Raw genomic sequence first — 44,589 nt, 5'->3', positions numbered from 1 at the left:
TCGTTGGCTTTTTTCTTGAGCATGAAATTGGAAAACAGACTGAAAGGGAGATCTCCTCTCCCTTCTTTTTAATCTAAACGGGGATTGAAATCCCTTAAGTGATAGGACAGATCTTTGAGCATTGCCTTACGTCCTTTGAACCTTTCATCTGCCATCAGGCGCTCATATTGTTTTGATTCTTCTGGACTGAGCTGACTTCTATACTCTGCCATCGCGCTTCTAAAGGCTACCAATTCATCCAGATACAGCTCTTTCATTCTTAAACGATGACCTATCTCGCTGACCTCTTCATAGGGTTGCCTGTCCAATTTCCGCTTTTGACTCTCTTGCCGACGAATCAAATCATGTATTCTGTTCCGAAACTTGGTCTTGAAGTAACGGTACAGGCGTGGATGATCTTCCAGTAGGTTGGGATGACTTTTTAATAATTCGTACAACACCAACATTCCTTCCTGCCTCCAATCTGCATACTCCCATAAGTGCAGATAATAATCTTTATAACAGCGCTTGACTATCCCTTCAACTTGTTTGTATACGTCCTCAAACTTCATTGACTAGTCCTTTCTTTTGGTTTTAGAGGATTCCTCCTCACCTATTAATCTATCAAAGATCCAGACTGTTGCGGACATTGGGGTGTATTTGTTTATTTAAAATTATTGTCATGTATCTATTGATAATACTTTATGCATTTTGTTCTTGTTTTAAAACATAAAAAAAAGGAAGAAAATTCTTCCTGTTTTTTATACTTAACTCCGGCAGTAGGACTCGAACCTACGACATCATGATTAACAGTCATGCGCTACTACCAACTGAGCTATGCCGGATAATATAGTCCGTACGGGATTCGAACCCGTGTTACCGCCGTGAAAAGGCGGTGTCTTAACCCCTTGACCAACGGACCATAAACACACAACATAGAACATTATATCAGTTCCTTTCGTTTTGTCAATACTTTTCTATTTATTTTTTTAATCATCTTTTATTGGTGATCTAGTAATTAAGTTATATCTATCAAATGAGTTTGATTTATGACTAACTTCTCAAAAAAAGAATCCCAAAATGAGATTCTTTTTGATTTTATTCAGCTGAGTTGTTTTCTTCCATTTTTGATTTAATTTCGTCATATGAAAGTGCGTGCGACTCTTTATCTTCATCTAATTGATCTTCAGATATTTTCCCAGTTTCATATATAGATTTAATTTGATTGCTATCCAATGTTTCATATTTCAGAAGCGCTTCGGCAATCAATTTGTGGGTTTCACGATTAGATTGAATGATTTCTGCAGCTTTATTCCGTGCTTCATTCAAGAGATCACGTACTTCAGCATCAATTTCATAGGCAGTCTGCTCAGAGATAGATTTCGGTGGATTATGTGCACCTGGAATCATAGCATGATTTCCTTCATATTGTACCGGACCAAGTTTGTCACTCATACCATACTCTGTAACCATACTTCTAGCCATTTGTGTTGCCTGCTCGAAGTCGTTAGAAGCTCCTGTTGTTTGAACATTAAAGATAATTTCTTCTGCTACTCGTCCACCCATGAGACCAGCTAATTGCTCTTTCATATCCTCTTTAGATAAAAGCATTTGGTCTTCTTTAGGTAAGGCGATCATATATCCTCCAGCACGACCACGAGGTACGATAGTTACCTTATGTACGACACGAGCATTTGAAAGAACCAAACCAACAATTGTATGACCCGCTTCATGATACGCAACGATTTGGCGGTCACGCTCTGAAACAGTCTTATCTTTTTTAGACGGTCCTGCAATAACTCTATCTTCAGCTTCATCAATATCAGAAGCATCAATTACTTTCTTATTCCGACGCGCTGCTACCAAGGCTGCTTCATTTAGGACATTTTCAAGATCTGCACCAACAAATCCTGGGGTCTGCTGAGCAACTAATTTTAAATCAACATCTGTAGCCAAAGGTTTATTTTTAGCATGAACACGTAAGATAGCCTCACGACCTTTGACATCTGGACGACCAACTAAAACTTTTCTGTCAAAACGTCCAGGACGAAGAAGTGCAGGATCCAGCACATCTGAACGGTTTGTTGCAGCGATAACGATAATACCTTCGTTTCCTTCAAAACCATCCATCTCAATAAGAAGTTGGTTTAAAGTTTGTTCTCTCTCATCATTACCACCGCCAAGGCCAACACCACGCTGACGACCGACTGCATCAATTTCATCAATGAAGATGATTGCTGGAGCTGCTTTTTTAGCATCTTCAAATAATGAGCGAACACGACTAGCACCAACACCAACAAACATTTCGACAAAATCTGAACCAGAAATACTGAAGAAAGGAACACCAGCTTCTCCAGCTACTGCTTTAGCAAGAAGAGTTTTCCCTGTTCCTGGAGGGCCTTCGAGGAGAACTCCAGCAGGGATACGAGCTCCAAGCTTGGTATAACGTTTAGGATCTTTAAGAAACTCAACTACTTCAACCAATTCTTGCTTTTCTTCTTCAGCACCAGCAACATCGGAAAACCGTACTTTGATTGATTCTTTGCTAGCAGCACGCGCTTTATTGCGACCAAAATTCATCGCACCACGGGCACCACCGCCACCACTTTGATTCATCATTGAAAAGAAGAAGAATCCAACAATAACAAGTGGAAAGACAGAAATTAAGATATTAAGCCACATTCCACTTGAGCTTTCACGTTTGATGCTAATCTCTGTCTTGTTTTTAGCTGCTAACTTTTGTAATTCAGAAATAGTTGAATCTGCCGGCAATATGATGCTGGTGAATTTTTTAACCGATAATGAAGGCGATGGGAAAAATTGGATACCTGTTGTATCTTTCACTTCCTTAGATTTTTTATAGGTTCCGGAAATTTCAACAACACTTCCATTAGGTTGGTAACTAATATCTTTCACGTTACCTTTTTCAATTTCTTTAACTAATTCTGTGTAATTAATCTGTTGACTGCGATTGACAGAATTTCCAGCCATCAAATACTGAAACCCTGTTACTAAGGCAATCACAACTAGAATGTACAGAAGTGGATTTTTTACTAATCCATTATTTTGCTTATTTTTCATTTATATATAGTAAACCTTTTATTTTGTATATACTTCTTCCTTCAAGATACCTACATAAGGTAAATTGCGATAGTTTTCAACATAGTCCAATCCATAGCCAACTACAAATTCATTTGGAATTGTGAAGCAAGTGTAATCTGCCTCTATTTCAACGAGGCGTCCTTCTGGCTTATCCAAGAGTGTAGCAATTTTAACTGATGCCGCATTTCTATCTTTGAACATTTCACAAAGGCTTTTTAAGGTCTTTCCAGTATCAATGATATCTTCAATAAAAAGAATATCGCGACCAGCAACATCTTGGTCAACATCTTTTTTAATGTTAATTACACCACTGCTAGAAGTTCCACCATGATAGCTAGATACAATCATGAAATCCAATTCAATATGAGTATCAATATGCTTGATCAACTCAGCCATAAAAGGAACCGAACCTTTTAAAACACCAACTAGAATAGGATTCTTCCCATGATAATCTTCTGTTAATTGGGCTCCTAGTTTTTTAGCAGCAGCAACTATCTCATCGTGCGAAATCAGTACTTTTTTAATGTCTTTTTCTAACATAATCTTACCTATCTATTTTTTTAATATAAAGAACATCTTTCATTATATCACGTTTCGAGTTCTTACTCAAATCACCTGTTACAATTCCAGCAATCCCTAAAATTTCATTAAATTGTTCCACAATGACAGCTTCATCTCTTTCTTTAAGAGAGTATTTTTCATCTATAAAATATCGAGCTAGTTTTTTATGGTGACCATTTAATAAAATTCTATCTCCAGACTGTCGGTGACGGAGCACAATAGAAGTTTTACGTGAAACAGGAATCATCTGAACCACTTCACCAACTAATTCTTTCCCAAAAGAGAAACAATAACCACCTAGTTCAATAATATCTTCAAATTGTAGCAAAATAGCTCCCTTTTTTGAATCAGACTTAGGACCGATTTTCTGAATTTTAAAGGCTTGATAGTCTTGGATGAGCTCATATTGATTTTTAAGATAATGGTGATAGTTGGTTTTAGTATTTACAATATGTAAAATATCATCAAACTGTGCTTTACTTAGTTGTAAATCAGGAAATTTTTCAAGATATTCCTGCAATAAAAAAACTTGAACTTCTCTTTTTTGCTTCCTAAACGTCTGTAAATCTGTCAGATTTAAGTCTTTTGTTAAGCTGGAAAGAGCTTTTTGTAATTGAGCAATTTCTAAACCTAAACCTATAATAGCTTGTTTGATTCTGGGGTTTTCTGTTTCTAAAAGCGGGAAATATTGGTTTCTTACACGATTTCTAAAATAAGTATTTTCAAAATTCGAGGCATCTTCAAAATGAAAAACCGTCGGAAAATCAGTTTTAGAAAATTCCAACAAGGGTCTAATTAACTCGCCACCACCAAAAGGCTGCCTATCTTTCATACCAGACAAATAACGTAAGCGACTTCCACGTAGAATCCGCATAAAAATCGTTTCTGCTTGATCGTCTGCATGATGGGCTGTCACCAAGGCAGTACAATCTTCTTCTTGCATGACTTTTTTGAAAAAATTATAACGAAAATCTCTAGCTGATTTTTCTGAAAAAACTCCAGAAAAACTTGATGTAAGAATCTTTACACCAAGTTTTTGAGCAATTTCTTTTAATTGTTTTTCTTCTTGATCAGCTTCAATTCGTTGTTTATGGTTGATATGAGCCAAGATAAGTTCTATATCCAACTCTTTTTGATACTTATATAAAAGGTTCAATAAGGTCATAGAATCAAGGCCACCAGAAATGGCCAACAAAACTCTTTGATGCTCAATAAAATAAGCTTTTTCTTTACACTGTTTCAAAAATTGCTGCTCAATCATTTCAGCACCTCATAGACATCATTGGCTATTTTTGAAATAGTGTCATAGTTTGAATGATTAGTGAAAACCGATATGATAAAAGGTGATTCACTGTAAACAATGGCAACGTCATGTTTGAAATCATAAGCGTCACCAATCTTATGAGCAACCTTCACTGGAATATCCTTAGAAATCCTCTGATTATCAAAATTGGTCTGCGAAAGAGTGTCAATAATAGAACCATTTTGATAATAAATAGCTTCCATTACATTTCCTGCCATTTTAGCAGAGGCATTTCTTTCTTCCACATCCCATTTTCTACCTGCAATGTTTTCAATAGTGGAACGGTAGGTCGAGCTTGATTTATCTGTAACATAGTAACCTAAAATATTGGTTGCGGCGTTATCAGATTCTTTGGCAATATGATTAATGAGATCCTGTACACTGTATTCTTTATTATCCGCTTCTTTGGGTAAACTCCCACTTCCTTCCGTATCATAAGCTCCAGAATAATCATTAACATCCTGAATATATTTTAGTCCTTGTGCAAGTGTAAATTTCCCTTTATTTAATTCTTCTTGAGCATAATAAAGAATTGGCAATTTAGTTACACTGGCAGAATACATCTCTGTATCTTGATTAATTCCTGCCGTTTTTCCTGTATTCAACTGTTTGACATAAATAGAAAAGTCCGCCTGATTATATCGACTAGTTAAGATTTCTTGAACTTTTTCGATGCGATTATCTGTATCTGAAAGATAATCCGCTCTTACCCAACCACTATTTTCAATTTTTGCATATTGGGCTGTTGGTGTTGTAGCTAGTTGAGTGATTTTTACAGAAGTATAGGCTGATTTATTACTATTAATTTTTTTGACACCATTTACATAAGCTTTTTCATAAACTGTAAAACCTGGTTTCAGCCACACTGTTTGATTTGTATCTTCCAAAGCCAAGACAGTATCATCATAAATGGAACGTTTATCAGCAACTACAAACTGACCATTGGATAACTTAAAGAGAGGTAATCCTTGAGAATTGACTACTAATTCAGTCAACTTGAAAGGCTGATTTGGAGATAGCTTCCCAGAAATCTTATCTAGTTCTGCAGAAGAAAAAGTTAAAACTTCTTCATAAACATTTGGATTGGTAGGAAGTGTTTGATAATAATTGCTGTAGCTTGTATTGGTCAATTCATACTGTTGACTTGTTGTCAATGGAATATCTTTTTCTGTGCTAATGACTATATTACTGCAAAAGAAAGCCGGTAACAACAATAAAGCTAAGTATTTCCTCATCAATCCTTCCTTTCTGTATTTTTTTCTTCTCTCAATTCTTGATTCTTTTGTGAAAGTTCTTCTAATTTTTCCTCTGAGAAAGTTAAAAATTTCTCCACTGTTTTAACAATATTATCCATGATTACTGTGGTAACAAATCTGGTATATTATAGATTGTCTCTCCTTCTTTAGCATAGAAATATTTTGCTCGAGCGTACTTAGCGGCATAGTCATCATCCTTTAAACGCTTAGACAAGTTTTCTTGATATTCTTTTTCCTTACTCAACTCATCATATTTTTCTTGTAATTCAACAAGCTTTTGCCGACGTTCTAGAAGAGTTTGATAGGATTGTACTAAATTATAAGTTGGTAAAATGAACAAAAGCATAACTAAAATTAAAACCCAGCCCATAAAACGATTTTTTTTGCGACGCTCTTCTTCTAAATAGCGTCGACGCTGATTTTCATCCTGAATGTACTGATTATTTAATTGAACAATATTTTTAGACATCTTCTTCTACCCTTGTTTCACTAACAATTTCATACATACTTGCTGCATCTTCTTTTTTGGTACTATCTTTCATTTCTAATACTTTCACAGTGAGTAGTTTATTACCAAAACGAATTTCAACAATATCATCTGTTTTTAAGTCTGTTGAACTCTTGGCTAGAATTCCATTTACTTTTATTCGCCCTTTATCAGCAACTTCTTTTGCAACAGTTCGCCTCTTAATAATTCTTGATACTTTTAAATACTTGTCTAATCTCATATTCCTTACCTCAATTCTCTTAATATTCTATCATGTTTTAAAGAAAATGAAAAAACAAAATCCCCTCAATCCTCTTTTCTTTGTTTTATCTCCACCAACTTTTGACCAAACTGAATTAAATTTTCTAAGATTTCATAATCTTTTTTCTGACGAACATCAAAAATAACTTCAATTAGTTTGTCGCTTTCTCCTATACGAGCTTTTAAAGTTGTTGCAGCCAAAGCTTCAAAATAATCCTGGGTCAAGAATATTTGCTGTGACATCTTTTCAAATCTAACAACTACGGTCTGCTGTCTACGTTCTACTAAAGAAACAAAGGATTTATCCAAATATGATTTCAACAGACCAATTTCTAATAAATAGGCGACAACATCTGGATACTCTCCAAAACGATCTATCAATTCTTCCTGTAAATCTTCATAATTTACACTGTTGTCAATTTCACGAATACGTTTGTAAATCTCAATTTTTTGACGTTCATCTGATATATAGTCACTTGGTAAATAGGCATCAATTTGGAGATTAATTTCTGCATTACTTTTTTGTCTTTTTTGCTCTTTACCTTGTTTCTTGGCAATTGCCTCTTCTAAAAGTTGGGAATACATTTCAAACCCTACTGAATCAATAAATCCTGATTGAGAAGATCCAAGAATGTTTCCTGCTCCTCTAATGGATAAATCTCGCATTGCAATTTTAAATCCTGAACCTAGCTCTGTAAAACCTTTAATTGCTTCTAAACGTTTTTCAGCCACCTCAGTCAAATTTTTATCTGGACGATACATAAAATAAGCATAGGCGATACGATTACTCCGACCTACTCGTCCTCTAAGTTGATACAAGGTTGACAGACCCATATGATCAGCATTTTCTATAAATAAAGTATTTGCATTTGGAATATCAACTCCTGTTTCAATAATGGTAGTTGTAACCAAGACATCATATTCTCCATTTATAAAGTCAATTAGAGTATTCTCCAATCTAATTTCACTCATTTGACCATGAACAAAACCAATATTTGCTTCTGGAACTAACTCTTTTAATTCAGCTACTTTTTGCTCAATTGTGTCAACTTTATTGTAAAGATAGTAAACTTGTCCTCCACGATCTATTTCTCTTACAATTGCATCTCGAATAATAGTTGGATTAGTTTCTAAAACATAAGTTTGAACTGGATAACGATTGGTCGGAGGAGTTTCAATGACTGATAAATCTCGAATACCTAACATTGACATATGTAAGGTACGAGGAATAGGAGTAGCAGTTAAAGTTAAGACATCAACTTTTGTTTTTAATTCTTTTAGTTTCTCCTTATGCTTAACTCCAAAACGCTGTTCCTCATCAATAACTATCAGACCTAAATCTGCAAATTCAACATCCTGTGATAAGAGCCTGTGAGTCCCAATAATGATATCCACTTGACCTTTTTTCAAAGCTTCTAAAGTCTCATTCTGCTCTGCCTTTGTCCTAAAGCGACTTAGAACATCAACATTAACAGCAAAGTCATTAAATCGTTCTTTAAAATTTGTATAATGTTGCTGAGCAAGTACAGTTGTTGGAACCAAAATTGCGACTTGCTTATGATCATTAACAGCCTTAAAAGCTGCCCGCATTGCTACTTCAGTTTTACCAAAACCAACATCTCCTACCAAGAGGCGATCCATTGGTTGCTTGCTTTCCATGTCCTTTTTTATTTCTTGAATACTTCGTAATTGATCCTCTGTTTCAACATAAGGAAAATCATTATCAAATTCAATCTGATTTTCGTCATCACTAGAAAAGGAAAAACCTTCTAGCTGGCTCCTCTCTGCATACAATTTAATTAAATCATCTGCAATATCTTCCACTTGATGCTGAACTTTTTGTTTTGTCTTTTGAAAACGACCATCATTTAACTTATTGACTTTTGGTGTCTTTCCGTCACTTGCTACATATTTTGATAAGAGTTGGATTTGGTCAACTGGAATCGATACTCGATCAGCATTTTGGTATTGAATGGTTACATAATCTCGGTGAATACCAGAAATTTCTATGGTTTCAATTCCTAGATATCGCCCAATACCATGTATGTTATGGACAACATAATCTCCTTTTTCTAACTCATTATAATCCTTTAATCGCTCTGCATTAGATATATTTTGCCGTCTTACACGTCTTTTAACTTTCTTTTGGAAAATTTCATATTCTGTAATTAATACAAGTTTTTGGTCTACAAAATTAAACCCTTGGTTTAAATTTCCTTGTATAAGTTGCACTGAATTTTTATGGATTTCTTTATCATTTATATACTCTACTTGAATGTCGTATTCTTGTAAAGTTTTATGTAAAGATTGTAAAGCAGCTAATGAAGATGCTTGCAGGATTACTGTAGAACCTGCCTTTTTATAGCGATCAATTTCATCTTTCAATAAAGGAAATTGACTAAAAAATTCCTGCATAGGGTATTGATTAAATTGATAAAGAAAATCAAATTTTAAGTTACCTAAGCCTTTGTGAAAATTTGAAAGAAAAGTAGAAGGTTTGTAATTTCTAAAATCTGGATAAGAATTCACAAAATATTTCTGATTTGAAACAGCTTTACTAGATTGTAAACCTTCTGTCAAAATAGTTGTAGCTTCCATTTCAAATTGTGCATTTCGCTCCATGATTTTTTGAAAATCATCAAAGAAAATAGGAGTATGTTTTGGAAGATAATCTAGAATAGTCCATTCTTTCTCATAAAAATAGGATAAAAATTTTCGAGAATCTGGATGAAGTTGACGTTTTTTAACATCCTGTAAGATCTCTTCAAGATAAGATTTTAGATGGTTATCTTGACTTGTTTTTACTGCCTCTTCTATTTTTTTCTGAGCTCTTAGATAATCTTCATCCGATAACAATATATCGTTTGCAGGATGAATTAAAACTTGATTTAAATTTTTAATAGAAGTTTGGCTTTCTGAATCAAAAATACGTATTCCATCAATCTCATCTCCAAAAAATTCTAAACGGTAAGGAGAAGTACTATCTTTATCAAAAATATCTAGGATATCACCTCTTAAACTGAACTCACCCTGATTAAAAACTTGTGATTCTTTCCTATAACCAATCTTAATCAAAAAGTTTACAAGGGTATCAAGGTTATATTCTTGACCAACTTTTAGTTCTATAATTGAAGATTTTAATTCATTTGGATTTGGTAAAAAAAGGCGACTAGCTGAAAGATTTATGACTAGAATACCTGACTCATTGTCATCTAATAAAAAATTTAATGCTCCAATCCGAGCATATATCTTCTCTTGAGACGAGAAGATAAATTCAGCCATAGGTGCATCGTCAGCTAAAAAATTATATACTTTTTCCTCACCTAACAAAGAAATCAAGTCACTAGATAACTTTTCTGCTTCACTATAACCTGATGTCATAACGAGAATTTTTTGATGTTCATCAAGAGCGGAGGCTATTGCAAGTGCTTTAGTCGAACCAGACAATCCCATTAGTAACTGTCTAGTCTTTTGATTTAGATTTTTTTTCCAATCTAAAATTTGCTGGTTTTGACAAAATAAATCAATCAAGTTCATTTTATTACCCATTATACTTCTGCATTGCTTGTTCAAAATTGCCTGATTGTAAATAATAATTTACAGCATTGTCAACCTTGTCAAGAGTATTCAAAATAGTTATGTAATCATCTTTATCAAATTTTCCTAAAACATGATGAACCACTGTCATACCTTCTTTGGGACGACCAATACCTATTTTAACTCGTTTAAAATCTTGAGTACCTATATGTTTAATAATCGATTTAATCCCATTATGACCACCTGCTGAACCTTTTGCGCGTAAACGAATCTTACCAACTTCCATATCTAAATCATCATAAATGACAAGTAAATCTTCAACTTCTAAACCATAATAAGTTAACAATGCATGAACTGCTTTTCCACTTTCATTCATAAAAGTTGTTGGTTTGATAAAATATACCTTTTCACCATTTAAGAATGTTGAAGCAATTTCTGATTGAAAAATTTTATCGGCTGTAAACTTTAAATTTAAATCTTTACACAACTTGTCAACTAACATAAATCCAACATTGTGTTTTGTTTCAACATATTTATCTCCTGGATTTCCTAATCCAACAATTAATTTTGTCATTTTTATCCTTTCAAAGCTTAAAAGGGTTGGAAATTTTTTTCCAACCTACTCTTTATTCCATTTACACTTTTTTTACACAATAAATCGGAATTCCATAATATCGCCATCTTGAACGATATATTCTTTTCCTTCTTCACGTAAACGACCAGCTTCTTTCACTGCTTTTTCACTTCCGTAATGCAGTAAATCATCATAAGACATGGTTACTGCTCGGATGAAACCTTTTTCAAAATCTGAGTGGATGATACCTGCTGCTTGAGGGGCTTTCATTCCACGTTTGAAGGTCCAAGCACGTACTTCCTTTTCACCAGCTGTAAAGTATGTTCCAAGTCCCAACAGGTGGTAAGCTGCTCTGGTCAGTTTATCCACACCTGATTCTGTCAGACCTATTGCTTCTAAAAATTCTGATTTATCTTCATCATCCAATTCAGAAATTTCCTCTTCAGCACGCGCTGAAATGACTACAACTTCTGCATTTTCTGTAGCTGCAAATTCCCGAATTTGCTTCACATAGTCAATATTATCTGGATCAGCCACTTCATCTTCACTGACATTGGCCACATAAAGCACAGGTTTAGTCGTTAAGAGAAAGAGCCCTTTAACGATCTTCTGTTCTTCTTCTGTAAAGTCAATTGTCCGAGCTGAGAGACCATCTTCGAGAACTGGCTTAATTTTCTGTAACACATTAAACTCCGCCACAGAATCCTTATCTTTTTGAGTTCTTGCCATCTTCTCTACACGCGCATAACGTTTGTTGATACTTTCTAAGTCTGCTAAAATTAATTCTAAATTGATTGTTTCAATATCTGCCATTGGATCAACAAAATCAGACTCGCGACCCTGTTCCCTCATGACATTTTCATCATCAAAAGCACGTACAACGTGGACGATAGCATCTACTTCGCGGATATTGGCCAAGAATTTATTCCCTAGTCCTTCTCCTTTTGAAGCACCTTTCACAATTCCAGCAATATCTGTAAATTCGAAGGTTGTTGGAACTTTTTTCTGTGGTTTGATGAGCTCTGTTAATTTATCAAGACGTGCATCCGGAACTTCCACTCTTCCAACATTAGGGTCAATTGTTGCAAAAGGATAGTTCGCTGCTTCTGCCCCCGCTTTTGTAATTGCATTAAATAAAGTTGATTTGCCGACATTAGGTAATCCGACAATTCCTGCTGTTAAAGCCATTTAGCTCTTCCTTTCATCTTTTCAATTCAAATTATTATACCATAAAACAGACTAAGTCTGTAGAGGAAAATATAAACAAAAAAACACTCAATTAATTGAGTGTTAGCGACTCCGGCAGTAGGACTCGAACCTACGACATCATGATTAACAGTCATGCGCTACTACCAACTGAGCTATGCCGGATAATATAGTCCGTACGGGATTCGAACCCGTGTTACCGCCGTGAAAAGGCGGTGTCTTAACCCCTTGACCAACGGACCATATATGTCTTGCAAGAAGACATATTTTATTATACCAGTTTATCTCGCTTTGTCAACAGTTTTATTTTTTATTTTCTTCTTTTTTACTTTTGGCTTTCAGTATTTCTTTCAAGTATCTGACACGTAATCGAGAAATTGGTGAACGATGACCATCATAATACAAAACATCTTTTGTCTTTTTGTCGTATCCACTAATGTTGCTAATATTCGATAGGTATGACTTATGTGGTGAGAAAAAATATCCAAGTTCTTTATCTTGTTCTTGAATTTCTGCTATTGTCCCATAAAATTCCTTAAAGAAATTTTTTCCAACAACTCTTAATTTATAAGGACTTCCTGTAGTCTCAATATATAGAATATCCCTAAAAGGAATTCGAATTTCGTTTCCTCTAAAACTATACTCAAAAAAGTCAACAATATCTGTATTTTCAATTAAATTATTTCGTGTATAAACGATACAATCTTTAACTCTTTTCTTAAAAGAATTATCATTTATGTCTTTATCTATAAAATCTAACGCTGATACTTTATACTTAAAAGTTAAGGTCGCAAATTCTGAATGACTCGTAACAAAAACAATGATAGCATAAGGATTATGTTGGCGGATAAATTGCGCCATTTCTAGACCTTTTTGTTCTTCTCCTTTGATATCTATATCTAAGAAATAGAGTTGATTCACCTCGTCTGACTCAACATATTCTTTAAATTCATGAATTTTTCCTGTTACTTTTGCTTTAATTTCAAGATTAAGTTCGCGAGAAATTTCTTCGAAGACATTTTCAATTCTCACTTGATGTTCAATAGTATCCTCTAGCACTAATACTTTCATATTTGTTCCTTTCTTTTGAATCTTACAACTTGTATAAAATAATTTGTTTCTATATCTGTTTCCAGAATAACTTCATCATATTTGTCAATAATTTCTTTGACATTATTTAAACCTAATCCTCGATTTTCTCCCTTTGTTGAGAAGCCTACTTCATAAATTTCTTCTAAATTAATGTAACGGCTTTGACGAGAATTCTGAATTACAAAAACAATTTCTTTATCTAGCTTTACTAAAGACACGTTCATTGTTTTTGAGGGACTTTCAGCTGCCCCTTCAACTGCATTATTGAGCAATACACTAGCTACTCGAACTAGATCTAAAAGTTTCATGGGTAATGTCTCAATAACATCTTTCATTTCAAATACAATCTCTACTCCACACTCTCGAGCCTTAAATATAGTTTGAATTAGCACACTTCTTAAGGCAGTGTCTTGAACGTTATTTAACTCAAAAAAAGTATAGTCATCTGATCGAAGTGAAATATTAGCTTGACTTAAAACATTATGAAAGATTCTCTCTACTTCTTTCATATCACCTGAGTTAATTCCTGTTTGTAAACTTGTTAACATACCAGCATAATCATGACGAAAACCTCGAATTTCGTTATAAAGACCTACAATTTCATCTGTATAAAGCTGTAGTTGTCTTTGTTCTTCCTTTTTTTGCTGAATTTCTTTAGCTTTTTCATGTTGTTCACGAGCAGACTTTAGATAAAATAAAGTCGACAAAAACATAATAAATCCTATAGTGGCAATCATACTAGCAAAACTATTAAGATGTGCGTTTTCGCTAAACCAATGAGAAATATTTAATAAGATATGAATTACTATATATGACTTATTAACATTATATAGATCATTTTTATAAATTGGTTCTTTATAATATTCAAAATAAAAGTCAAAAAAATCAACAACCTTTAAAATAATAAACAAAGCTAAAAGATTAATTATAATGTAAAAAATATCGTAATGTTGTTTTACAAAATAATCTCCTGTTATTGAAGAAATAATGACAGATAAAAAAGTTTCAGAAGTCTCCACAGATAAATAGATAACAAACGATAAAAACAAATTCAAGTAATTATCATACTCTTTTCTTTTAATAAGAAAATATTTGTAGAAAATAAGAGGCTGAATAAGTAAAAATAAATAATGAAAAATATCTCGAAAAATTTTCCAATAATCTGGTAATAATAAGAATAGAGAATAAAGAAATGATATTACCATTATTAAACCCCAAAATAGAATAATGAGTTTAATATTAATTTTCTTTTTTCTATTAATTTTATTGTAAAAAAAATCATAGGAAAAAACTTGTATTATAACTGGAAATAAAGACAGTATTATTGTAAATATCATTTCAATCTCCTAAAATTATTTTTTATTAAAGAATATATTTTCCCACCATAATCTAATTTTGTTTGAGCGAACATCTCCACCAGTAACTTGCTCTAATTTTCTTTCTGTCAAAATTTCAAATTGTTGTAACTCTTTTGGTAATAAATTTTGTTTGTTTTTCTTTTTCATAAAAATATCTCCTAATAATTTTTTGTAAAGTTAACTTACAAGATTATTATACAGGGAGATTTCCCAAATATAGAAAATCAGCTTCATATGCAAGTAAATCTAACTGAAATGTCATTTTTTAAAATTTTATTAAAAAAAGAGTGCGCTTGAGCGCACCCTCAATCTTATCTGATCCCAGCAAGATTCGAACTTGCGACCGTTCGCTTAGAAGGCGAATGCTCTATCCAGCTGAGCTATGGGACCATACTTTATTATTGTAACAAAAAGACCGTATAGCGTCAAGATTCATTTATGATAAGGACTGCCTTGCTGAATCATAAAAGCGCGATAAATTTGCTCCATTAAAACTAAACGCATTAATTGATGAGGTAGGGTTAACTTACCAAAACTCATCAAAAGATTTGCTCTTTCTTTTACTTTAGGAGACAAGCCTAAGCTACCACCAATAATAAAAGTGATATCTGAAAAACCTCGAACTGAAGCATCTTCAATAACTTTACTAAATTTTTCAGAAGGAAATTGCTGACCTTCAATAGCTAAAACAATAACAAACTCACGATCTAATACTTTAGATAAAATTCGTTCCCCTTCTTTCGACAGAATTTGTTGGTTCTCTAATGGACTTGCTTTATCTGGTGTTTTTTCATCAGCTAATTCAATTATCTCTACTTTCGTAAAACGACTGAGTCGTTTTGAGTATTCTGCAATACCTTCTTTAAGGTATTTCTCTTTTAGTTTTCCAACTGTTACAAGCTTTATTTTCATAATTTCATTTTATCATATTCACACTTTATTCACACCATTTCAATGAGAAATTTTTACCTCATCTATAGATTTTCTAATAAAAATTAACGTTTTTTCTAAGTTTTCCACAAACTGTGGAAAAGTGATTATTTTTAAGATATAATTAAGTTATCGGTTCTATACTTACAGCAATTTGAAATATTAGGAGGAAGATATGAAAAACTCTTCAAATTTCTTCAAAAAAACATTGCAAGTTTTCATTGTTTTGTTAGTTGGTTTTATAGGTGGTGTTGCTGGAACATGGGGATTTTCTTATTTTTCAACACCTCATTCAGCCGCAAATAATAATCAGAAAACAGCAACTACAATAACAACATCCTATAAAAATAGTAATTCTACAACAAAGGCTGTTGATAAAGTAAAAGACGCGGTTGTCTCTGTCATTACATATTCTGAATCTAATTCAGATGCTATTTTTGACAACAATAATTCAGGAAATGAAAATGATCAGGTAGCTAGCGAAGGATCTGGTGTTATCTATAGAAAAGATAAGGATTATGCTTACTTAGTTACCAATACACACGTTATCAATGGAGCAAAAAAAGTTGATATCCGTCTTGCTGATGGGAATAAGGTTCCTGGTGAAATAGTCGGGACTGATACATATTCTGATATTTCTGTAGTCAGAATTCCTGCTGATAAGGTTAAAAATGTAGCAGAATTTGGAGATTCTAGTAAATTAACCGTTGGAGAAACTGCCATTGCAATCGGAAGCCCTCTTGGTTCTGATTATGCTAATACAGTAACTCAGGGAATTGTTTCTAGTCTAAGCCGTAATGTTTCTTCACGATCAGAAGACGGTCAGACAATTGCTACCCAAGCTATTCAAACTGATGCAGCAATTAATCCAGGTAACTCTGGTGGTCCTCTTGTAAACATTCAAGGTCAAGTTATTGGTATTACCTCTAGTAAAATTGCTAATACCAATAATGGTAGTACTTCTGTTGAGGGAATGGGATTTGCAATCCCATCCAATGATGTTGTAAATATCATTGAACAATTAGAAAAAAATGGTAAAGTCATTCGACCAGCATTAGGAATTCAAATGGTCAACTTAAGTAGTTTGTCTTCTTCAAGCTCTGATCGACTAAAACTTCCAGACAATGTTAAAAATGGTGTCGTTGTTCGTTCAACACAAACTGGAATGCCTGCTGATGGTAAGTTAGAAAAATATGATGTGATTACAAAAATTGATGATACAGAAATATCATCTGCTAGTGATATCCAATCAGCTCTTTATAAACATTCGATTAATGAAGAAATAAAAGTTACTTATTATCGTGATGGAAAAGAGCAAACAACAACTATTAAACTAACTAAATCAACTGATGATTTAAGCTCTGAATAAATACCATTTACAAGACTGTCAACACACCTTTACTCTTTTGTAAAGGTGTGTTATGCTATATACAAATGGAAAATTATCAATATATTTTAATTAAAGATATTCACACCAATCCCTATCAACCAAGAAAAGATTTTTCAATAGAGAAATTAAACGAGTTAGCAAATTCTATTAAAGAAAACGGATTAATCCAGCCTATTATCGTCAGGAAATCATCTATCATTGGATACGAACTTTTAGCTGGGGAAAGAAGATTTAGGGCAGCTAAAATAGCAGGCTTAACTGAAATTCCTGCCTTAGTCAAATCACTAAGCGATGATGAAATGATGAAGCAGGCTATTATTGAAAATCTTCAAAGAGAGGATCTCAATCCAATAGAAGAAGCTGAATCTTATCAACATCTTATTTATAAGGGATTAACGCATGATGAAATCGCTCAGATTATGGGGAAATCAAGGCCTTATATTACAAATCTTGTTCGCTTGCTACAGTTACCTGATTTTGTCTTAAAAGCGGTAAAAGAAGGTCATATTTCTCAGGCTCATGCTCGATTACTAATAAAACTTAAGGAAAAAGACCAGAAAAAATGGCTTGAAAAAATTATTTCTTCAGATATTTCTGTTAGAAAATTAGAGAAATTATTACAAACTTCTCCTACTAAGCCTAAGTCTGAAAATGTCCAAAAAATTTTTATCGAAGAAGAAGAAGAAAATCTAAAGAAATTATTGGGAGTTGATGTAAAGATTAGTCTCTCTAAGAAACAAACTGGCAAAATCTCAATTTCTTTTTCTAATCAGGAAGAATATGAAAGAATTATTAACAGTCTTAAATAGTACTGTTATTTTTCTTTTATCATTTCACAAGCATTTCCACAAAATATAGTATCCAGAAAACTTTATATAGCAAGAAAAATCTTAACTTTCCACAACTTGTGGAAAACTTTGATAAACATTGTGGATTTCTATTCACAGTTGTGGAAAACTTTTTAAGTTTATGTTAAAATATTGAAGAATATTATAAGCAGAAGGGAGAAATAATGGCTCAGGAACAAGAATTTTGGGCGCGTGTATTAGAGTTAGCTCACACTCAGCTAAAAAAAACAACCTTTGACTTTTTTGTAGCAGAAGCCAAATTGATTAAAATTGAAAATAATCAAGCGACAATTCACTTAGATAGTCCTGTTAAAAAGCTTTTCTGGGAGCAAAATTTAGCAGATATTATCCTAACGGCTGGTTTCGAAATCTACAATGATCAAATTACTGCCTTATACGTATTTGAAACAGAAGACAGAGTTAAAGAAGAACCAGTTTATTTAACTTCACAGCAGCCCGATTTAACTGAAAAGAAAAAATCTCCTCCACTAGCTACTGGCTTAAAAGCAAAATATACTTTTGAAAACTTCGTGCAAGGAGATGGCAATCAGTGGGCAAAAGCAGCGGCCCTAGCTGTCGCAGATAATCTGGGAGGTATCTATAATCCTTTATTCATTTATGGTGGACCAGGTTTAGGAAAAACACATTTATTAAATGCTATTGGAAACGAAGTATTAGAAAATACACCTGATGCTCGGATAAAGTATGTTCCTGCTGAGACCTTTATTAATGATTTTCTGGAACATCTTCGTTTAGGAGAAATGGATAGTTTTAAAAAAATCTATCGCAGTCTTGATTTATTATTAATCGATGATATTCAGGCACTTAGTAAAAAAGTATCTACTCAAGAAGAATTCTTTAACACTTTTAATGCCTTGCATGGAGAAAATAAACAGATTGTTTTGACAAGTGACCGTAGTCCAGACTACTTAGAAAATTTGGAAGAAAGACTAGTCACGCGCTTCAAATGGGGATTAACTAGTGATATCACTCCTCCAAATTTTGAAACTCGGATTGCTATTTTGCGAAATAAAATTGAAGAATTTGATCTTATTTTTCCAAATGAAACAATTGAATATTTAGCTGGACAATTTGATTCAAATGTACGTGACCTTGAAGGTGCTCTAAAAGATATCAATTTACTTGCTAGTATGAAGCAGATTAAAGAGATTACTATCGATATTGCAGCTGAAGCTATTCGCTCTCGTAAACAAGCAGGAAGTCAACTATTAGTCATCCCAATTGATCGTATCCAAACTGAAGTTGGGAATTTTTACGGAGTTAGTGTCAAAGAAATGAAAGGGACTAGGCGAGTTCAAAATATTGTATTAGCTCGTCAGGTTGCCATGTACTTGACCAGAGAATTAACAGATAATAGCTTACCAAAGATTGGACGTGAATTTGGAGGAAAAGACCATACAACAGTAATTCATGCCCATGGAAAAATAAAAAGTATGCTAGAAGAAGACGATAATCTACGTTTAGAAATTGAATCGATAAAAAATAAAATAAAATAGTTGTGGATAAGTTTTCAAAAATATGGAAATTAATCCACAAATTGTGCACAAGTAAGAATACTTGCTGTAACTATGATTGAACTATTTTTCCACATTATCCACATAGCCTACTATTACTATTAACCTTATAATCATAAATAATAAAAGGAGTTTTCATGATTAACTTTTCTATTAATAAAAATTTATTTTTACAAGCCTTGAATACAACCAAACGAGCTATTAGTCATAAAAATGCCATTCCTATTCTTTCAACGATTAAAATTGATGTTACTAACGAAGGCATTACCTTAATTGGTTCTAATGGACAAATTTCGATTGAAAATTTTATTTCTATAAATAATGAAAATGCAGGTCTCTTAGTTACTTCCTTAGGTTCAATCCTTCTTGAAGCTACTTTCTTTATTAATGTTGTTTCTAGTCTTCCAGATGTGACTCTTGATTTTAAAGAAATTGAGCAAAAGCAAATCGTACTGACTAGTGGAAAATCAGAAATTACTCTAAAAGGAAAAGATGCTGATCAATATCCACGTATTCAAGATGTACCAACTTCTAATCCATTGGTTCTTGAAACAAAGATTTTGAAGGATTTAATTAATGAAACAGCATTTGCAGCTAGCTTACAAGAGAGTCGTCCTATTTTAACTGGTGTACACTTTGTTTTAACGGATCATAAGAATCTTAAAACAGTTGCTACAGATTCCCATCGACTCAGTCAAAAGAAAATTATTCTAGAAAAAAATGGGGATAACTTTGACGTTGTTATTCCAAGTCGTTCTCTACGCGAATTTACAGCTGTTTTTAGCGATGAAATTGAGACAGTTGAGGTTTTCTTTGCTAATCATCAAATTCTTTTTAGAAGCGAAAATATTAGCTTCTATACACGTCTATTAGAAGGAAATTACCCAGATACAGATCGTCTTATTCCCACAGAGTTTTCAACAGTTGTTACTTTTGCTACATCTGCTTTACGTGCTGCGATGGAACGCGCTCGACTATTATCTAATGCCACACAGAATGGAACTGTAAAACTAGAGATTGAAGGTGGCGTTGTAAGTGCTCATGTTAATTCTCCAGAAGTTGGACGAGTGAATGAAGAAATTGATGCTGAAAATGTTTCAGGAGACAATCTAACTATTAGCTTTAACCCAACTTATCTTATTGAAGCTTTAAAAGCTGTGAATAGTGAAAAAGTAACTATTAGCTTTATTTCAGCTGTTCGTCCATTTACTCTTGTGCCTAGTGATCAAGAAGAAGATTTCATTCAATTAATTACTCCAGTGAGAACAAACTAATGTACGATAAAGGAAGTTATGTTGAAATGAAAAAGCCACATGCCTGTACGATTAAGTCAACAGGTAAAAAGGCAAATCGTTGGGAAATCACGAGAGTTGGAGCGGATATAAAAATTCGTTGCACAAATTGTGATCATGTTGTCATGATGAGTCGTTATGACTTTGAGAGAAAAATGAAAAAAGTCTTAAGTGATGAAACTTAAGACTTTTTATTATTCTTTTTATTATTCTTTTTATTTTTTGAGTTCTTCAAACTTACCATTTTCGACTTTTTTGAAGCCACTTTTTTCAAGTGCTTCTCCACTAGCTTTCATACTAATTTTTTTAGCATTTTTTTCGTTAGAAATCATCATACCTGGAAGAGAAGCTAATTCTTTTAAATCAGCTTTGTCGTAATCAATTTCTATATTTTCTTTAATACCGTTTTTATCAAAGGAGACTTTTTCTTTAATTCCTTTGACTGTTTGATATTGTTTTGAAAGCTCTTCTATTTTAGCTTTAGCAGCATTTTTTTGCTCTTCTTGGCTTTCATCGATTCCTAAAGACTTATAAGAAATGAAATTTTCAGTAGTTTGTTTGGTAACTACGTCACCTTTATGATAATAGGTCAGACGCATATCAAATTGATTTGACTGATCAATTCTTTGGTAATAAGTAACATCTTCTTTTTGACCACAAGCTACTAAAAGAAAAGCAAAACATACTGTAAGTATAGTAAGGGACAATTTTAATAAATGATTTTTTTTCATCATGGAAACCTCCTTCATATACAAATATTATAAAATAAATTTTTAAAAATTCAAATCATTTTTTGAATTATAATCTTTTTTTGTAATTATAAAGAGTGAAAAGAGTAATTCCTAAAATAAAGCATCCTATTCCTTCCTTAAAACCTTTAGGAATAAATTTTAGGATAACTCTTCCTGTTCCTTTTTTTACATCAACCTTCATGAAACCATCTTGAGCCTTATAGATAGTAACTGGGTGACCATTTTGTGTTGCACTCCACCCCTTGTCGTAAGGTAAAGTTAAAAAGAGAGAAGAATCTTTTTGAGCTTGATAATCTACAGTTATTTGGCTATTTTTTGTAGTAACTTCAACTTTTTGAGAATGAATTTTATCAATTGCTTCTTGAAAGTGATTGATATTTACTTTGTAAAATTCAGGTTTATCAAAAGAAACTTGAGAATTATCAGGAAATGTAAAGCGAACAGTTACAGTTTGTTTATCCGTAAAATGACCAAGATTAAAAAATGTAAAGACATTATTTGTTGTAAAGCGTCTTGTTTCGTTTCCTATCGAAATATCAACAACTGTCTGATCATCATTAGAAAAATGTATATTTGGAAGACTGACATAAACTTGACTATTCTCAGGAACATCTAGTGTATAAGTCATACTAGCAAAGCTTGAATTATTCTCTTTGTCAACATTTACAGTGATATGATCATTATTTTCAATAATGTTATGAGAGTCTATTGGATAAATTTTTTGAAAGTACTTATAGTTTAAGCCTGATAATTGATTTAGAAATTTTGTTTGATTATCAAGAGTTAAATTATTAAACTTTACATCTTTGTAAACTTTATTAGTTAAAAAAGCTAAGGTAGTTGCATTTTTATTTTGATATAGGGTTAGATTCTTTTCTATTTTAATTGGAGTGAATCCATACTTTTGAGGATTTACTTCAGAAATATTATAAGCAAGTGAGAAGATAGCATCCATTAAAATGCTGTTGTTTTGATAGCGTAGATTAAGATTAGTTCCAGTTGATTTAAAACCAAGTTTATCTAGAGTTGAACTTGTCATTGTATTTCGAACAGAAGAAAATTGTGAAATACCATTGTAGTTATATTTCATACTATCATTTCCTGTTTGAGGATCCAATGTCTCTGTGCGAAAAAATTCTGTATTTTTATCTTTTGAATACTTTACAAGCTTGTCAATTTCTTTTAAATTTTTAGCATAGGAAGAACGGCTAGCAAATACCCATTCTTTAGCAATGCCATCAACTTGGTAAAAAGCGTTTAAAGAAACTTCAAAACAAACAAAAGCTAATGTTGTAACAAAAAACACTTTCTTTGAAATAAAAGATTTAGTAAAAGTACCAAATATTAATAAGTAGGCTAAGAGAAACTCTAAAGTTAAAATAAAGTTTACAGGTCCTAAAAAATCATAATGTTTTCTAAAAATAAAAACTAGAATAAATCCAATGGATAAAATAGTGAAAGATATGATTAGATTTTTAAATTTGATTTGTTTAAGACATTGTAAGGTTTCTGCTGCTAAAAAGATAATTAGAAGGGAGAATAGCCAGGAATAGCGATGTAAAAACATATTGGGTGCGTGCATCCCTTGCCAAAATAAATCTAATCTTTCAAGAGAAAAACTAGCAATAAATATTATAATTAGAAAAAAATAGGAAAGTTTCACGTGAAACTTAATCGATTTTAATGTAAAAAACAAGATAGCTAGCAAGAGTGGAACTATTCCAACATAAATCATTGGAATGGATCCATATTTAGTTGTATCAAAGCTTCCAATAAAATTTTTAGCAAAAATATCTAAAAACCAAGTTTTTTCTGTAAACATTCTATCAACTGAAGTTAATTTTTCTCCATGAGTTTTTAAATCCAAAAATGTTGGCAAAATCATAATTAGACTTGTGACGCCAGATAATATTGACACAATTGTAAAGTCTAAAAAAGTTTTAATTCTATTTTTAAAATCCCATGTTGTTTGAACAAAAAACCAAAAAATTAAAAATAGTGCCATCATATATCCAAAATAGTAATTCTGGATAAAGAGAATTGACAAACTCGTAAAGTATAATACTCGATTTTTTTTGAGGAGTAAAAGGTGTAAACCATAGAGAATTAGAGGAGCAAGGATAAAGACATCTAGCCAAGTTTTGATTTCAATTTGACTAGTTGCAAAACTCATAAGAGAATAGCAGGTTGACAGCATTAAAATAAGAAAGTTTGGTATTTTTTTAAATATTCCTTTTAAACTGATAGCAGCTGTTAACCCAATTAATCCAAATTTAATCAAGGTAAAGAGATAGACAGCATCTGGCATATTTTCTAGATTGAAGAAATAAACAAAAGGAGATAAAAAACTTCCTAAATAGTAACTAGTCAAAGCATAAAAGTTTAAACCTAATCCACTTGTAAAGGTATAAAAAAGACTATCACTGCCATGAAGAATATTTCTGAGCGTAGTATCAAAGATAACATACTGATGAAACCCATCTCCTAGTAAAGGAGATGTATCACTATTCCAATAAATTCCTTGGGAAAGATATACAATGAACATAATTAAAAAAGGAATTAAAAATGCTGCAAAGTAAACCCAATAATTTTTAAAATAATTCTTTATTTTTTTCATAAACTATATATAGCTAAAAAGCGAATATTCATTCGCTTTTTAATCTTTCCATAATTCTTTTACTTTTTGCTGAACTTCTTGATTTTCTAAGAATTCATCATAAGTTTCATCAATACGATCAATCACACCATTTTTAGATAACACAATAATATGATTTGCTAATGTTTGAATAAATTCATGGTCATGGCTAGCAAAAATAATGGACTCTTTGAAGTTTTTCAATCCATCATTTAAGCTGGAAATTGATTCCAAATCTAAGTGATTTGTTGGATCATCCAATACTAAGACATTGGATTTAAGCAACATCAATTTAGAAAGCATAACACGAACTTTTTCTCCACCTGACAAGACGTTTACAGACTTGTTAACCTCATCTCCAGAGAAAAGCATACGCCCAAGAAAACCTCGGAGGAAAGTATTGTCATCTTCTTCTTTACTTGCAAATTGACGCAACCAATCAAGGATTGACTCACCACCAGCAAAATCACGAGAATTATCTTTAGGTAAATAAGATTGACTAGTTGTCACACCCCACTTGACAGTTCCTTCGTATTCAATATCTCCCATTAAAGCACGAATTAAGGCTGTTGTTTGAATATCGTTTTGACCAATCAAAGCTGTCTTGTCACCTGGACGCAAGATAAAACTAATATTATCAAGAATAGTTTCTCCGTCAATCTTGACAGAAAGATTTTCAACTGTCAAGAGGTCATTACCAATTTCACGTTCAGCTTTAAAGCTGATAAATGGGTATTTACGGCTAGATGGAACAATTTCTTCTAATTCTATCTTGTCAAGCATTTTTTTACGGGAAGTTGCTTGTTTTGATTTGGACGCATTGGCAGAGAAACGAGCAACAAACTCTTGAAGTTGTTTGATTTTTTCTTCTGCTTTGGCATTTCGGTCAGCGAGTAGCTTAGCCGCTAGTTCGCTTGATTCTTTCCAGAAATCATAGTTTCCGACATAGAGCTTAATTTTTCCAAAGTCAAGGTCGGCCATATGAGTGCAGACTTTATTCAAAAAGTGGCGATCGTGGGATACAACAATAACTGTATTGTCAAAATCGATAAGAAAGTCTTCCAGCCAAGTAATCGACTGAATATCCAGACCATTAGTTGGCTCGTCCAGAAGTAAGACATCAGGTTTACCAAAAAGGGCTTTTGCCAAGAGTACTTTAACCTTGTCCCCATTAGAGAGTTCACTCATATTTTGGTAGTGAAGATCTTCTGGAATATTTAGGTTTTGCAAGAGTTGAGATGCTTCACTTTCTGCTTCCCAGCCACCTAGTTCAGCAAACTCTCCCTCAAGCTCAGCCGCACGAACACCATCTTCATCTGAAAAATCTGGCTTCATGTAGATAGCATCTTTTTCCTTCATGATACTGTAAAGTAGGTCATTTCCCATAATAACAACATCAATGACTCTTTCATCTTCGTAGTCAAAGTGATTTTGACGAAGAACTGAAAGACGTTCATTAGGACCTAATGAAATATGACCAGTTGTTGGTTCAATATCTCCAGCTAATATTTTTAAAAATGTTGATTTTCCAGCGCCATTGGCACCAATTAGACCATAGGTATTACCAGCTGTAAATTTGATGTTAACTTCATCAAATAATTTGCGGTCACTGAAACGTAATGAAACATCTGATACTGTAAGCAATATAATTCTCCTCTTTAATATAACTAGTACTATTTTACTAGAAAAATCACCATATTTCAAATGATTCAAGAAGAAACTCTTGTTTTTAATTGTAAAATTTTTGTCAACTTATTGTCAATTAAATTGACAAAGGTGTAAAAGTTATTTTTATATAGAAATTTATCCAATCTCCTTTCTCATTTTTATTGAAAATGTTATAATGAATTCAACATTAATTGAGGAGAAATAGATGACAAAGCCTATTATTTTAACAGGAGATCGGCCAACTGGAAAATTACATATTGGCCATTATGTAGGAAGTTTACGGAATCGAGTTCTTTTACAAAATGAAGGAAAATATGATTTATTTGTTTTTTTAGCTGATCAACAAGCCTTGACAGATCATGCTAAGGACCCACAAACAATTATTGAATCAATAGGGAACGTAGCTTTGGATTATTTAGCTGCTGGTTTGGATCCAGAAAAGGTTACTATTTTTATTCAGAGTCAAATTCCTGAGCTAGCTGAATTAACAATGTATTATATGAATCTAGTTTCTTTAGCTCGGTTGGAAAGAAATCCAACTGTCAAGACAGAAATAGCTCAAAAGGGCTTTAGTCAAAGTATTCCTACAGGATTTTTGGTTTATCCAATTTCTCAGGCGGCTGATATTACAGCTTTTAAGGCGAATTATGTACCAGTAGGGACTGATCAAAAGCCAATGATTGAGCAAACTAGAGAAATAGTTCGTTCTTTTAACAATGCTTATCAAAAAGATGTCTTAGTTGAACCAGAAGGAATTTATCCTGAGAATGAAGCAGCAGGACGTTTACCAGGATTAGATGGAAACGCTAAAATGTCTAAATCATTAAATAATGGGATTTATTTAGCTGATGATATGGATACACTTAAGAAAAAAGTGATGGGAATGTATACAGATCCTAATCATATTAGGGTTGAAGATCCAGGCAAAATCGAAGGTAATATGGTTTTCCATTATCTGGATGTCTTTGGAAGACCAGAAGATCAAGCAGAAATTGCTGCTATGAAAGAACATTATCAAAGAGGCGGCTTGGGAGATGTAAAAACAAAACGATATCTATTGGAAATTTTAGAAAGAGAGTTGGGCCCTATTCGTGAACGTCGCATAGAGTTTGCTAAAGATATGGGACAAGTCTATGATATGCTTAGAAAAGGAAGTGAAAAAGCATGTCAAAAAGCTAGCCAGACTCTTTCTGAAGTGAAATCAGCTATGGGGATTAATTATTTTTAATAGATGATTGACAAATCATAACAGAGTGGTATTATATTATAAATTATGTTGGTCTAGAACATGGTTCTACTATATAGATGAAAATAGAAAAGAGGAAACTTCGAATGTCTAATTGGGACACTAAATTTTTGAAAAAAGGTTTTACCTTTGATGATGTATTGTTGATTCCAGCTGAAAGTCATGTGTTGCCTAACGATGCTGATTTAACTACGAAATTGGCAGATAATTTGACTTTAAATATCCCAATTATTACAGCGGCAATGGATACCGTAACAGAAAGTCAAATGGCCATTGCTATCGCGCGTGCAGGTGGTCTTGGAGTAATCCATAAAAATATGTCTATTGCGCAACAAGCAGACGAAGTCCGTAAGGTAAAACGTTCTGAAAATGGTGTCATTATTGATCCCTTCTTCTTAACACCAGAACATACAATTGCTGAAGCAGATGAATTGATGGGACGTTATCGTATTAGTGGTGTTCCAGTTGTTGAAACATTAGAAAACCGTAAGTTGGTTGGTATATTGACCAATCGAGATTTGCGTTTCATTTCTGATTTCAATCAACCTATTTCTAATCATATGACTAGCGAAAATTTGGTTACAGCTCCAGTTGGAACAGATTTAGAAACTGCTGAGCGTATTCTTCAGGAACACCGTATTGAAAAACTTCCTCTGGTTGATGAAGATGGTCGTCTTTCAGGTTTAATCACGATTAAAGATATTGAAAAAGTAATTGAATTTCCAAATGCTGCTAAAGATGAGTTCGGTCGTCTCCTAGTTGCAGGTGCAGTTGGTGTTACTTCAGATACATTTGAACGTGCCGAAGCCCTTTTTGAGGCAGGAGCTGATGCGATTGTTATTGATACTGCTCATGGACATTCTGCAGGAGTTCTGCGTAAGATTGCTGAAATTCGTGCCCATTTCCCAGATCGTACTTTAATCGCAGGAAATATTGCAACTGCTGAAGGTGCGCGTGCCCTTTATGAAGCAGGTGTAGACGTTGTCAAGGTTGGTATTGGTCCAGGTTCTATCTGTACCACTCGTGTGATTGCTGGTGTTGGTGTCCCTCAAGTGACTGCTATTTATGATGCAGCAGCTGTTGCGCGTGAATATGGTAAAACAATCATTGCTGATGGTGGTATTAAATACTCGGGTGATATTGTCAAAGCTCTAGCAGCAGGTGGAAATGCTGTTATGTTAGGTTCTATGTTTGCAGGAACTGATGAAGCTCCTGGGGAAACCGAAATTTTCCAAGGACGTAAGTTCAAAACATATCGAGGTATGGGATCTATTGCAGCAATGAAAAAAGGTTCAAGTGACCGTTACTTCCAAGGTTCTGTCAACGAAGCTAATAAGTTAGTTCCAGAAGGAATTGAAGGTCGTGTAGCATACAAGGGTGCTGCAGCTGATATTGTCTTCCAAATGCTTGGAGGGATTCGCTCTGGTATGGGTTATGTTGGAGCTGCAAATCTACAAGAACTACACGAAAATGCTCAATTTATTGAAATGAGTGGCGCTGGATTGAAGGAAAGTCATCCTCATGATGTTCAAATTACAAACGAAGCTCCTAACTATTCAGTGCAATAAAAAAATGCGCTATATATTGGTGCATTTTTATTTTACAATAGATATAGTTGATCTTTACAATATATGTAAAGGTTGTAAAAATAGAGTTTACAATTTTGTAAACTCTATTTTATGTGCCCATTTAAAATTTCAAATATTTTTATATCTTTAGGTAGGTTTTTTAGGTGTTCCAAAGTAGTTGTGGTAATAAAAGTTTGTATTTCTTGAGAAATTGTTTCTAGCAATTTAAGTTGACGATCATTGTCAAGTTCACTCATCACATCGTCAAGCAGGAGGATAGGAGATTCTTTTGTTATATTTTCAATCAATTTTATTTCTGCTAATTTAAGAGAGAGTACCACACTTCTGTGTTGCCCCTGACTTCCATAATTAGCATCCATTTGATTGATAAAGAAAGCTATATCATCTCGATGAGGACCTACACCAGTATTTTGTTTAAATAAATCTCTTTTTCGATTTTTACTTAGGCTTTGTCTAAAACTTTCTTCAATACTGTCAATATCTTGTAAAGGTACAGAGGATAGATAGTCAATAGTTAGAGTTTCTTTTTTTTGTGAGATATCAAGGTGTTTTTCCTGGGCGAATATTTCGAGTTTTTTTAAGAAGTCTAAGCGATGTTTGACCACACGACAACCATATTCAATAAGCTGTTCATCTAAAACAGATAGAAAATTCTCATCAATTTTTTGACTGTTCTTTAGATAAGAATTTCTTTGTTTAAGAACATGATTGTAATTGGAAAGATCTGCTAGATAAAGAGGCTTGATTTGCCCCAATTCAATGTCTATAAATTTTCGTCTTAATGAAGGCGAACCTTTAATAAGTTGTAAATCTTCTGGCGCAAACAGAACAACATTCATTGTCCCAATATAGTCAGACAGTCTATTTTGCTTGAGATGGTTGATTTTAGTAATACGTCCCTTAGCTGTCAACTCGATGTCAAGAGGAATTGTTCCTGTCTTTTTTTCAAGGATACCTGATACTTTGAGATCTTTTTCTTGAAAATGAATAAAATCTTTATCTGATCTAGTTCGATGACTACGAGTCAATGCTAAGAAATAAATTGATTCTAGAATATTTGTTTTTCCTTGTGCATTTTGACCAAGAAAAATGTTTAGACCAGAGTGAAAGTTGATTTCCGCGTCTTGATAATTACGAAAATGTTTAAGAGTGAGTGATTTTAGCCACATATTATGTTCCTGGGAAGCGTACAGGAGCTTTTTTCTCTTGCTTTATACCTGTTTGCTTTCTGTTATTCTTTTTGGAAGTAGTATTTTTTTTAAGATTTTTATTCATTTCTTTAACCATATTAGCAATACGTTGTCTTTCAGCTATTTCTTCTGTATGCTGAATTTTTTCGTCTGCACTTGGTTCAAGAATGGATAGAGTTAGGTTTTCTGCAGGAATTGTTATTTGATCTCCAACTCGAATTTTTTTTCCTCGTCTTGTTTCTAATTCACCATTGAAAAAAACATCATTTTCAGCTAAAAATGCCTTAATAGCACCGCCACTTTGGATTACTCCAACCTCTTTCAGGAGAGCTTGCAGTGTGATATATTCATCAAATAATTTATAATCCATATTTCACCTCAATCCTTGTCATTATACCATATTTTAAGACTGAATGTGTATAAAATATCCAGGAAAGAAAACGTTTTAATCTGTTATAAGGAACACCAATTTCACATCATTTCGTGATATAATAGAATTCATATTAGGAAGCAAGAGGAACCTTATGGAATTAGCAAGAGGAGTCAATCTCCATTTTATTAAATCAACTAAATTCAAAACAAATAAAATAAAACTTCGTTTTTCTGCACCAATGAGTCCGGCTACTGTTGCTGAGCGAGTTTTGGTTTCTAGTATTTTAGAAACGGCAAATGCTGTTTATCCAACTTCTCAGCTATTTCGTGAGCGTTTAGCTAGTTTATATGGATCAAATTATTCAACCAGTGTTTCAAAAAGAGGTTTGGTTCATTATGTAGATATAAATGTTTCCTTTGTTAGGGATTCTTTTTTAAGTAGGAAAAACGCCCTAACAACGGAGATGGTTGAATTTATCAAAGCAAGTCTCTTATCTCCTTTAGTTGACCAGAAAGGTTTTGATTCCTCTATCTTTGAAATTGAAAAGAAAAATATTATTCATGAGTTGGAATCTGAAATAGAAAACCATTTTTACCACGCTCATTTGGAATTGAATAAGTTATTTTATTTAAGTGAAGAAATGCAACTTCCTCGGGTCTCAAGACTTGACTTAATGAAACAAGTGACACCTGAGACTAGTCTTGCAGTTTTTCAAAAAATGCTGAAGGAAGATAAGATTGATATCTTTTTTATCGGTGATTTTAATGAAGTGGCTATGCAGGAACAATTTTCTCAATTTGGCTTCACGGATCGTGAACAGGATTTACTATTGGATTATCAGCAACCTTTTTCAAAAATTTTACGAGAAGGGATTGAACAAAAGGAAGCTAATCAATCCATTTTAGAAATGGGATATCATTTCCCTATTCAATATGGAGATACTAGTCATATCCCTTTGATTGTAATGAATGGTCTTCTGGGTGGTTATGCACACTCAAAATTATTTGTAGAAGTTCGTGAGAAAGCAAGTCTGGCCTATACTGTTTCTAGCACTATGGATATTTTTTCAGGAATGTTACGAGTATATGCTGGAATTGATAGAAAAAATCGTAATAAAGCTATGACTTTAATTAACCGACAAGTAGCTGATCTAAAAAGAGGAAAATTTTCTGAAGAAGAGCTTCAACAGACAAAAAATATGCTTAAAAACAGTGCTCTCTTATCTCAAGATCGTCAAAATGCTTTACTGGAAACAACTTATTTGTCGGCTGTTTTAGGCAAGAAATTTTTAAGAGTCGATGAATGGTTAGAAGTTATGGAAAATGTTAAGAAGGAAGATATTGTTTTAGCAGCGAATACCTTAAAACTTCAAGCGGTGTACTTTATGGAAGGGAAATAATGCAGAATTTAGCGCTGAAAAAAATAGAATATACAGCTATTGGAGAAAGTCTTTATCGGGTAATTTTACCAAATGGATTGCGACTTTTTTTACTTCCTAAAACAAATTTTCATGAGACATATGGTATTATGACAGTGAATTTTGGGTCAGTGGATACTTATTTTGTACCAAGAGGGACCAAGCAAGCTATCCATTATCCAGCTGGAATTGCTCATTTTTTAGAACATAAATTATTTGAAGATGAAAATGGAAATGACTTATTACAGGAATTTGTAGACTTAGGAGCAGAAAGTAACGCCTTTACTAGTTTTACAAAGACAAGTTATCTTTTTTCAACAACTGAGAATGTAGAAGAATGTTTGGAATTGCTACAGGACTTGATTGGGGAAGCTTATTTTACAGAAGAATCTGTCCAGAGAGAACAAGGAATTATCCAGCAAGAAATAGAAATGTACCAGGATAATCCAGATTATCGTTTGTTTTTTAGCGCTTTAGCAAATCTATACCCAGGGACAGCTCTGGCACAAGATATAGCTGGGAATCGCGAGTCGATTGCTGAAATCACAGTGGAAGATTTGGATGAAAACTTTGAAACTTTTTACCATCCGTCTAATATGAGTTTATTTTTAGTTGGAAATTTTGATCTGGATAAAACGGTAGCTACTATTAGTGAACAACAAAATTCGTATGAAATAGAGGATGAAAAATCATCCATCAAAAGGCGTTCATTAAAATTATCTCCTGTAGTTCCAACTGCTAGTATGAGGATGGAAGTCAGCCGACCTAAATTAGCTGTTGCTATGCGAGGAAATGACAAAATTTCAAAGAGAAAATTATTTCGCTATAAACTTATTTTGAAATTATTATTTGATATGATGTTTGGCTGGACTTCTAAACGTTATCAAAAAATGTATGAAAATGGGAAAATTGATGCTTCTTTGACTCTGGAAGTTGAAGTAGAAGAACGCTTCCACTTTGTTATGCTGACGATGGATACCCAGGAGCCAGTAGCCCTATCTCATCAAATCCGTACAGCAATTAAAGAATTCGCTCAAGATATGGATGTAACAGAAGAGCATTTAGATATTGTTAAAAGTGAAATGTATGGTGATTTGATGCATGGTCTAAATTCGTTAGAATATATGGCAACGCAGTATGAAACCCTTATAGATGGAGAAAATCTTTTTGACTTGCCAAAAATTTTACAGGATATTCACTTAGAAGATATTTTAGAAGTTGGTCATGAGTTTATTGATCACTGTGACATGATAGATTTTACAATTTTTCCAAAATAATCCTAACAAAAGAAGAGAAAAATTTGGTACAATAGTCTGTAAAAAAATGATAGAAGATGTTTTCAGAAAAGAGGATATAAAACATAAAAAATGAAACAAAGATCTAGTCCCTAGTATTATCTTTGTAAGGCTGATTCATGTTATTGGCTATGAAATCTAGATTTTATAAATATGATAAACTTTAAAGCTTGTGACATCTGGCTTGGGCACAGCTTTTTCTAGTATTTTTTAGAGGAATTTGAACGTATGAGAAAAAAAACGATAGGTGAGGTATTAAGGTTAGCTCGAATTAATCAGGGACTAAGCCTAGAAGATTTACAACAAAAAACAGATATTCAGTTAGATTTATTAGAGGCTTTAGAAGCAGATGATTTTGATAAACTACCTAGTAGTTTTTATGCCAAATCTTTTCTCCGTAAGTATGCTTGGGCAGTAGACTTAGATGAAAAAATCATTTTAGACGCCTACGAATCAGGTAGTATGGTTACTTATGATGAAGTAGATGTTGATGAAGAAAATATGGGGAGAAGAAGAAGCAATAGACAAAAAACATCTTATTTGCCACTTTTCTATTTTTCTGTCATTTCGTTGGCAATCATTGCCTTTGTAACTTATTATGTCTGGCAGTATGTTAACCAGATGGAGACGGAAACTGAGAATTCAGCCTCTTCAAGTTATAGTGTGGTTAAAAGTGAAGGATCTTCAGAATCCGCTTCAAGTAGCTCTAATCAGACTAGTTCTTCCTCAACTACATCATCTAGTAGTAATGCTTTGACAGTTTCTGGTAGTGGACAGAATCTTACAGCTACTTATTCTGGGGCAAAAGATCCTGTAACCATCAAATTATCCGTCACATCTGCAACTAGTTGGGTCAGTGTGTCAGGAACAGATTTGGACAATGGGGTTGTTTTATCTTCAGAAAATCCAAGTGTAACAACTACTGTGTCTCCTGGTTCATCTACAGTTATCACCTTAGGTGTTGTAGAGGGTGTAACGGTCTCTGTAAACAATCAGATTATTAATACTTCTGCAATCAATACCCAATCGGGAACGATTACTTTAACAATCAATAATTGAGAATGCTTATGAAAAAAGAAAATATTCCAAATGCATTGACGCTCCTGAGAGTGGCGTTAATCCCAATTTTTATTCTATTACTAACCCTTGGTTCATCTAAGACTGCTCATGTCATTGCTGCGATTATCTTTGCGGTGGCCAGCATTACTGATTATTTGGATGGATATTTAGCTCGTAAATGGAAAGTTGTTACTAATTTTGGGAAGTTTGCTGATCCGATGGCAGACAAACTTTTAGTTATGTCAGCATTTATCATGCTGATTGAAATGAAAATGGCACCTGCCTGGGTGGTAGCTGTGATAATTTGTCGAGAATTAGCTGTGACCGGATTGCGTCTTTTATTGGTAGAAACGGGAGGAACTGTTTTAGCTGCAGCGATGCCCGGTAAGATTAAAACATTTACACAGATGTTTGCTATTATCTTCCTACTAATCCATTGGACGCTTTTAGGACAAATCTGTCTGTATATTGCTTTAATCTTTACAATATATTCTGGTTATGACTATTTCAAAGGGAGCGCCTATCTCTTTAAAGATACCTTTAAATAAATGATGAAAAATATTATCGAAGTACACAACCTCAAATATAAATACGACAACGATGCTGAAGAATACATTTTAAATGATGTAACGTTTCACGTGAAACAAGGTGAATGGTTGTCCATTGTTGGTCATAATGGGAGTGGTAAATCGACTACGATTCGTTTGATTGATGGCCTTTTAGAAGCTGAAAGTGGAGAAATTTTTATCTTAGGTGATCAACTGACTCCAGAAAATGTTTGGGAAAAACGTCGTCACATTGGAATGGTTTTTCAAAATCCAGACAATCAATTTGTTGGAGCAACTGTAGAAGACGATGTGGCTTTTGGTTTGGAAAATCAGGGAATGGATCTTGAGACTATGGTTGAGCGAGTAAATGAAGCGCTTGAGATCGTAGGGATGCAAGACTTTAAAAATCGTGAACCAGCTCGTCTTTCTGGAGGGCAAAAACAGAGGGTGGCTATCGCAGGAATAGTGGCTCTTCGTCCGGATATTATTATTTTGGATGAAGCGACTAGTATGTTGGATCCAGAAGGACGTTTAGACCTGATTCAAACAGTGAAACGCATCAAAGATGAGAATCAAATGACGGTCATTTCGATTACACATGACTTGGATGAAGTTGCACTTAGTGACCGTGTTTTGGTCATGAAAAAAGGAAAAGTAGAATCAAGCAGTACAGCTAGAGAGCTGTTTTCAAGATCAGATTTACAGGAATTAGGACTTGATGAACCCTTTTCAAATCAAGTCAAGGCAACCTTGAATGAAGATTTTGATTTGCCAGCTGACTATCTAACAGAAAAAGAATTGCAGGAATCTTTATGGGAATTACTTTAAAGAATGTTAGTTATACTTATCAAGCAGGCACACCGTTTGAAGGGCCTGCCCTTTTTGATGTGAATTTGGAAATTAAAGATGGCTCTTACACTGCTCTAATTGGTCATACTGGTAGTGGAAAATCTACTATTTTGCAACTTTTAAATGGCTTGTTGACACCTTCTGTAGGAAGTGTCACTGTTAATGATATAGAAATTACAGCTACTTCTGTTAATAAAGACATAAAGCAAGTAAGAAAAAAAGTTGGTTTGGTGTTTCAATTTGCAGAAAGCCAAGTCTTTGCGGAAACAGTTTTAGATGATGTGGCATTTGGTCCACAAAATTTTGGAGTTTCTAAAGAAGAAGCGGAATGTTTGGCGCGTGAAAAACTTCTTTTGGTAGGAATTTCTGAGGACTTGTTCTCACGTAGTCCTTTTGAGCTTTCAGGAGGACAAATGAGACGAGTAGCTATTGCTGGAATCCTAGCAATGGAGCCTGAAGTTTTAGTCCTTGATGAGCCGACAGCTGGGTTAGATCCAGCAGGTCGTAAGGAACTAATGGAAATCTTCCAAGGTTTACATGAGGATGGTATGACTATTGTGCTGGTAACTCATTTGATGGATGACGTGGCAAATTTTGCTGATACTACGTATGTTCTGGAGAAGGGACATTTAGTGAAAAGTGGTTCTCCAAAGGATATCTTTCAGGATGTGGAATTTATGGAAAAAATCCAACTGGGAGTCCCTAAGATTACAAAATTTGCTCAAGGTCTGGTAGAAAAAGGTTTAAACTTGCCTAATTTACCGATTACAATTACTGAATTTAAGGAGATACTGCATGGATAAGATGATTTTAGGGCGGTATATTCCGGGTAATTCTCTGATCCACCGTTTGGATCCTAGAAGTAAACTATTATCTATGTTCTTGTTTGTTTTAATTATTTTTTGGGCAAATAATTTAGCAACAAACCTTTTGCTTTTTGTTTTTACATTTTTTTTAGTTTTTCTTTCTAGAGTCCCCATTGGATTTTTTGTAAAAGGTCTCCAATCTATGCTTTTCTTAGTTGCCTTTACGACTATTTTTCAGCTCTTATTTACTACAACGGGAAATACTCTTGTCCAATTTTCCTTTGTTCGCATTACAGATATAGGCTTAGCACAAGCAGGCATTATTTTTAGTCGATTCGTTTTGATCATTTTTTTCTCAACATTGCTCAGTTTGACTACAATGCCTTTAAGTTTGGCGGATGCGGTAGAAGCTCTCCTAAAACCTCTGACCATTTTTAAATTCCCAGTGCATGAGGTAGGCTTGATGTTATCAATGAGTTTACGATTTGTACCAACCTTAATGGATGATACTGTTCGAATTATGAACGCTCAGCGAGCTCGAGGAGTGGATTTTGGTGAGGGAAACATTGTACAAAAAGTGAAATCCATTATACCGATTTTGATTCCTTTATTTGCTTCTAGCTTTAAAAGAGCGGATGCTTTAGCTATTGCAATGGAAGCGCGTGGTTATCAAGGAGGAGATCAGAGAAGTCGCTATAGACAGTTAAAGTGGCAAAATAAAGATTCCTATGCGATTCTTGTCTTATTAATTTTAGGCGCTATATTATATTTGCTAAAAAATTAATGTCAAGTCTAGGTTTTGTGTTAATTTCACATATTATTTAAAATTAATATGTAGAAATACGATGGATAAGGCAATGTTGGTGTTTAAATAAAATACATTTGTAATTTTTGTAATCCTATTTTAAATAACCTGTAATATTTAAAGTGTATGATGGAACTATCAGTGAAAAGGAGAACCAGAATTATAATGAAATTACAACCAATGAAAGGTGCCTTCGCATTTGTTGCTACAGCAGCTACCCTATTTTTGACAGGAGTTGTAGCTAAGGCAGACACATATACAGTAAAAGCTGGCGACACCTTGTCAAAAATTGCAAAAGAAAAATCTACAACTGTTGAAAGCTTAATTAAATTAAACAAGCTTGAAAATCCAGATTTAATTTTTGAGAATCAAGTGCTAGAACTTGGTGATACAAAAGCTAATAAAAAAGCTCCAGCTGTTGCTGCAGCACCAGGACCAGCTACACAAACTAATCAAGCAGCACCTGCACCAGTGGCAACTATTACAGTTCCTGCACCATCAGCTAACTATTCTACCTATAATTCTACACCTGTTCTTGCCAACGGTAATACAGCAGGTGAGACAGGTACTTATGCAGCAGCTCGCATGGCTGAGCTGACAGGAGTTTCTGCTTCAACTTGGGAAGCAATTATTGCTCGTGAATCAAATGGTCAAGTAAACGCCTATAATGCTTCAGGTGCTAGTGGATTATTCCAAACTATGCCAGGATGGGGTTCTACAGCAACTGTTGAAGATCAAATCCAATCTGCATACAATGCCTATAATGCTCAAGGTTTATCAGCTTGGAATTATTAATATAAAATTAAAAACGGCTTTGAGCCGTTTTTTTATGTTATAAAAATCAATAGGTTTACACATTTGTCAATCTGTGTTATTCTCCAAATATCTCTTTTGAAAGTCTGCGACCTGTAGGTGTTGTAGCTAAGCCACCTTCAGCCGTTTCTCGGAATGCAGTAGGCAGACTTGACCCGACTTGATACATGGCGTCAATGACTTCATCAACAGGAATTTTAGATTCGATTCCAGCAAGAGCCATATCTGCTGCAATAAAAGCATAACTGGCTCCCATAGCATTTCGCTTGACACATGGCACTTCTACTAGACCAGCCACAGGGTCACAAATTAACCCCAGCATGTTTTTGATGACAAAACAAATAGCTTGGCTAGCCTGAAAAGGTGAACCTCCAGCAGCCAGAACTAAAGCAGCTGCGCTCATGGCAGAAGCAGAACCAACCTCTGCTTGACAGCCCCCTTCAGCACCTGAAATTGAGGCGTTATTGGCAATGACTAGGCCGAAAGCACCTGCAGCTAACAGAAAGTTCAGCTGTTCTTCTTCTGAGAGTCCTAATTTTTCAATAGCAGATGTAAGGACAGCAGGTAGACAACCAGCACTACCAGCCGTTGGTGTGGCACAAACCAAACCCATTTTAGCATTATGCTCATTGACAGCAATAGCATTTTTTGCTGCAGTCAGTACAGTGTGATCTGACAATGTTTTTCCAGATTGGATATAGTGGTCAAGTTTTGCTGCATCTCCGCCAGTCAATCCGCTGCGAGACTTGCTTTCATCAAGTCCAAGAAGGACAGAGGCTTTCATGACTTCTAGATTGCGACCCATCAGTCTCAAGACTTCATCTCTTTCGCGACCAGTCAATTCATACTCAGTAGCAATCATTAGTTCTGCAACATTTCCTTGGTAATCCAAGTCAGCTTGCTCTACTAATTCTTTTATAGAATAAAACATATTTTCTCCTACTTAAAGAAATTTACATTATGTAGATGAGGAATGTTTCGAATTTCTTCGACAGCTTCTTCACAGCTACGGCTATCCACTTCAATAATCATTATTGCTTTCTCGCCAGCTTTTTCACGTGTGACATTCATTTGAGCAATGTTGATATTGTAGCGTGAGAGGGCCTCGGTAACGTGAGCAATCATACCAGGGACATCTTGATGAACAATAATAATAGTAGGTGTGTTCATGCTGAGGGAAACTGAAAAACCATTCAGCTCTGTTACTTGAATATTGCCCCCTCCAATAGATACCCCAGTAACACTAATTGTTTTATGATCGTTTTTTATTGTAATTTTCGTTGTATTGGGATGTGGAGCATTACTATCTTTTTGAATAGACCAGACAACTTTGATGCCTCGTTTATGGGCTATTTCTAGACTATTGGGAATCTCTGGATCATCCGTATCCATTCCTAAGATTCCTGCTACAAGAGCTAAATCAGTTCCGTGTCCTCGATATGTTTTAGCAAAAGAATTAAAAAGCTGAAATTCCACTTCAGTAGGTTCATCGTTAAATATAGAATAGACTATTTTTCCAATACGAACGGCTCCTGCTGTATGGCTACTAGATGGTCCAATCATTACAGGGCCAATAATATCAAAAACAGATTGAAATCTTAATGATGTCATGATTTCTCCTCGTGTAAAGTTCTATCTTCATTATAACAAAGTTGAGGGGTATCTGCTTCATTTTTAAATAAAAAATTATAAAATAACAAATCATATAAATTAGGATAATCATTTGAAAAACAAAATAAAATTTCTTATTTTAAGCCTTTTATAAGCTTTCTTTTTCTAATTTAAACAATTTTGTAACATTTATCATATACTTTAAAAATAGAGGTAACATAGAATCTGTATGATAGGAGTATAGCAAAATGATAGATATGAGACCAAGAAAAAATCATGAACTTCATGTATTTCGTTTTGCTAGTTACAAGAAAAGGAGAAGAAAATGCAAGTAAAGACATTTTTAAAAAATAAAAAAAATACAGTAAAGACAGGTGTGGTAAGCTTAGCAGCTTTAGCTTTATTCCTACCAGTAATAGCAAACGCTGATAGTTATACCGTGAAGTCAGGAGATACACTTTCTGCTATTGCGTCAGCTAATAATACAAGTGTTGAAAAGCTAGCTGAACTGAATAAAATTTCTGATGTAAATCTTATCCATGTTGGACAAGTCCTAGAAGTAGGAGGACAGAAGGAAAACAAGACAGAAACTGCACCAACTACAACAACGCCTGAGGTTAACAATACGAATACAAACACAGCAAATGCTTCTTCAGGTTTAAGTGCGGAAGATGCAGAAGCTAAAGAATTTATCGCTCAAAAGGAATCAAGTGGTAGTTACACTGCTCAAAACGGTCAATATTATGGTCGATATCAATTAACCATTACATACTTGAATGGAGATCTCTCGCCTGAAAATCAAGAGAAAGTGGCGAATGAATATGTAACAAGTCGATATGGTTCATGGTCAGCTGCTAAAAACTTTTGGCTAGCAAATGGCTGGTATTAAAAGGAAACTCTCAATTTTGAGAGTTTTTCTTTACACTATTGTAAACATTCTTGACAAAAAGTTAACTGGGCTAGTAGAAGGAAGCATTCTCTATTTGTTTGTTCTTATAAAAATTTCGTGCTATAATAGAGCTTGCTCAAGCGACCTTCAATCGTTGAAAGCACAGCACGACCTTCAATCGTGAAATAACGAAAAGATGGGAGAACACAATGAGTGATAACTCTAAGATTCGTGTCGTTGTTGGTATGAGCGGAGGTGTCGATTCATCAGTAACTGCTTTGCTCTTAAAAGAGCAAGGTTATGATGTAATTGGCATCTTCATGAAAAACTGGGACGACACAGATGAATTTGGTGTCTGTACAGCTACAGAAGACTACAAGGATGTGGCAGCTGTTGCAGACCAGATTGGCATTCCTTACTACTCTGTCAACTTTGAAAAAGAGTATTGGGATCGCGTTTTTGAATACTTCTTGGCGGAATACAGAGCTGGTAGGACTCCAAATCCAGATGTCATGTGTAACAAGGAAATCAAGTTTAAAGCCTTCCTTGATTATGCCTTGACACTGGGTGCAGATTACGTTGCAACAGGTCACTATGCTCAGGTGAAGAGAGACCAAGATGGCTTGGTTCACATGCTGCGTGGCAAGGACAACAATAAGGATCAGACTTACTTTTTGAGTCAACTGTCACAGGAACAACTGCAAAAGACTATGTTTCCTTTGGGCCATTTAGAAAAGCCAGAAGTTCGAGCAATTGCTGAAAGAGCTGGTTTAGCTACAGCTAAGAAAAAAGATTCGACTGGCATTTGCTTTATTGGTGAGAAGAATTTTAAAGAATTTCTGAGTCAATATTTACCAGCCCAGCCTGGTCGCATGATGACCTTGGAAGGCCGAGATATGGGCCAGCATGCTGGCTTGATGTATTATACCATTGGCCAGCGGGGTGGTCTTGGAATTGGTGGTCAGCACGGTGGAGATAATGAGCCTTGGTTTGTGGTTGGAAAAGACCTCAGCCAAAATATCCTTTATGTGGGTCAAGGCTTTTACCATGACAACTTAATGTCAACCAGTCTTGACGCTAGTCAGGTTCATTTCACAAAAGAAATGCCAGAAGAATTTACTATGGAATGTACAGCTAAGTTCCGTTATCGTCAGCCTGATAGTAAAGTTACTGTAAAGGTTAAAGGTGATAAAGCAGAGGTTATTTTTGCTGAACCTCAGCGTGCTATTACACCTGGTCAAGCCGTTGTTTTCTATGATGGTCAGGAATGTTTGGGCGGCGGTATTATTGACCAAGCGTATAAAGACGGAAAAGTTTGTCAGTATGTCTAACTGGAGTTAAGTAAAAACGATGAGTTCTCAATTTTTTTATGCATTTATGGCATTTTTCGCTATAATGAACCCAATTTCAAATCTTCCTGCTTACATGGCTTTAGTAGCAGATGATAGTCAAAAAATTTCACGAAAAATTGCTTTTAGGAGTCTTTTGATTGCCTTTGTTATTGTAACTGTTTTTATCTTTTCAGGAGATTTCATTTTTAAAGTATTTGGAATTACAATTGTTTCTTTCAGAATTGCTGGTGGAATATTAGTGGCCGTTATCGGTTATCATATGATTAATGGTAATCATTCACCCAGCTATAAAGGAATGGAGCAGCAAGCAGTAAATTCAGATCCAATGTCTATTGCTATTTCTCCTCTTGCAATGCCACTTTTTGCGGGACCAGGTACAATTACAACTGCTTTAAGTCTGGCTAATGGAGGTTTGCAGAATCAACTGATAACCGTAGTTGCTTTTGCTCTACTATGTGTCATCACTTATCTCCTGTTAAGAAGTGCAAAACAAATTGCAGGCTTCTTGGGAGAAAATTTGATGAAAATTATAACGAAAATGATGGGACTTTTACTATTCTCGATAGGAATACAGATGATTATCGTCAGTGTGCAGACCTTGCTCAAACAGTGATTTGCATTGACAAAACGATTTGATTTGATAAAATAGCTTTAACAATAGTCATGATGGTCAAAGCTCATGGATGTTGCAGGCTTTTTTGTCCTGCACTTCTGGAGACTTGGCCTTTTTTGGTGAAAAAAAAAACGAAGGAAAAAGAAATGTCACACAATTTTACTGAAAGTTATGATATTATCGTGATTGGAGCAGGGCATGCTGGGGTTGAGGCATCGCTGGCTGCTAGTCGAATGGGTTGCAAGGTTCTTTTAGCAACCATCAATATTGAGATGCTGGCTTTTATGCCCTGCAATCCTTCTATCGGAGGGTCTGCTAAAGGGATTGTCGTTCGTGAAGTAGATGCTTTGGGTGGGGAGATGGCCAAGAATATTGACAAGAGCTATATCCAAATGAAGATGCTCAATACTGGTAAAGGACCCGCTGTTCGGGCTCTTCGGGCCCAGGCGGATAAGGAAGTTTACTCCAAAGAAATGCGGAAGACTGTTGAAAATCAAGAAAATCTGACTCTGCGGCAAACCATGATTAATGAAATCTTGGTAGAAGATGGTAAGGTCATTGGGGTTAAAACAGCGACCCATCAGGAGTATGCAGCTAAAGCTGTTATTGTTACGACTGGAACAGCTTTGCGGGGAGAAATTATTATTGGTGATCTCAAGTATTCATCTGGTCCAAACCATAGCTTAGCAGCCATTCCTTTAGCAGATAATCTGCGTGACCTAGGATTTGAAATTGGTCGTTTTAAAACTGGAACTCCTCCACGTGTTAAGGCGTCATCTATCAATTATGATGTGACTGAGATTCAGCCAGGTGATGAAAAAGCCAATCATTTCTCTTACACATCTCGTGATGAAGACTATGTGAAAGATCAAGTGCCTTGCTGGTTGACTTATACCAATGCAGAAAGTCATGAAATTATCCAAAATAACCTGCATCGTGCTCCTATGTTTTCAGGTATCGTTAAGGGTGTGGGTCCTCGCTATTGCCCGTCAATTGAGGATAAGATTGTCCGTTTTGCGGACAAGGAACGCCACCAGCTTTTCTTAGAACCTGAGGGTCGTGATACAGAAGAAGTTTATGTACAGGGGTTGTCAACTAGTTTGCCAGAAGATGTGCAGAAGGACTTGGTTCACTCTATCAAGGGTCTAGAAAATGCCGAAATGATGCGGACAGGCTATGCCATTGAGTACGATATGATTATGCCTCACCAGTTGCGGGCAACCTTGGAAACCAAGAAAATTTCTGGGCTCTTTACAGCAGGTCAGACAAATGGAACTTCTGGTTATGAAGAAGCCGCTGGTCAAGGGATTATTGCTGGGATTAATGCGGCCTTGAAGATCCAAGGTAGGCCAGAATTTATCTTGAAGCGTAGCGATGGTTATATTGGAGTCATGATTGATGATTTAGTGACCAAGGGAACCGTAGAACCTTATCGCCTCTTGACTAGCCGAGCTGAGTACCGTTTGATTCTCCGCCATGACAATGCCGATATGCGTTTGACAGAGATGGGACGAGAAATTGGTCTGGTTGATGATGACCGCTGGGCTCGTTTTGAGATTAAAAAGAATCAGTTTGACAATGAGATGAAGCGTTTGGAATCTATCAAACTAAAGCCTGTTAAGGAGACAAACGCTAAGGTAGAAGCGCTAGGCTTTAAGCCTCTGACAGATGCAGTGACTGCCAAAGAATTTATGCGGCGTCCGGAAGTGTCTTACCAGGATGTAGTTCAGTTTATTGGTCCAGCTGCAGAAGAGCTTGATGAAAAGATAATTGAGCTGATTGAGACAGAGATTAAGTATGAAGGATATATTTCTAAAGCTCTCGATCAAGTTGAAAAGATGAAGCGCATGGAAGAGAAGCGCATTCCAGCTAATATTGACTGGGATGATATTGATTCGATTGCGACAGAAGCAAGACAGAAGTTTAAGAAAATCAATCCAGAAACAATTGGTCAGGCGAGTCGTATTTCTGGTGTCAATCCAGCAGATATTTCTATTTTGATGGTTTATTTGGAAGGAAAAGCACGTAGTATTTCAAAAAATAAAGAAAAACAAAACCACGTTTAATAAAAAACGTGGTTTTTACACTATATTTACAACATTGTAAATATAGTGTAAATAATATTCACCTGATATGGATTGAGTTTAAAAGCTTGTGAAAAAAAGAACTTTTAATTATTAAACATGACTAAATAACTAGCTTTCTTGAGTAGAGTAACCAATATGTTTACTTTGCTGTAAAATTGTTTTACAACTATGACAACAAACAATTAACTAGAGGATGATGCAATCCATCGAGAAATAATTACTAAGTTTACAAAAAGTTTAAACATCACAAATAAGCTTAGAACCAGTAGAAACTCGCTTTT

At 34.5% G+C, this 44,589-nt stretch carries 41 protein-coding genes and 5 tRNA genes; 19 read left to right on the top strand and 27 right to left on the bottom strand.

Annotation, left to right across the window (positions count from 1 at the left end; all coding sequences use genetic code 11):
• Positions 1–68: 68 nt before the first annotated feature.
• The 20 genes from O3640_RS03190 to rlmH all read right to left on the bottom strand — a co-directional run bounded on the left by O3640_RS03190 (position 69) and on the right by rlmH (position 15,628).
• Positions 69–551 (bottom strand): sigma-70 family RNA polymerase sigma factor, encoded by a 483-nt coding sequence (locus O3640_RS03190; protein WP_045772576.1) that lies wholly within the window; start codon positions 549–551, stop codon positions 69–71.
• 199 nt (positions 552–750) lie between these two features.
• Positions 751–824: transfer RNA gene (locus tag O3640_RS03185), tRNA-Asn, on the bottom strand.
• 5 nt (positions 825–829) lie between these two features.
• A tRNA-Glu gene (locus O3640_RS03180) sits at positions 830–901 on the bottom strand.
• Between the two features lie 176 nt (positions 902–1,077).
• The gene (gene ftsH / locus O3640_RS03175; RefSeq protein WP_227221624.1) at positions 1,078–3,060 is read right to left on the bottom strand and encodes an ATP-dependent zinc metalloprotease FtsH; all 1,983 of its coding nucleotides are present in this window, start codon (positions 3,058–3,060) and stop codon (positions 1,078–1,080) included.
• Positions 3,061–3,078: 18 nt separating this feature from the next.
• Positions 3,079–3,621 (bottom strand): hypoxanthine phosphoribosyltransferase, encoded by a 543-nt coding sequence (gene hpt, locus O3640_RS03170; RefSeq protein WP_008808023.1) that lies wholly within the window; start codon positions 3,619–3,621, stop codon positions 3,079–3,081.
• Between the two features lie 4 nt (positions 3,622–3,625).
• Positions 3,626–4,903 (bottom strand): tRNA lysidine(34) synthetase TilS, encoded by a 1,278-nt coding sequence (gene tilS, locus O3640_RS03165; protein WP_227221623.1) that lies wholly within the window; start codon positions 4,901–4,903, stop codon positions 3,626–3,628.
• Positions 4,900–6,180, bottom strand: coding sequence for a serine hydrolase (locus O3640_RS03160; protein WP_045772579.1), 1,281 nt, complete (start codon positions 6,178–6,180; stop codon positions 4,900–4,902). The genes tilS and O3640_RS03160 overlap by 4 nt, the downstream gene beginning before the upstream one ends.
• The gene (locus O3640_RS03155; RefSeq protein ID WP_037622626.1) at positions 6,180–6,299 is read right to left on the bottom strand and encodes an SP_0009 family protein; all 120 of its coding nucleotides are present in this window, start codon (positions 6,297–6,299) and stop codon (positions 6,180–6,182) included. The genes O3640_RS03160 and O3640_RS03155 overlap by 1 nt, the downstream gene beginning before the upstream one ends.
• Before the next feature lie 2 nt (positions 6,300–6,301).
• On the bottom strand, positions 6,302–6,670 hold the full coding sequence (locus O3640_RS03150; RefSeq protein ID WP_012131073.1) for a septum formation initiator family protein: 369 nt from the start codon (positions 6,668–6,670) through the stop codon (positions 6,302–6,304).
• Positions 6,663–6,929: an RNA-binding S4 domain-containing protein gene (locus tag O3640_RS03145; RefSeq protein ID WP_012131074.1), complete on the bottom strand. Its 267-nt coding sequence runs from the start codon at positions 6,927–6,929 to the stop codon at positions 6,663–6,665. The genes O3640_RS03150 and O3640_RS03145 overlap by 8 nt, the downstream gene beginning before the upstream one ends.
• 65 nt (positions 6,930–6,994) lie before the next feature.
• Positions 6,995–10,498, bottom strand: coding sequence for a transcription-repair coupling factor (gene mfd, locus O3640_RS03140; protein WP_195321992.1), 3,504 nt, complete (start codon positions 10,496–10,498; stop codon positions 6,995–6,997).
• Positions 10,491–11,060 carry an aminoacyl-tRNA hydrolase gene (gene pth / locus O3640_RS03135; protein WP_045772580.1) on the bottom strand — a complete coding sequence of 190 codons (570 nt, stop codon included), beginning with the start codon at positions 11,058–11,060 and terminating at the stop codon, positions 10,491–10,493. Before pth ends, mfd begins: the two co-directional genes overlap by 8 nt.
• 72 nt (positions 11,061–11,132) lie before the next feature.
• Positions 11,133–12,248: a redox-regulated ATPase YchF gene (gene ychF / locus O3640_RS03130; protein ID WP_371586640.1), complete on the bottom strand. Its 1,116-nt coding sequence runs from the start codon at positions 12,246–12,248 to the stop codon at positions 11,133–11,135.
• Between the two features lie 109 nt (positions 12,249–12,357).
• Positions 12,358–12,431 (bottom strand) — tRNA-Asn (locus O3640_RS03125).
• A gap of 5 nt (positions 12,432–12,436) precedes the next feature.
• Positions 12,437–12,508, bottom strand: a tRNA-Glu gene (locus tag O3640_RS03120).
• Positions 12,509–12,569: 61 nt separating this feature from the next.
• Positions 12,570–13,337: a competence system response regulator transcription factor ComE gene (gene comE / locus O3640_RS03115; protein ID WP_008808031.1), complete on the bottom strand. Its 768-nt coding sequence runs from the start codon at positions 13,335–13,337 to the stop codon at positions 12,570–12,572.
• Positions 13,334–14,695, bottom strand: a complete 1,362-nt coding sequence (comD, locus tag O3640_RS03110) for a competence system sensor histidine kinase ComD (protein WP_045772581.1) — start codon at positions 14,693–14,695, stop codon at positions 13,334–13,336. Before comD ends, comE begins: the two co-directional genes overlap by 4 nt.
• A gap of 15 nt (positions 14,696–14,710) precedes the next feature.
• A complete protein-coding gene (locus O3640_RS03105) occupies positions 14,711–14,863 on the bottom strand; it encodes a bacteriocin (protein ID WP_012131079.1) in 153 nt (50 codons plus the stop codon).
• A gap of 169 nt (positions 14,864–15,032) precedes the next feature.
• Positions 15,033–15,106: transfer RNA gene (locus tag O3640_RS03100), tRNA-Arg, on the bottom strand.
• A gap of 42 nt (positions 15,107–15,148) precedes the next feature.
• Complete coding sequence (rlmH, locus tag O3640_RS03095; RefSeq protein ID WP_045772583.1) at positions 15,149–15,628, bottom strand: 23S rRNA (pseudouridine(1915)-N(3))-methyltransferase RlmH; 480 nt, start codon at positions 15,626–15,628, stop codon at positions 15,149–15,151.
• 193 nt (positions 15,629–15,821) lie between these two features.
• Between rlmH and O3640_RS03090 the strand changes: the two genes are divergently transcribed.
• The 5 genes from O3640_RS03090 to O3640_RS03070 all read left to right on the top strand — a co-directional run bounded on the left by O3640_RS03090 (position 15,822) and on the right by O3640_RS03070 (position 20,896).
• A complete protein-coding gene (locus O3640_RS03090; protein WP_045772584.1) occupies positions 15,822–17,015 on the top strand; it encodes a S1C family serine protease in 1,194 nt (397 codons plus the stop codon).
• Positions 17,016–17,080: 65 nt separating this feature from the next.
• Positions 17,081–17,845 carry a ParB/RepB/Spo0J family partition protein gene (locus O3640_RS03085; RefSeq protein ID WP_045772585.1) on the top strand — a complete coding sequence of 255 codons (765 nt, stop codon included), beginning with the start codon at positions 17,081–17,083 and terminating at the stop codon, positions 17,843–17,845.
• 203 nt (positions 17,846–18,048) lie between these two features.
• The gene (gene dnaA / locus O3640_RS03080) at positions 18,049–19,401 is read left to right on the top strand and encodes a chromosomal replication initiator protein DnaA (RefSeq protein ID WP_008808037.1); all 1,353 of its coding nucleotides are present in this window, start codon (positions 18,049–18,051) and stop codon (positions 19,399–19,401) included.
• Between the two features lie 155 nt (positions 19,402–19,556).
• Complete coding sequence (gene dnaN, locus O3640_RS03075; RefSeq protein WP_008808038.1) at positions 19,557–20,693, top strand: DNA polymerase III subunit beta; 1,137 nt, start codon at positions 19,557–19,559, stop codon at positions 20,691–20,693.
• Complete coding sequence (locus O3640_RS03070) at positions 20,693–20,896, top strand: DUF951 domain-containing protein (protein WP_008808039.1); 204 nt, start codon at positions 20,693–20,695, stop codon at positions 20,894–20,896. The genes dnaN and O3640_RS03070 overlap by 1 nt, the downstream gene beginning before the upstream one ends.
• A gap of 30 nt (positions 20,897–20,926) precedes the next feature.
• Here O3640_RS03070 and O3640_RS03065 read toward each other — a convergent pair whose 3' ends face one another.
• From O3640_RS03065 to O3640_RS03055, 3 genes are all read right to left on the bottom strand, one after another.
• Positions 20,927–21,445 (bottom strand): YehR family protein, encoded by a 519-nt coding sequence (locus O3640_RS03065; protein ID WP_045504988.1) that lies wholly within the window; start codon positions 21,443–21,445, stop codon positions 20,927–20,929.
• Between the two features lie 64 nt (positions 21,446–21,509).
• Entirely contained in the window at positions 21,510–24,080 is a 2,571-nt protein-coding gene (locus O3640_RS03060; protein ID WP_045772586.1) for a YfhO family protein, read from the bottom strand.
• Positions 24,081–24,119: 39 nt separating this feature from the next.
• The gene (locus tag O3640_RS03055; protein ID WP_045772587.1) at positions 24,120–25,742 is read right to left on the bottom strand and encodes an ATP-binding cassette domain-containing protein; all 1,623 of its coding nucleotides are present in this window, start codon (positions 25,740–25,742) and stop codon (positions 24,120–24,122) included.
• 229 nt (positions 25,743–25,971) lie between these two features.
• On the opposite strand from O3640_RS03055, the gene trpS reads away from it, so the two are divergent.
• Together trpS and guaB are read left to right on the top strand one after the other, a co-directional pair.
• On the top strand, positions 25,972–26,994 hold the full coding sequence (gene trpS, locus O3640_RS03050) for a tryptophan--tRNA ligase (RefSeq protein WP_195322062.1): 1,023 nt from the start codon (positions 25,972–25,974) through the stop codon (positions 26,992–26,994).
• Positions 26,995–27,098: 104 nt separating this feature from the next.
• Positions 27,099–28,580 carry an IMP dehydrogenase gene (gene guaB / locus O3640_RS03045; RefSeq protein ID WP_008808044.1) on the top strand — a complete coding sequence of 494 codons (1,482 nt, stop codon included), beginning with the start codon at positions 27,099–27,101 and terminating at the stop codon, positions 28,578–28,580.
• Positions 28,581–28,684: 104 nt separating this feature from the next.
• Here the strand turns inward: guaB and recF are convergent, their stop codons facing one another.
• Together recF and yaaA are read right to left on the bottom strand one after the other, a co-directional pair.
• Complete coding sequence (recF, locus tag O3640_RS03040; RefSeq protein WP_045772589.1) at positions 28,685–29,770, bottom strand: DNA replication/repair protein RecF; 1,086 nt, start codon at positions 29,768–29,770, stop codon at positions 28,685–28,687.
• Between the two features lies 1 nt (position 29,771).
• Positions 29,772–30,161: a S4 domain-containing protein YaaA gene (gene yaaA / locus O3640_RS03035; RefSeq protein ID WP_045772590.1), complete on the bottom strand. Its 390-nt coding sequence runs from the start codon at positions 30,159–30,161 to the stop codon at positions 29,772–29,774.
• 154 nt (positions 30,162–30,315) lie between these two features.
• On the opposite strand from yaaA, the gene yfmF reads away from it, so the two are divergent.
• From yfmF to O3640_RS02995, 8 genes are all read left to right on the top strand, one after another.
• On the top strand, positions 30,316–31,563 hold the full coding sequence (yfmF, locus tag O3640_RS03030; RefSeq protein WP_045772591.1) for an EF-P 5-aminopentanol modification-associated protein YfmF: 1,248 nt from the start codon (positions 30,316–30,318) through the stop codon (positions 31,561–31,563).
• A complete protein-coding gene (yfmH, locus tag O3640_RS03025; RefSeq protein ID WP_008808048.1) occupies positions 31,563–32,858 on the top strand; it encodes an EF-P 5-aminopentanol modification-associated protein YfmH in 1,296 nt (431 codons plus the stop codon). Before yfmF ends, yfmH begins: the two co-directional genes overlap by 1 nt.
• A gap of 246 nt (positions 32,859–33,104) precedes the next feature.
• Positions 33,105–33,935: a cytoskeleton protein RodZ gene (gene rodZ, locus O3640_RS03020; protein WP_195321801.1), complete on the top strand. Its 831-nt coding sequence runs from the start codon at positions 33,105–33,107 to the stop codon at positions 33,933–33,935.
• An 8-nt stretch (positions 33,936–33,943) separates the two neighbouring features.
• Positions 33,944–34,483, top strand: a complete 540-nt coding sequence (gene pgsA / locus O3640_RS03015) for a CDP-diacylglycerol--glycerol-3-phosphate 3-phosphatidyltransferase (RefSeq protein ID WP_008808050.1) — start codon at positions 33,944–33,946, stop codon at positions 34,481–34,483.
• A gap of 3 nt (positions 34,484–34,486) precedes the next feature.
• On the top strand, positions 34,487–35,311 hold the full coding sequence (locus O3640_RS03010; RefSeq protein WP_045772982.1) for an energy-coupling factor ABC transporter ATP-binding protein: 825 nt from the start codon (positions 34,487–34,489) through the stop codon (positions 35,309–35,311).
• Positions 35,296–36,135, top strand: coding sequence for an energy-coupling factor transporter ATPase (locus O3640_RS03005; protein ID WP_195321800.1), 840 nt, complete (start codon positions 35,296–35,298; stop codon positions 36,133–36,135). The genes O3640_RS03010 and O3640_RS03005 overlap by 16 nt, the downstream gene beginning before the upstream one ends.
• Complete coding sequence (locus O3640_RS03000; RefSeq protein ID WP_061603299.1) at positions 36,128–36,922, top strand: energy-coupling factor transporter transmembrane protein EcfT; 795 nt, start codon at positions 36,128–36,130, stop codon at positions 36,920–36,922. Before O3640_RS03005 ends, O3640_RS03000 begins: the two co-directional genes overlap by 8 nt.
• A gap of 186 nt (positions 36,923–37,108) precedes the next feature.
• Positions 37,109–37,738: a LysM peptidoglycan-binding domain-containing protein gene (locus O3640_RS02995; RefSeq protein ID WP_060971118.1), complete on the top strand. Its 630-nt coding sequence runs from the start codon at positions 37,109–37,111 to the stop codon at positions 37,736–37,738.
• 76 nt (positions 37,739–37,814) lie between these two features.
• Here O3640_RS02995 and sdaAA read toward each other — a convergent pair whose 3' ends face one another.
• Both sdaAA and sdaAB read right to left on the bottom strand, forming a co-directional pair.
• Positions 37,815–38,687, bottom strand: coding sequence for an L-serine ammonia-lyase, iron-sulfur-dependent, subunit alpha (gene sdaAA / locus O3640_RS02990; protein ID WP_011999574.1), 873 nt, complete (start codon positions 38,685–38,687; stop codon positions 37,815–37,817).
• 8 nt (positions 38,688–38,695) lie between these two features.
• Entirely contained in the window at positions 38,696–39,367 is a 672-nt protein-coding gene (gene sdaAB / locus O3640_RS02985; protein WP_045772597.1) for an L-serine ammonia-lyase, iron-sulfur-dependent subunit beta, read from the bottom strand.
• A gap of 325 nt (positions 39,368–39,692) precedes the next feature.
• Here sdaAB and O3640_RS02980 point away from each other — a divergent pair, with 325 nt between their 5' ends.
• The 4 genes from O3640_RS02980 to mnmG all read left to right on the top strand — a co-directional run bounded on the left by O3640_RS02980 (position 39,693) and on the right by mnmG (position 44,287).
• Complete coding sequence (locus O3640_RS02980; RefSeq protein WP_061603297.1) at positions 39,693–40,256, top strand: LysM peptidoglycan-binding domain-containing protein; 564 nt, start codon at positions 39,693–39,695, stop codon at positions 40,254–40,256.
• A 209-nt stretch (positions 40,257–40,465) separates the two neighbouring features.
• Positions 40,466–41,587, top strand: coding sequence for a tRNA 2-thiouridine(34) synthase MnmA (mnmA, locus tag O3640_RS02975; protein WP_195321797.1), 1,122 nt, complete (start codon positions 40,466–40,468; stop codon positions 41,585–41,587).
• Positions 41,588–41,606: 19 nt separating this feature from the next.
• Complete coding sequence (locus O3640_RS02970; RefSeq protein ID WP_002894248.1) at positions 41,607–42,221, top strand: MarC family protein; 615 nt, start codon at positions 41,607–41,609, stop codon at positions 42,219–42,221.
• Positions 42,222–42,367: 146 nt separating this feature from the next.
• Entirely contained in the window at positions 42,368–44,287 is a 1,920-nt protein-coding gene (gene mnmG, locus O3640_RS02965) for a tRNA uridine-5-carboxymethylaminomethyl(34) synthesis enzyme MnmG (RefSeq protein WP_045772599.1), read from the top strand.
• Positions 44,288–44,589: the final 302 nt, after the last annotated feature.

This window comes from Streptococcus sp. 27098_8_75, from assembly GCF_041432475.1.
Lineage (GTDB): Bacteria > Bacillota > Bacilli > Lactobacillales > Streptococcaceae > Streptococcus > Streptococcus gordonii.
The sequence above is the reverse complement of the archived record's forward strand: the minus strand, read 5'-3'. Positions and strand labels throughout refer to the sequence as shown.

Coding starts and splice junctions, on each gene's coding strand:
- O3640_RS03190 (WP_045772576.1), bottom strand. CDS start 551: ATGAAGTTTGAGGACGTATACAAACAAGTTGAAGGGATAGTCAAGCGC.
- ftsH (WP_227221624.1), bottom strand. CDS start 3,060: ATGAAAAATAAGCAAAATAATGGATTAGTAAAAAATCCACTTCTGTAC.
- hpt (WP_008808023.1), bottom strand. CDS start 3,621: ATGTTAGAAAAAGACATTAAAAAAGTACTGATTTCGCACGATGAGATA.
- tilS (WP_227221623.1), bottom strand. CDS start 4,903: ATGATTGAGCAGCAATTTTTGAAACAGTGTAAAGAAAAAGCTTATTTT.
- O3640_RS03160 (WP_045772579.1), bottom strand. CDS start 6,180: ATGAGGAAATACTTAGCTTTATTGTTGTTACCGGCTTTCTTTTGCAGT.
- O3640_RS03155 (WP_037622626.1), bottom strand. CDS start 6,299: ATGGATAATATTGTTAAAACAGTGGAGAAATTTTTAACTTTCTCAGAG.
- O3640_RS03150 (WP_012131073.1), bottom strand. CDS start 6,670: ATGTCTAAAAATATTGTTCAATTAAATAATCAGTACATTCAGGATGAA.
- O3640_RS03145 (WP_012131074.1), bottom strand. CDS start 6,929: ATGAGATTAGACAAGTATTTAAAAGTATCAAGAATTATTAAGAGGCGA.
- mfd (WP_195321992.1), bottom strand. CDS start 10,498: ATGGGTAATAAAATGAACTTGATTGATTTATTTTGTCAAAACCAGCAA.
- pth (WP_045772580.1), bottom strand. CDS start 11,060: ATGACAAAATTAATTGTTGGATTAGGAAATCCAGGAGATAAATATGTT.
- ychF (WP_371586640.1), bottom strand. CDS start 12,248: ATGGCTTTAACAGCAGGAATTGTCGGATTACCTAATGTCGGCAAATCA.
- comE (WP_008808031.1), bottom strand. CDS start 13,337: ATGAAAGTATTAGTGCTAGAGGATACTATTGAACATCAAGTGAGAATT.
- comD (WP_045772581.1), bottom strand. CDS start 14,695: ATGATATTTACAATAATACTGTCTTTATTTCCAGTTATAATACAAGTT.
- O3640_RS03105 (WP_012131079.1), bottom strand. CDS start 14,863: ATGAAAAAGAAAAACAAACAAAATTTATTACCAAAAGAGTTACAACAA.
- rlmH (WP_045772583.1), bottom strand. CDS start 15,628: ATGAAAATAAAGCTTGTAACAGTTGGAAAACTAAAAGAGAAATACCTT.
- O3640_RS03090 (WP_045772584.1), top strand. CDS start 15,822: ATGAAAAACTCTTCAAATTTCTTCAAAAAAACATTGCAAGTTTTCATT.
- O3640_RS03085 (WP_045772585.1), top strand. CDS start 17,081: ATGGAAAATTATCAATATATTTTAATTAAAGATATTCACACCAATCCC.
- dnaA (WP_008808037.1), top strand. CDS start 18,049: ATGGCTCAGGAACAAGAATTTTGGGCGCGTGTATTAGAGTTAGCTCAC.
- dnaN (WP_008808038.1), top strand. CDS start 19,557: ATGATTAACTTTTCTATTAATAAAAATTTATTTTTACAAGCCTTGAAT.
- O3640_RS03070 (WP_008808039.1), top strand. CDS start 20,693: ATGTACGATAAAGGAAGTTATGTTGAAATGAAAAAGCCACATGCCTGT.
- O3640_RS03065 (WP_045504988.1), bottom strand. CDS start 21,445: ATGATGAAAAAAAATCATTTATTAAAATTGTCCCTTACTATACTTACA.
- O3640_RS03060 (WP_045772586.1), bottom strand. CDS start 24,080: ATGAAAAAAATAAAGAATTATTTTAAAAATTATTGGGTTTACTTTGCA.
- trpS (WP_195322062.1), top strand. CDS start 25,972: ATGACAAAGCCTATTATTTTAACAGGAGATCGGCCAACTGGAAAATTA.
- guaB (WP_008808044.1), top strand. CDS start 27,099: ATGTCTAATTGGGACACTAAATTTTTGAAAAAAGGTTTTACCTTTGAT.
- recF (WP_045772589.1), bottom strand. CDS start 29,770: ATGTGGCTAAAATCACTCACTCTTAAACATTTTCGTAATTATCAAGAC.
- yaaA (WP_045772590.1), bottom strand. CDS start 30,161: ATGGATTATAAATTATTTGATGAATATATCACACTGCAAGCTCTCCTG.
- yfmF (WP_045772591.1), top strand. CDS start 30,316: ATGGAATTAGCAAGAGGAGTCAATCTCCATTTTATTAAATCAACTAAA.
- yfmH (WP_008808048.1), top strand. CDS start 31,563: ATGCAGAATTTAGCGCTGAAAAAAATAGAATATACAGCTATTGGAGAA.
- rodZ (WP_195321801.1), top strand. CDS start 33,105: ATGAGAAAAAAAACGATAGGTGAGGTATTAAGGTTAGCTCGAATTAAT.
- pgsA (WP_008808050.1), top strand. CDS start 33,944: ATGAAAAAAGAAAATATTCCAAATGCATTGACGCTCCTGAGAGTGGCG.
- O3640_RS03010 (WP_045772982.1), top strand. CDS start 34,487: ATGAAAAATATTATCGAAGTACACAACCTCAAATATAAATACGACAAC.
- O3640_RS03005 (WP_195321800.1), top strand. CDS start 35,296: ATGGGAATTACTTTAAAGAATGTTAGTTATACTTATCAAGCAGGCACA.
- O3640_RS03000 (WP_061603299.1), top strand. CDS start 36,128: ATGGATAAGATGATTTTAGGGCGGTATATTCCGGGTAATTCTCTGATC.
- O3640_RS02995 (WP_060971118.1), top strand. CDS start 37,109: ATGAAATTACAACCAATGAAAGGTGCCTTCGCATTTGTTGCTACAGCA.
- sdaAA (WP_011999574.1), bottom strand. CDS start 38,687: ATGTTTTATTCTATAAAAGAATTAGTAGAGCAAGCTGACTTGGATTAC.
- sdaAB (WP_045772597.1), bottom strand. CDS start 39,367: ATGACATCATTAAGATTTCAATCTGTTTTTGATATTATTGGCCCTGTA.
- O3640_RS02980 (WP_061603297.1), top strand. CDS start 39,693: ATGCAAGTAAAGACATTTTTAAAAAATAAAAAAAATACAGTAAAGACA.
- mnmA (WP_195321797.1), top strand. CDS start 40,466: ATGAGTGATAACTCTAAGATTCGTGTCGTTGTTGGTATGAGCGGAGGT.
- O3640_RS02970 (WP_002894248.1), top strand. CDS start 41,607: ATGAGTTCTCAATTTTTTTATGCATTTATGGCATTTTTCGCTATAATG.
- mnmG (WP_045772599.1), top strand. CDS start 42,368: ATGTCACACAATTTTACTGAAAGTTATGATATTATCGTGATTGGAGCA.